47 protein-coding genes and 1 pseudogene (1 of these 48 running past the window's edge) are annotated in these 57671 nt (G+C 63.5%); 30 read left to right on the plus strand and 18 right to left on the minus strand.

The features are described from left to right. Together C501_RS12640 and C501_RS0105535 are read left to right on the plus strand one after the other, a co-directional pair. A partial coding sequence (locus C501_RS12640) for a DUF7927 domain-containing protein (protein WP_043568341.1) occupies positions 1–748 on the plus strand: 748 nt, incomplete at its 5' end. An 82-nt stretch (positions 749–830) separates the two neighbouring features. Next, positions 831–1658 carry a hypothetical protein gene (locus C501_RS0105535; protein WP_156807651.1) on the plus strand — a complete coding sequence of 276 codons (828 nt, stop codon included), beginning with the start codon at positions 831–833 and terminating at the stop codon, positions 1656–1658. A gap of 44 nt (positions 1659–1702) precedes the next feature. Here the strand turns inward: C501_RS0105535 and C501_RS0105540 are convergent, their stop codons facing one another. The 8 genes from C501_RS0105540 to C501_RS14570 are packed head-to-tail and all read right to left on the minus strand — an operon-like array spanning position 1703 to position 11881. Next, positions 1703–3742 carry an NADPH-dependent 2,4-dienoyl-CoA reductase gene (locus C501_RS0105540; RefSeq protein ID WP_018134640.1) on the minus strand — a complete coding sequence of 680 codons (2040 nt, stop codon included), beginning with the start codon at positions 3740–3742 and terminating at the stop codon, positions 1703–1705. Then, entirely contained in the window at positions 3739–4278 is a 540-nt protein-coding gene (locus tag C501_RS0105545; protein ID WP_018134641.1) for a PadR family transcriptional regulator, read from the minus strand. The genes C501_RS0105540 and C501_RS0105545 overlap by 4 nt, the downstream gene beginning before the upstream one ends. Before the next feature lie 59 nt (positions 4279–4337). After that, entirely contained in the window at positions 4338–5546 is a 1209-nt protein-coding gene (locus C501_RS0105550; RefSeq protein WP_018134642.1) for a glycosyltransferase, read from the minus strand. Between the two features lie 50 nt (positions 5547–5596). After that, a complete protein-coding gene (locus tag C501_RS12645) occupies positions 5597–6154 on the minus strand; it encodes an alpha/beta fold hydrolase (protein WP_245532417.1) in 558 nt (185 codons plus the stop codon). Beyond that, complete coding sequence (locus C501_RS13540; RefSeq protein WP_051064480.1) at positions 6114–6401, minus strand: alpha/beta hydrolase; 288 nt, start codon at positions 6399–6401, stop codon at positions 6114–6116. The genes C501_RS12645 and C501_RS13540 overlap by 41 nt, the downstream gene beginning before the upstream one ends. Before the next feature lies 1 nt (position 6402). Beyond that, the gene (locus C501_RS0105560) at positions 6403–6765 is read right to left on the minus strand and encodes an acyl carrier protein (protein ID WP_018134643.1); all 363 of its coding nucleotides are present in this window, start codon (positions 6763–6765) and stop codon (positions 6403–6405) included. Then, on the minus strand, positions 6762–10121 hold the full coding sequence (locus C501_RS12650; protein ID WP_156807652.1) for an acyltransferase domain-containing protein: 3360 nt from the start codon (positions 10119–10121) through the stop codon (positions 6762–6764). Before C501_RS12650 ends, C501_RS0105560 begins: the two co-directional genes overlap by 4 nt. 5 nt (positions 10122–10126) lie before the next feature. Then, the gene (locus tag C501_RS14570; RefSeq protein WP_211206347.1) at positions 10127–11881 is read right to left on the minus strand and encodes an SDR family NAD(P)-dependent oxidoreductase; all 1755 of its coding nucleotides are present in this window, start codon (positions 11879–11881) and stop codon (positions 10127–10129) included. A gap of 28 nt (positions 11882–11909) precedes the next feature. On the opposite strand from C501_RS14570, the gene C501_RS14575 reads away from it, so the two are divergent. Further along, positions 11910–12077 (plus strand): hypothetical protein, encoded by a 168-nt coding sequence (locus tag C501_RS14575; RefSeq protein WP_211206348.1) that lies wholly within the window; start codon positions 11910–11912, stop codon positions 12075–12077. Here the strand turns inward: C501_RS14575 and C501_RS14580 are convergent. Genes C501_RS14580 through C501_RS14590 form a run of 3 tightly spaced genes read right to left on the minus strand, consistent with a single transcriptional unit; the run spans position 12013 to position 17124 of the window. Continuing rightward, the gene (locus C501_RS14580; RefSeq protein WP_211206349.1) at positions 12013–15543 is read right to left on the minus strand and encodes a type I polyketide synthase; all 3531 of its coding nucleotides are present in this window, start codon (positions 15541–15543) and stop codon (positions 12013–12015) included. The genes C501_RS14575 and C501_RS14580 overlap by 65 nt on opposite strands. Continuing rightward, a complete protein-coding gene (locus C501_RS14585; protein WP_211206350.1) occupies positions 15501–15944 on the minus strand; it encodes a beta/alpha barrel domain-containing protein in 444 nt (147 codons plus the stop codon). The genes C501_RS14580 and C501_RS14585 overlap by 43 nt, the downstream gene beginning before the upstream one ends. Positions 15945–15981: 37 nt before the next feature. Beyond that, positions 15982–17124, minus strand: a complete 1143-nt coding sequence (locus C501_RS14590) for a nitronate monooxygenase (protein WP_211206351.1) — start codon at positions 17122–17124, stop codon at positions 15982–15984. 1213 nt (positions 17125–18337) lie between these two features. On the opposite strand from C501_RS14590, the gene C501_RS0105575 reads away from it, so the two are divergent. From C501_RS0105575 to C501_RS0105600, 6 genes are all read left to right on the plus strand, one after another. After that, positions 18338–18985, plus strand: coding sequence for a LysM peptidoglycan-binding domain-containing protein (locus C501_RS0105575; protein WP_018134645.1), 648 nt, complete (start codon positions 18338–18340; stop codon positions 18983–18985). A 244-nt stretch (positions 18986–19229) separates the two neighbouring features. Beyond that, positions 19230–19616 carry a glycine cleavage system protein GcvH gene (gene gcvH, locus C501_RS0105580; RefSeq protein ID WP_018134646.1) on the plus strand — a complete coding sequence of 129 codons (387 nt, stop codon included), beginning with the start codon at positions 19230–19232 and terminating at the stop codon, positions 19614–19616. Between the two features lie 257 nt (positions 19617–19873). Next, the gene (locus tag C501_RS0105585; protein WP_043568352.1) at positions 19874–20266 is read left to right on the plus strand and encodes an FHA domain-containing protein; all 393 of its coding nucleotides are present in this window, start codon (positions 19874–19876) and stop codon (positions 20264–20266) included. A gap of 7 nt (positions 20267–20273) precedes the next feature. Beyond that, positions 20274–21026: a transcriptional regulator FtsR gene (gene ftsR, locus C501_RS0105590; RefSeq protein ID WP_018134648.1), complete on the plus strand. Its 753-nt coding sequence runs from the start codon at positions 20274–20276 to the stop codon at positions 21024–21026. A gap of 113 nt (positions 21027–21139) precedes the next feature. Further along, a complete protein-coding gene (locus C501_RS0105595; protein ID WP_018134649.1) occupies positions 21140–21622 on the plus strand; it encodes a bifunctional nuclease family protein in 483 nt (160 codons plus the stop codon). Positions 21623–21872: 250 nt separating this feature from the next. Further along, positions 21873–22460, plus strand: coding sequence for a MerR family transcriptional regulator (locus C501_RS0105600; protein WP_018134650.1), 588 nt, complete (start codon positions 21873–21875; stop codon positions 22458–22460). A gap of 40 nt (positions 22461–22500) precedes the next feature. On the opposite strand, the gene C501_RS0105605 is transcribed toward C501_RS0105600, so the two are convergent. Then, the gene (locus C501_RS0105605; protein WP_026174651.1) at positions 22501–23313 is read right to left on the minus strand and encodes a ParA family protein; all 813 of its coding nucleotides are present in this window, start codon (positions 23311–23313) and stop codon (positions 22501–22503) included. 196 nt (positions 23314–23509) lie between these two features. Here C501_RS0105605 and C501_RS12660 point away from each other — a divergent pair. Beyond that, a pseudogene (locus tag C501_RS12660) lies at positions 23510–26909 on the plus strand (pyruvate carboxylase). A gap of 136 nt (positions 26910–27045) precedes the next feature. Beyond that, positions 27046–28416: a MinD/ParA family ATP-binding protein gene (locus C501_RS12665; RefSeq protein WP_018134652.1), complete on the plus strand. Its 1371-nt coding sequence runs from the start codon at positions 27046–27048 to the stop codon at positions 28414–28416. A gap of 74 nt (positions 28417–28490) precedes the next feature. Here the strand turns inward: C501_RS12665 and C501_RS0105620 are convergent, their stop codons facing one another. After that, complete coding sequence (locus tag C501_RS0105620) at positions 28491–30323, minus strand: AMP-dependent synthetase/ligase (RefSeq protein WP_018134653.1); 1833 nt, start codon at positions 30321–30323, stop codon at positions 28491–28493. A 201-nt stretch (positions 30324–30524) separates the two neighbouring features. Between C501_RS0105620 and C501_RS0105625 the strand changes: the two genes are divergently transcribed. After that, a complete protein-coding gene (locus C501_RS0105625) occupies positions 30525–31535 on the plus strand; it encodes an ROK family glucokinase (RefSeq protein ID WP_018134654.1) in 1011 nt (336 codons plus the stop codon). A gap of 54 nt (positions 31536–31589) precedes the next feature. Here the strand turns inward: C501_RS0105625 and C501_RS12670 are convergent, their stop codons facing one another. Both C501_RS12670 and C501_RS0105635 read right to left on the minus strand, forming a co-directional pair. Further along, positions 31590–32168 carry a hypothetical protein gene (locus C501_RS12670; RefSeq protein WP_018134655.1) on the minus strand — a complete coding sequence of 193 codons (579 nt, stop codon included), beginning with the start codon at positions 32166–32168 and terminating at the stop codon, positions 31590–31592. Next, positions 32161–32961 carry an alpha/beta hydrolase gene (locus C501_RS0105635; RefSeq protein WP_018134656.1) on the minus strand — a complete coding sequence of 267 codons (801 nt, stop codon included), beginning with the start codon at positions 32959–32961 and terminating at the stop codon, positions 32161–32163. The genes C501_RS12670 and C501_RS0105635 overlap by 8 nt, the downstream gene beginning before the upstream one ends. A 240-nt stretch (positions 32962–33201) precedes the next feature. On the opposite strand from C501_RS0105635, the gene C501_RS0105640 reads away from it, so the two are divergent. The 3 genes from C501_RS0105640 to C501_RS12675 all read left to right on the plus strand — a co-directional run bounded on the left by C501_RS0105640 (position 33202) and on the right by C501_RS12675 (position 35966). Continuing rightward, positions 33202–33930, plus strand: a complete 729-nt coding sequence (locus tag C501_RS0105640) for a lysophospholipid acyltransferase family protein (protein WP_018134657.1) — start codon at positions 33202–33204, stop codon at positions 33928–33930. A gap of 108 nt (positions 33931–34038) precedes the next feature. Further along, the gene (locus tag C501_RS0105645) at positions 34039–35367 is read left to right on the plus strand and encodes a class II 3-deoxy-7-phosphoheptulonate synthase (protein ID WP_018134658.1); all 1329 of its coding nucleotides are present in this window, start codon (positions 34039–34041) and stop codon (positions 35365–35367) included. Between the two features lie 89 nt (positions 35368–35456). Then, positions 35457–35966 carry a YdeI/OmpD-associated family protein gene (locus C501_RS12675; RefSeq protein WP_018134659.1) on the plus strand — a complete coding sequence of 170 codons (510 nt, stop codon included), beginning with the start codon at positions 35457–35459 and terminating at the stop codon, positions 35964–35966. 6 nt (positions 35967–35972) lie between these two features. Here C501_RS12675 and C501_RS0105655 read toward each other — a convergent pair whose 3' ends face one another. Next, positions 35973–38102, minus strand: coding sequence for a Stk1 family PASTA domain-containing Ser/Thr kinase (locus tag C501_RS0105655; RefSeq protein WP_018134660.1), 2130 nt, complete (start codon positions 38100–38102; stop codon positions 35973–35975). 203 nt (positions 38103–38305) lie between these two features. Here C501_RS0105655 and C501_RS0105660 point away from each other — a divergent pair, with 203 nt between their 5' ends. Next, positions 38306–38659, plus strand: a complete 354-nt coding sequence (locus C501_RS0105660) for an Rv2175c family DNA-binding protein (protein WP_026174653.1) — start codon at positions 38306–38308, stop codon at positions 38657–38659. 49 nt (positions 38660–38708) lie between these two features. On the opposite strand, the gene C501_RS0105665 is transcribed toward C501_RS0105660, so the two are convergent. Further along, complete coding sequence (locus tag C501_RS0105665) at positions 38709–39815, minus strand: polyprenyl synthetase family protein (protein ID WP_018134662.1); 1107 nt, start codon at positions 39813–39815, stop codon at positions 38709–38711. Between the two features lie 127 nt (positions 39816–39942). After that, positions 39943–40566 carry a hypothetical protein gene (locus tag C501_RS0105670; RefSeq protein WP_018134663.1) on the minus strand — a complete coding sequence of 208 codons (624 nt, stop codon included), beginning with the start codon at positions 40564–40566 and terminating at the stop codon, positions 39943–39945. Positions 40567–40687: 121 nt separating this feature from the next. On the opposite strand from C501_RS0105670, the gene dinB reads away from it, so the two are divergent. From dinB to C501_RS0105740, 14 genes are all read left to right on the plus strand, one after another. Next, positions 40688–42019, plus strand: coding sequence for a DNA polymerase IV (gene dinB, locus C501_RS0105675; RefSeq protein ID WP_018134664.1), 1332 nt, complete (start codon positions 40688–40690; stop codon positions 42017–42019). Positions 42020–42242: 223 nt separating this feature from the next. Further along, entirely contained in the window at positions 42243–42629 is a 387-nt protein-coding gene (locus tag C501_RS0105680; protein WP_026174655.1) for a DUF3040 domain-containing protein, read from the plus strand. 363 nt (positions 42630–42992) lie between these two features. Beyond that, positions 42993–43424, plus strand: a complete 432-nt coding sequence (mraZ, locus tag C501_RS0105685) for a division/cell wall cluster transcriptional repressor MraZ (RefSeq protein WP_018134666.1) — start codon at positions 42993–42995, stop codon at positions 43422–43424. A 204-nt stretch (positions 43425–43628) separates the two neighbouring features. Next, positions 43629–44630, plus strand: coding sequence for a 16S rRNA (cytosine(1402)-N(4))-methyltransferase RsmH (gene rsmH, locus C501_RS0105690; RefSeq protein WP_018134667.1), 1002 nt, complete (start codon positions 43629–43631; stop codon positions 44628–44630). A gap of 2 nt (positions 44631–44632) precedes the next feature. After that, positions 44633–45388 (plus strand): cell division protein FtsL, encoded by a 756-nt coding sequence (gene ftsL, locus C501_RS0105695; RefSeq protein ID WP_018134668.1) that lies wholly within the window; start codon positions 44633–44635, stop codon positions 45386–45388. Positions 45389–45565: 177 nt separating this feature from the next. Further along, positions 45566–47266, plus strand: a complete 1701-nt coding sequence (locus tag C501_RS0105700; RefSeq protein ID WP_083906556.1) for a peptidoglycan D,D-transpeptidase FtsI family protein — start codon at positions 45566–45568, stop codon at positions 47264–47266. 68 nt (positions 47267–47334) lie between these two features. Then, positions 47335–49035, plus strand: a complete 1701-nt coding sequence (locus tag C501_RS0105705) for a UDP-N-acetylmuramoyl-L-alanyl-D-glutamate--2,6-diaminopimelate ligase (RefSeq protein ID WP_018134670.1) — start codon at positions 47335–47337, stop codon at positions 49033–49035. A 17-nt stretch (positions 49036–49052) separates the two neighbouring features. Continuing rightward, positions 49053–50594, plus strand: a complete 1542-nt coding sequence (locus C501_RS0105710; protein WP_018134671.1) for a UDP-N-acetylmuramoyl-tripeptide--D-alanyl-D-alanine ligase — start codon at positions 49053–49055, stop codon at positions 50592–50594. 6 nt (positions 50595–50600) lie between these two features. Then, positions 50601–51716 carry a phospho-N-acetylmuramoyl-pentapeptide-transferase gene (mraY, locus tag C501_RS0105715; protein WP_018134672.1) on the plus strand — a complete coding sequence of 372 codons (1116 nt, stop codon included), beginning with the start codon at positions 50601–50603 and terminating at the stop codon, positions 51714–51716. Beyond that, positions 51695–53347, plus strand: coding sequence for a UDP-N-acetylmuramoyl-L-alanine--D-glutamate ligase (gene murD, locus C501_RS0105720; protein ID WP_043568344.1), 1653 nt, complete (start codon positions 51695–51697; stop codon positions 53345–53347). Before mraY ends, murD begins: the two co-directional genes overlap by 22 nt. Before the next feature lie 56 nt (positions 53348–53403). Continuing rightward, positions 53404–54654, plus strand: coding sequence for a putative lipid II flippase FtsW (gene ftsW / locus C501_RS0105725; RefSeq protein ID WP_018134674.1), 1251 nt, complete (start codon positions 53404–53406; stop codon positions 54652–54654). Beyond that, entirely contained in the window at positions 54651–55832 is a 1182-nt protein-coding gene (gene murG / locus C501_RS0105730; protein WP_018134675.1) for an undecaprenyldiphospho-muramoylpentapeptide beta-N-acetylglucosaminyltransferase, read from the plus strand. The genes ftsW and murG overlap by 4 nt, the downstream gene beginning before the upstream one ends. Next, positions 55829–57328 (plus strand): UDP-N-acetylmuramate--L-alanine ligase, encoded by a 1500-nt coding sequence (murC, locus tag C501_RS0105735; RefSeq protein ID WP_018134676.1) that lies wholly within the window; start codon positions 55829–55831, stop codon positions 57326–57328. Before murG ends, murC begins: the two co-directional genes overlap by 4 nt. Continuing rightward, a protein-coding gene (locus tag C501_RS0105740; protein ID WP_018134677.1) for a cell division protein FtsQ/DivIB crosses the window boundary here: on the plus strand, positions 57325–57671 show its start. 772 nt of this gene lie beyond the right edge of the window; the window shows 347 of its 1119 coding nt (coding positions 1–347); the start codon lies at positions 57325–57327; the stop codon falls past the right edge of the window. The genes murC and C501_RS0105740 overlap by 4 nt, the downstream gene beginning before the upstream one ends.

Consider the following 57671-nt stretch of genomic DNA (forward strand, 5'->3'; position numbering starts at 1 on the left):
GTCTGTGAAGAATTCAGGCTCGGTGGATACGACCACGGATGCGGTGGCGACGGATGATATGTCGCAGGTGCTGGATAAGGCTGATTTGGTGGATGGGCCGACGGCGTCGGTGGGTTCGGCGGTTTTGGATGGTACGACGGTGCGTTGGTCTGGTGCTTTGCGGGCTGGTGAGTCGGCGACGATTACGTATTCAGTGAAGATCAAGGATGGTGCGACGGGTACGTTGCGTAATTACTTGATCGAGCCGGATATTGAGGTGGTTCATCCGTTGATTGAGTATGCCAAGGTTGCTGATCCGATCTCTGGCAGCAAAGTGGAGCGTGGGCAGGTCATAAACTATACGCTTACTGCCAGGAATCCCGGTAACGTTCCCTACGACAACGCCACTTTGACCGACGACCTCAAGGGCGTCCTACCGCGGGCAGATGTTCTGCCGGGGACGTTATCGGCTAGTTCAGGGCAGGCCGTCCTGGATGGCAGCTATATACGCTGGCAAGGCACCGTGGGAGCCGGGCAAACGGTCACGGTGACGTTCCAAGTGAAGGTCAAGGACAATGCTGCAGCGGGGCGGATCACTAACACGCTGCTTGAGACAGGTGAGCAGACCTGGCATGAAATCGACGGTCTGGAACCACCCTTGCCGCCTACGGGAGCCGGGGGTGTGGTGCTAATGATGCTTCTCGGCCTAGGCATTCTCGGGAGCGGAGCGCTTTTGCTCCTGACCGCAGGAAAACGGCGTAAGAACTAGTAGATCTAGTAGCTACTGGCCACATCAGATGGTGGTGAGCCCGACGGCTCACCACCATCTCTGGAGCTATGAAAAGGCGAACATGAAGATACTGCGCCGCCTTGTCGCTGCGGGTATTGGTTTAGTGTCCTTGATGATCGTCGTGTTTGCGCTTCAAGGGTGTTCGTCTCCGACCGAAGGCGGCGGCGATGTCTCAGCGGCTTCTCCTAGGGCACTGAGCGATGAAGAAGCTTACCGGCTCTCCTCAATCCGATTCCGGAACTTCGATGCGGGGACTCGTCAGGTGACCGGTACGCTACGTAATCAGACAGGGTCTTATGAGCTGGCCGGCTGGCTGGACTTCGCGGGGAGCGCGGGCCTGGCAGAAATCCGGCCCGATACCACGGCGGGCAAGCCGCCGTTCCTGGTGAGCTGGACTCGACAGACAGTGGCGTTCCGAGAGCTTCCCGCAGGTCAAGACGGTTCGGGGCTACCAGATCCTGGCCAGGACGTCTCTGGCTGGGATAAGGCGACTCTGGATCCGGAAACTTCGCCGCTAGCCAAAGGCCTGGCCGCTCTACTTCTGCTGACTGCGGACCGTCCGGAGAACCCGCTTCTGGTGAAGCAGGGGACTGCCCAATGGGTGGGGCAGGAGCAGCTCAATGGCGTGCTCACCGATGTATTCCTTGGGCCGCCTCCCCGGACGGTTCCTGAAACTTCAGCGCCTGCGTCCTCCGCTGCACCGGGCCCTTCGGGCTCCGCGCCCTCGGGCAGTGCTGATGACCGCACCAAATACTGGGTCGACTCCGCGGGAACTTTACAGCAGTTCGGTATCCGACTCGATGCAATCCAGGAACTGAGTGTTTTTACTTTCACTGATCCTGCAGATCTCCCTGCGTTGCCTACTCCTGTTGTGGAAGCGGTACCGTAACTACCCGGGATGGTGCAGCCGCGGTTCTCCGAGGCTCTGGAGGATCACATTCTGGCCGCAAGCTCAGTGGCCTGTTTGATCGCGCGCTTGGCATCCAGCTCGGCGGCGATATCGGCACCGCCGATCACGTGGAACCTTTCCGTGCTCATATCCAGTTCCTCCGGGCTGAACGGCCTGACCGGCTCCTGGCCGGCGCAGATCACCACGTTGTCGACCTCGAGCGTCCGCAGCGTGCCGTCGGCCAACCGGATCTGCAGCCCCGAATCATCGATGCGCTCATAGCTGACGCCACCGATCATCTCGATCCGGCCGGCTTTGAGCGCTGCGCGGTGCACCCAGTTGGTGGTCTTGCCCAAGCCTGCGCCGAAGGGCGTCTCCTTGCGCTGCAGCAAGAAGAGCTGCCGCCGGGGTGCCTCCAGGACCGGGGTGGTGAGGCCTCCGGGGAGCTCTGGTCCGGTGCTGACTCCCCACCGCTTCTGCCAGTGGGGGATGCTCTCGGCCACCCCGGGGGCGGTGCCCGGTTCATCGAGAAGGTACTCGCCGACGTCGAAGCCGATGCCGCCTGCGCCGAGGATGGCCACCCGGTCTCCTGCCGGGCGATCGCCGCGCAGGAGCTCATCGTAGAGCAGCACCATCGGGTGGTCGATACCCTCGATCGCCGGTACCCGGGGCCGGACCCCGGTAGCGAGTACGATATCGTCGAATTCCTGGAGGTCAGCGGCCAGGGGGCTGCGGCCCAGCTGCAGCTCTACGCCGTGCAGCTCCAGCTGATATCCAAAGTAGTTCAGCGTTTGCGCGAATTCCTCCTTGCCGGGGATCCGCATCGCCAGCCGGAACTGACCGCCGATGCTGTCCCGGGTTTCGAAGAGAGTCACCCGGTGCCCGCGTTCGGCACTGGCCGTCGCCGCGGCTAGTCCGGCCATGCCGGCCCCGATCACGGCGATCTTTTTCCTACGCTGCGGTGGGACCGGCAGCAGCTGGAGCTCGGTTTCGCGCCCAGCCCGGGGATTGACCAGGCAGCTGGCCCGCTGATGCGCGAAGGTATGGTCCAGGCAGGCCTGATTGCAGGCGATGCAGATATTGATCTCTTCGCGGCGGCCGCTGGCCGCTTTCGCCACGAACTCCGGATCGGCCAGGAACGGCCGGGACATCGAGATCAAGTCCGCCTGGCCTTCGGCGAGGATGCGTTCGGCGGTTTCCGGGGTGTTGATCCGGTTCGAGGCGATCACCGGGACCTTCACGAGACTGTGGAGCTTACCGCTCCATTCGGTGAAGGCCGCGCGGGGAACCGAGGTGACGATCGTGGGCACCCGGGCTTCATGCCAGCCGATGCCGGTATTGAAGACCGATACCCCGGCTTCTTCGAGGAGCAGCGCGAGCTCTGCGACTTCTTCCCAAGTTTGGCCTTCAGGGACGAGATCCAGCAGTGAGATCCGGTAGCCGAGCACAAGCCCTTCACCGACTTCTTCGCGGATCCTCCGGACGATCTCCAGCGGGAAGCGCATCCGATTCCGGGCGCTTCCGCCCCAGACATCTTCCCGGTGATTGGTCCGGGTTGAGAGGAACTGATTGATCAGATAGCCTTCCGAGCCCATGATCTCGATGCCGTCGTAGCCGGCATACTGAGCCAATCTGGCGGTCTGCACATAGTCGGTGATGGTCTTCTCCACGTCGCGGGAGGAGAGGGCTCGAGGGGTGAAGGGGGTGATCGGTGATTTGATCCGGCTGGGGGCGCGCAACAGGGGCTGGTAGCCGTAGCGGCCGGCGTGCAGAATCTGCAGCGAGATCAGGCAGTCCTGGTTCGCGGTGTGGACGGCATCGGTGACGAGCCGGTGTTTCTCGGCCGCCCGGTGGCTGCGCAGCATAGCGCCGCCAGGAGTGAGCGCGCCTTCGAGGTTGGGGGAGAAACCGCCCGTGACGATGAGGGCCGCTCCGCCGGCTGCGCGCTCGGCGAAGTAGGCAGCCAGCTCCGGAAAGTGCTTGCTGCGGTCTTCCATGCCGGTGTGCATCGATCCCATCACGACCCGATTGCGCAGAGTGCGCGCACCGATCTGCAAGGGGGTCAGGAGCAGGGGGTAGTTCATGATCTCTCCTCTAGGAGCTGGAGCATCTCCTGGCACCAGCCGATATAGCTTTCTTCGCTGCGAATGCCTCCGCGCAGCACCAGGTAGAGCGGGAGCTGATCCGGGGTCAGTGCTGCCGGCTCCGGGTAGTTCCTGGCGGCTTCGGCTTCGAAGTAGCTCAGTCGCTCTTGATGCGCTGCTAATTGCCGCCGGATATCAGTCAACACCGCCTCCGGGCTGCCATGCTGCATACCCCGGACTTTCACCGCGAATTCGCTGCGGGACTGCTCCAGCGGTGTGGGCTCGGTGCTCCACTGGTGCAGCGCTGCCCTGCCGGATTCGGTGAGTCGATAGGTTCTGCGTTCCCGGCGCCCGGCACCGGCGGCACTGCTGGCCTGAATATCGCCTGAGGCTTCCAGATCAGCGAGAACCCGGTAGATCTGCTGATGACTGGCTTGCCAGAAGAAGCCCAGGGAGCGGTCGAAGCGGCGCGCCAGATCGTAACCGCTCGCGGTCTTCTCCGCGAGCGAGACGAGAATAGCGTGCTTCAGTGCCACACGTGCATCTTATCCGTTTCTATATGCAATTAGTTGCATTGAGTAGTTGCATTGAGTAGTCAGCTGACTGCAACTGCATGATCCATCACCCGTTCGATGGCATCGACCGCTGCGCACAAGCCGCCGGCAGTGCGCAAAGCCTCCTGATAAGGGCGGGCGTTCTGCTGGTAGACGGGATCATCCAGCACGGTTCGGGTCGCGTCGGCGATCTGCTGCGCGGTGCTCCGGCTGAACCGCACCGCGACGCCGACACCGTATGCTGCCGCCCGCTCGGCAATGATCGGCTGATCATCGCGGATTCCCGCGAGCACCATCGGCACCGCGAACCAGAGCGCCTCGCAGACGCTGTTGTACCCGCCGTGATTGATGAAAGCAGCGGTGTGCTCGAGCAGCTGCTGCTGCGGAATCCGAGGCGCCACCAGCCGTCCTGGAGGTGACGGCAGATCCCGTAGAGCCCCTGCGGGGTCAGCGAAGACGCAGCGAACACCGGCCGCGGCAAGACCTCCCGCAGCGGCGTGCAGGAAGCGGTTCCCAGCACCGACGTTAGTGGTACCCAGAGCCACTAAGACGGTGGGTTCCGTGCTCTTCTGCACCCAGCTCATCACGCGTTCATCTTCAGCACTCAGCCCAGCTGGACGGAAAACCGGGCCGACGAACTCCACGGGGCCCAGCGGGTGACCGGCCCAGGCACTGCCCGGGCGTTCAGTGGAAGCTTCGAAAAGTCCCTCGAGACCGAAGGCGATGGTCAACCAGGGGGAGAACAGCGGATCATGAACCGCAGCCGGATTGCCGATCCGTTGACGCAGCCCCAGAAGGAGCTCGTCCCGCCAGTGCAATACTTTAGGCAAGGCCGCTAGCGGGTTGACCAGTTCGATCATCGTCGTGGCCGAGGTGATCCAGGGAATACCGAGCCGCTCCGCCACCATGGCACCGGCGAGCGCTTGCTGGTCCACCACCATCACGTCCGGGGCGAAACTCTGGACGGCGGCTTCGACATCCTCTGCCATGCCATCGGCCAAGGGTACGAAGACCTCTTCCCAGAAGAACTTCAGCGCCCCAGGGCCCATCAGTGTGGGCGGTCGTTGCGGCAGTTCCGCCCAGCCGGTACGGCATTCGAAGAGCCTGGCCCCCGCGGGCAGGAAATCCCGGTGAAAGGAGCCGATGCCCGCCCAAGCCACCTCATGACCGCGCCGAACGAGCTCTTCGGCGAGGGAGAGCAGCGGGCTGCTGTGCCCTACCAGCGGAGGGACGACGATAAGGATGCGCATGTGCTCAATCCACGGGAACCGGGCTGCGGTCTCTGCCCTGGTCCTGCGGGTCAGGGACCGGAGGATACTTGCGTATCCACGTGATCAATTCTTCCTCGAGGAGGCGAGGGACCTCCGTGAGCACCGAGTGGCTGACCCTCCGGCACCACCACCGTGGTGGTGTTCTGCAGCAGTGAGCGCATCACCGGCTCCTGTTCGAAGAGCCAGGATTCGCTGCCGTAAATGGCGAGCACCGGCACCGGCAACTGGGCGACGGTCTCGGTGGACACGGTGGCGGACTCCGGGAGCTCCTCGAAGAACCTGGTTTCTTTGGCCAGTCTCCGGGAGAGCTTGAGGATCTTCGCCCCGGCGAGTCCATAAGCAGCCACTGCCCGGACCATGGCATCGGCTTTATAGATCTCTTCTTTGGCCTGCTGGAACGTCTCCCGCATCGTATCCGCCCAGGCGGGGGTGGGCGGCTCCGCTTCCAGGGAGATCATGGAGGCCACGCGGTCCGGATGCTCCAGGGCGATGCCGTATGCGACCGTGCCGCCATAGGAATTACCGGCGATATGCACCGGGGTGCCGTCATGCACGGCGTCCAGGAGCATCCTGATGTCCTCGACCACGTGCTGGAGGTGGTACCCGCTGGGGATCTTGGCACTCTTGCCGTGCCCCCCCCCGGTGGTCGAACATGATCACGTCGATGCCGGCCGCCGCGATGGCCGGGGCGATCGTCATATAGTAGCTGGCCAGATTATCGATGATGATCCCGTGGACCAGCACCAGGGTCTGCCGAGGCTGCTCCGGGCTGAGCCCTTCCCCCCGGAGGATCTCATAGTTGAGCGGTTGCCCGTTGACTTCGAGAATCGGCACGTCAGTGCTCCTTGTCTGCGTAGTCTGCTGGGGGGTTCAGGCACGCCACTACATAGTCGACCAGGCGGCCCACGCGCATCTCGATGATCTCGTCGAGGTCCAGGGAGCCGAAGAACGCCGCGAAGTTCACGCGCGAACCGTAATGCTCCCGGAGCTTACCGCCGAAGGAGACCAGATCGATGCTCTCCAGCTCCAGGTCCTCCTGGAACGAGGTTTCCCGGGTGATCTCGACATCATCGAGCCCGTATTCCTGCACCATGTCGGAAAGGATGCTGGAGATCTCAGCCAGTACCTGCTCCGGATCGGCGCTTCCGGCTGGTGCCGATGGAGCAGTTTCTGCAGTGACCGTCTCTTCGATGCTCATGATGCTTCCTCTCTTGCTGTTGCTGTTCGCTGCGCTTCAGCAGCTCGTGCTGACGTCAGCCTGTCTGCGGGGATGGTGGTCCATGCCACGAGGTAGTTCTGTGCTGCCCGGGTTGGTGCTGGCGCGGTATGGCGGATCAGCCGCAGCCGCATCGTGACCTCCCCGGAGACCGCGGGATGGCGCACGGTGAGTACGTGTTCCGGGCTGGCCGTTGAAGAGCTCGCCTCTGCGCTGAGCACCTTGATGCTCTGTGGCTCACCCGCAAGGCCTGTGCCGCAGGCCTTGCCCACGGCCTCTTTGGCGCAGAATAAGCCCGTCCGCCAGAAAGCGGCCCAGGAATCTGTGCCAAGCGCAGTGTCGCTGGTGGAAGAGCTCGCCTCAAGTCGCTGCAGCAGAGTGCGCTCGGCTGGGGTGAAAGCGACCTCCAGGAACGACTCGGGGCGTTCCGCAAGCTGTTCCACATCGATACCGGCCAGCTCCCCGCCAGAAATTGCCAGGGCGACGCCCAGATCCTGACTATGCGCGATGCTCAGTGAGATCTCCGGCAGTTCCCGCTCGTGCAGACCATAGGGATAGGGGGATCCTGTGCTCCGGTGGCCGATGCCGATCTCCGCCGGAAAGATCGCTTCCTGCTGCTCGGGCTGCTGCCAGAGCAGCCTGCGTACAGCGTCTTTAGCCACGATCCGGCCGAGTAGCAGCTGCCTGCGTCCGCGCGGGGGAGAGCTTTCATGCTCTGCGCGCTCGGCCCGGCCCAGATATTTGCGCAGGGTGATCTCGCGGGAGGCGAGATCCGGCCAGTGGTCGGGCAGCAGCATCCAGCCACCGGCTTGCGGCTCAGCCACGGTGCAGTGCTCTATCCGCTCGTCGAGCTGCCGGATGTTCGGCGGGCTGTCGAAACGCCGCTCCCGCCAGCCGGTGATCTCGCACCAGAGCCGGCCCTGCCAGCTGATCCGGCCGTTGGCGTGGAATGAGCGGTCCGTGACCTCAGTGATGGTCAGGGCGCATTCGAGTTCCGAACCGCGGGGTGGTTCCGGCCCGTAGAAACGCAGCCCGTCCGCAGCGATCGGGAAGACCGTCGCGCGTTCGGTGAAACGTGCCATCAGCCAGAATCCTGCGAGTTGCCCAATGGTATCCAGCAGCGATCCCTGACCTTCTCTGGCGGTGACGGTCGCACGGATATGGTGCTCGCCGATCCCGCGGAAAGCGAGCAGCCCTTGATACCGGGGGCCGTGGAAGAGCCAGTGCTTGCTATACGCTTCGGCAGCGGTCATCGGGAGCACATCCTGAGGCTCATCCGGGGCGGCAGTCTCCGGCGCGGGGTGCGTCTGCGGGTACTCGGGTGCCAGTTGCACTCTGGCATGCGCATAGCTGCCGAAGGACATCGCCATCCAGTCGGCGGACACCCGCTCCCCGGTGATCTCCACCTGCTGCGGAGAAGAAGCCTCCACCCACTGGTCCAGATGAATGTCCTGGACCGCTACCGCTCGCATGCCGGTGATGTCTTCTGCCGCTTCCATGAGCAGGGTGACGATAGTGGTGCCCGGTACCACCGGGAACAAGTCGGCGGGTTCAGGCCAGCCCGGGCGCTGCCGGACGAAACTGTGATCCGCCAGCGCGGGCATGGTCTCCAGGGAAACCGTCACTAGACGGTTGATCTGCGCGGGCAGCCCGATCGTCTCCGGGGCGCTGTGCGGAACCGCTGATGTTCGATGGTCAGGAAGAAGGTTTCCGCTACGAGCGCTTGCCGCGTGAACCGGGTTGAGCGCGGCTTCGAGCACATCGGCCACCGCGGTATCGCTTTCCTGCAGATAGGCCTCCAGCTCATGGTGTAGGAAAGGGTTCAGCTGCTGCTCGGAGACCAGTTGCTGCAGCCGATCGCGGGGATTGGCTGAGAGGGGATTGGCTGAGAGGGAATTGGTAGAGCGGGGATTGGTGGGGTGGGGGTCGGTGGAGATCAGGGCGGCAGGCAGTACCTCAGCCGGTTCTGGATCAGCCGGTTCTGCCACAGCAGTGACATCTCTGACATCAGAAAGATCAGAGAGATCGGTGAAAGATGCGTCGCAGATGCCCAGGAAACTCAGATCCACTGCGCGGCCGCACGCCCATAGCGCGGTCAGGACGCAGCGGAGCTGATCCAGCCCGCTGCGCTGCGGAGCATTGGCACTGACTACGAAATGCTCTCTGCCGCGCAGGGTGTCCGCTATTAAGGTGCCCAACTGCCCAGGCCCGAGCTGAACGAAGCCGCGCACACCGGAGGCGTACATATTCTCAATGAGTTCACGGAATCTTACGGCTTCGAGAAGGTGCCTGGTGAAGATCTCCGCGATCTGTGTGGAGTCTTGAGGGAAGGGCTCCACCGTGGTGGCGGACCAGACCGGGATCGTCGCGGCTTGCGGGACGAGCCCTCCGATGACCTCATCCAGCTGCCCTAAATATTCTCGGAACATGGGGGTGTGGAAGCCAGAGGAGAACGGCAGTATTCGACAGATGCGGCCCTGCTCCTGGAGGGCGTCGACCAGCTGGTCGACCTCTGCCGTGGGCCCGCAGATCATCGACTGCTGCGGGGAATTGTCATGGGACAGGGTCACATCCGGGCGGTTCCCGAGCGCGGCGGAGACATCGGCCGCGGAAGCGCCGATCACGGCGAAGGCCAACCCCGGGAAACTCACCGTGGACTCGGAGCGATCGAGCATCTCATCCAGGGCATCGCTGGTGAACATCCCGCCCAGGGCCATTGCGGACCATTCCCCTACGCTGTGCCCGGCGAGCGCATCGGCTTCTACACCCAGCTCCCGCAGCGCGAGGCCCAGGAGCCGGGAGACCTGAAGTACGGCGCTGCCCTGATGCTGAGCATGGGCATAGCGTTCCGGGAGGCTCGCACTCGCAGAATCCGCAGAGTTTCCAGCGTTGCCTTGCAGGCCGCGTAGACCGGGCAGGCCGAACCACTCGATGACATCGTCGATGGACGGTGCGAATTCGGCCTCCAGACCCGGGCAGATAAAAGCCAGGGCCCCCGACGAATCCGGGTCAGCCGTGATTGATTTCCCTGTGGTGGACCCCACCGGAGTCGCCGAAAGCAGCGGGCCAGGGGCGAACCAGACATCACCTCGGCCATACCACGGGGCTCCCCGGGAGACCGCTTTACGGACTGTTGCCAGCTGGCGCGCACCCGGGCTCACGATGCCCAGCCGGACCGATCCGTCCCCCGGGTCTTGCCCGATTCGTTCGAGCAGCTCATCGTCCGGAACGGCGAGCAGCTGCTCCAGTTCATCGACGCTCGAAGCGGAGAGCATGAGCACGGGCGCGGCCTCGGCGGCAGCGGATAATTCGAGCAGATCATTGCTTTCAAGAGTCATCCGGATCACCACTGAGCGGAAGCGGTGTAGACCACAGCATTGAGATCGCGCTGCCCCCAGGCGAGTTCCTTGAGGAGCGCGAAGGTTCCAGCTTCCGGATCGATCAGCTTGATGCCGCGCCGGGCGTAGTCCCGGCCCAGCTCAGGGGACACCATGCCGGGGTTCTGCTCTGCCGGAGCCCACGGCCCCCAGTGCACCGTCATCGCCCGGCGCCCGGTGCGTTGAGACCATGCGGTACCCATCGCCTCGAGAGCATCATTGGCGGCAGCGTAATCGCTCTGCCCCCGGTTCCCCAGCGCAGCCGAGATGCTGCCGAAGAAGACCACGAAGCCCGGGCTGACCGGCAACTGCTCTGCGACATCGAGGATCGTGGCGGCACCGTGCACCTTCGTGCTGTAGACCCGACGGAAGGATTCCGGATCCTTCTCGGCGACGAGTTTGTCCTCGATCACCCCGGCGGCGTAGATGATGCCGTCGATCCGACCGTACTTCTCATAGGTCGACATAAGAGCTGCCCGTAAGGCCGTTGTGTCCCGTACGTCCACCGCGCGGTAGCCGACATCGCTGCCCAGAGCCCGCAGCCCATCCACGGTGGTACGCACTTCGCGCTGGGCGAGGATCCGGTTGATTTCCTGTTCGATATCCGCGGGGACGGCTCCCGGGCGGGAGGCGAGAGCCCGGCGCAGTGAAGTCCGGTCCGCAAGCCCGCTCAGCTCGCCGTCATTCTCTGCGTCGTTATCCGCATCGTCCAGTTCGGTGCGGCCCAGCAGCTCCAGGCGGCAGCGACTGCTCGCCGCCAAGGTCGCGGCGAACTGCGCGGTGATCCCGCGGCCACCGCCGACCAGGACCACCACGGCATCCTGATCGAGCTGCAAGGCCTCCGCTTCCGCGGAACCCGCCCCGCCCGGCCCGGCGCCGGTGGCACCGAGCAGGCCCAGATCGCTCACCGCCAGTTCCAGGCCGCTGCGTTCGCCGTTGACCACATCGACGATGGGTTCGTAACTGCTGTCTGCGAGTTCGGCGATGATCGCCTGCGCCACGGTGTCCGCCGGCCGGGTGGGCTCCAGGTCTATCAGCCGGACCAGCGTCTGCGGATACTCCCGAGCCAGGCTGCGGAACAATCCGCGCAGGCCTATCGTGCGCTCGGCTACTTCAGCGAGGTCGCTTTGTGCTCGCAGAGGCCGTGCTGCCAGCAAGTACCGTGGGGCCCGCGCGAGTGCGGCTTTGAAGATCGGGAAAGCATCCGGGACCTCCGCGGTGGCGGGATTCTCCAGGGGGTCCAGGTAGAGCACGCCGTCGGCTTGAGCGGTGCGGAGTTCGGCCTCGGCCTGCTCCGCGGCGATGACCCGGGCTTGCGCGCCGAATCCGATAGCGGTTTCTGCAGCAGCCTGTGCGATGTCTCCGGAGCCGATGATGAGCAGGGTTCGGCCGGCGAGCTGATTCGATGCCGGGCGCGGTGATTCCAGCCGCGTTTTCTGGAACAGCAAACGTTCCGGAACATGACCGGGCACGGCCTCCGAGGAGGCATCGGTTGTTACTGCGGGTGTTGGGGCGGTTGGGGTGGTTGTGGTGTTGAGGTGTTGCTGGAGCCAGGTGGTGATGTGTTCTGTGGTTCGGGCGGTGGCGAGTTGGTCGAGGTCGGTGGGGTTGATGCTGAGGCCGTGCTGGGCGAAGCGGCTGGCGATTTCTCCGGCGATTTCGGTGCGTTTGATGGAGTCGATGCTCAGGTCGGCTTCGAGGTCGAGGTCTGGTTCGATCATTTCGGCGGGGTATCCGGTGTGTTCGCTGATGATGGTCGCGACGGTGGCCAGGATCGTGCTGGGTTCCAGACTCGTCGCACCAACCGGAGCGCTGGATGTCGCGGCGCTGGGCTGGGCACTGGACCGGGCGCTTAGCTGGGTGCTGCTCGCCGGGCTTGCGGGCGCCGGTGCGCTGACCGTCGCGAATGCTGTTTGAGCGGGGCGGCTGGAGCCGCTGCGTGAAACTGTGGGGTTTCCGTATTCGTGCCGAGGTATCCCAGGAGCATATCCCGTTGCGCGGCGATCATCTCCCGGATGGTCCGGAGGAACTCTGCCACCAGGGCATCCCGCTCAGTCTGCGGCTGAGCCCCGGATGGTGTTTGCTGGTGCATAGTAGGAACCTCCTGAAGGCGTTGGGCAGGGGTCAGGGCGCCGGGAACGACCTGCCCGACACGAGTTCTGATGGTGGCTCCGCTGACCTTCCACCCCGGAACCGTCGGTATTGCGGAACTATTGCTCTGCGTCAGCCGGCGGCCGCGGTAGAGCCAGTCGGTATCGACACTCACCCCGGAGACCGCGAGTTTGGCGAGGCCTCCCAATAGTTCATGTAAGTTCCCTGTCGAACCGGGTGCCAGCGGGATCACGGTATGTGGACGCTCGCCGAGGGTGGTGGCCACCAGCTTGCTCAGCACCTTCCCCGGCCCGACTTCGATGAAAGTCTGCAGCCCGGCGGCGTACATAGACTCGATTTGCTCCACGAATCGCACCGGTGAGGTGAGTTGTGCCGTGAGTTCCTGCCGGAGGACTGAGGGATCGTCCTCCGGGTAGTGCGCAGCATTCCGGTTCCCCCAGACCGGTATCCGAAGGGCTGCGGGCGAGGGTAGGAGGTCTTCCAGGGACTGCGCGAAGAGCTCGGTGGCACTGCCGATCACTGGGCTGTGGAAAGCGCATGCCACAGGGAAAGTCTTGACGCTCAGGCCTGCTGCTTTCAGTGCGTCAACCGCGGTGTCGAGGGGTTCGCTGGGTCCAGAGAGCACTGTCTGCTCGGGGGCATTCAGGTTCGCCAGAGTGACGGTCCCAGCCAAGCCTGCCTGGCTCAAAACAGCTTCTATGCGCTTGGCTGAGGCAGACGCCGCGGCCATCTTCCCGGGATCTCCTCCCGTAGCAGTGATGGCCTCGGTCACTGCTTCAGCTCTGGCGACGCTCAGGGCGATGAGCTGTTCTGCATCATAGGCTCCGGCTGCCGCTAAGGCCGGGAGTTCGCCGTAGCTGTGCCCCGCGGCAGCGTCCGGACGCACCCCGGAACGCTCCAGGATCCGGCCGAGAGCCAGAGCGGACAGGCCCAGAACCGGCTGAGCCGCTCGGGTATCGGTGATTTCGGCTCGCTGCAGCGCCTCGGTTTCGGCGTCGAACGCTGTCCGAGGATGCATCACCGACTGCCAAGGTTTGCCCAGTTCGAGTAGATCAGCCAAGTCCGGGAAGGCCACGAAGAGGTCCCGGAGCATACCGGGCCGTTGGCTGCCCTGACCTGGGAACAAGTAGGCCAGCCCGCCGGGTTCAGTCGATGCCTGCTTGCCGGTGAAGAGCCCGGCATCGGGGTCGCTTTCGCCCTGGGCGGCCCGGGCCAGGAGCACGGTGAGCTCATCGATATCGCGGGCGACGATCGCTATGGTTACCGGTCGGTGCGCGCTCTCCGCAACGGCGCGGGCATGGCCGGCAGTGAGGTCCCGAAGCCGCCAGGGCCTGCTGTTGTCTTCGCCGAGAGACACAACGGCGCCGAGTTCTTTGACCGCGCGGATGGCATCGGTGGCTTCTCCGTGGAAGAGGAACAGTTCCGCCGGCCATTCGTCCAGATTGTGCCGGGCCGGGACGGTTTTGCCACCAGCGTGTCCGCTGAGCACCACGTGGAAGTTGGTCCCGCCGAAGCCGAATCCGCTGATTCCCGCGACCCGTTCGGCTAAGGGGCTGTTCCAGGGGGTTGCTTCGCGGTGGAAGACGAAAGGGCTCTGTTCGCGGTCCCAGGCCAGGCTGGGGTTCGTGATGTGCAGAGTAGGCGGTTTGACTCCGCGGTGAATAGCCAGCGAAGCCTTGATCAGGCTGGCAATGCCGGCGGCGCATTTAGTATGCCCGATCTGTGACTTCACCGAGCCGATAGCGGTGCTTCCAGGTGCTGCTCCAGCTTCTGTGAGTACCTTGGTGAGCATGCTCAGTTCGGTGCGGTCGCCCACGACCGTCCCGGTGCCGTGCGCTTCCACCAAGCCGACCTGCACGGGGCTGATCCGGGCGTTGCGGTAGGCCCGCTCCAAGGCGGAGCGCTGCCCTTCCGGCCGGGGTGCGGTGAGCCCCAGTGACCGTCCGACGCTCGAGGAGCCCACTCCGCGGATCACCGCGTAGATGCGGTCCCCATCGCGTTCGGCATCAGTTAGGCGCTTGAGCACGAGGGCTCCGGCGCCTTCGCCTAGGGCGATGCCGTCCGAGCCCGCATCGAAGGCCCGGGAGCGGCCGGTGGGGCTCAGTGCAGTGACCGAGGCGAAAAGCAGGTAATCATGGATGGTGTTGTGCAGATCGACGGCTCCGCACAGCACTGCGTCTGCGGTGCCGAGGACCAAGTCCTTGCAGGCGATGTCCAAGGCGGCCAGGGAGGAGGCACACGCGGCGTCCACGCTGTAGTTGGAGCCGCCCAAGTCCAGGCGGTTGGCGATCCGGCCGGCGATCACGTTGGAGAGCATGCCCGGAAAGGAATCCTCGGAGAGTCGGGGCCACTGTGCGGAGAGCTCTTCGGGGATCTCTTTCAGATAACCCGGCAAGATGGTCTGCAGCAGGTTCGCATTGGAGAGATCGCTTCCGGCCTCGGCGCCGAAGACGACTGAGACCCGGGAGCGGTGCGCACCGCCCAGCCGCTCTCCGCTGAAGCCGGCATCGACCATCGCCCGCCGCGCGATTTCCAGGGCTAGTAGCTGAGCAGGTTCGATGGCTCCCAGGGACGCCGGCGGGATGCCGTACTGCAGGGGATCGAATGGGATGTCGTCCAGGAACCCGCCCCATTTCGATGGAGTCTGGATGCCGTTGGCCGTGGGCTGGTCGTAGTACGTCGCAGGATCCCAGCGTGCAGGGTCGACTTCGGTCACGGCGTCTTTGCCGCTCAGCATAGTGGCCCAGAAAGCGGCGAGGTCCGGGCTGCCTGCGAATACTCCGGACAGGCCGACGATCGCGATATCCAGGGGAGCCGAGGTAGCGGGTTCTTCGGCGCTGAGCTGGGGATCCTGCGCCGATTCCTGGCCTGAGGGCAGGGTGCTGAGCAGTGCTGCGCCTCCTGTACTCAGGGATTCATGGAGCTGGGCTATGGTCAGCTTCCGGTCCCGCAGTACGATCGCCTCACCGGCCATAAACATGCCCTCGGTCAGTTGCCGATCCGGGCCGACCGGCAGCAGTTCTTCGCCGCGCCGCTCGATTCCTTTGCTGGCGAGCCAGAGCCGTCCCAGATTGAAGGCTTCAAGCTGCTCCCAGGCCTCTCTATCCGGTACGCCGTCTGCACTCAACCGGCTTTTGGTGGCCTGGAATTCCTCCGTGAAGGGGCTCTCGACGCAGCGGGTCGCGTGCCCCGGTGCGGTCTCCAGCTTGGCGGTTCCCGAACCGGCGATCACCTGGGCCTGGAACGTTTCGCTGATAGCCCCTGAGGCCACGGCTTCTTCGGTGAAGAGATAAGCCGTCCGACGAGCAAGCCGATCCGGACTCCTTGCTCTGCCAGAGGGGTGGCCATGGCGGCGATCATGGCCGCGGAGCGAGCATCGCTGATGCCGCCGGCGAAGTAGACCGTGACGGGTGCGCTGTACAGGTCTGCGAGCGAGGGCAGGCGCTTCAGAATCACCCCGATCTGGGCCTCCCAGAGCGAGAAACTGTTCCTGGGGCCGATATGCCCTCCGCACTCGGATCCTTCGAAGATGAAGCGCCGTACGCCGGCATCCAGGAATTGAGCGAGAAGTCCCGGTGAAGGCACGTGAAGGAAGGTCTTGATACCAGCGCTCTCCAGCGCCGCGGCCTGTGCGGGCCGGCCGCCGGCGATGATCGCGTGCGATGGCTGCACCTCGTGGACGACTTCCAGCTGCGCGGTCCTGATCGAATCATCGGCGAAGCCGAGGATGCCGACCCCCCCAGGGCTGGTCCGCTAAGAGCTGCTGGGCGCCTTTGAGCATAGTTCGGCTCTGCTCGGCTGAAGACATCGCCAGGGCGATAAAAGGCAACCCGCCTTCTGCGGCAACCGATGCGGCGAACTCGGGCTGATCGCTGACCCTGGTCATGGGCCCCTGTGCCAGGGGCAGCCGGGTACCCATATCCTGGGCCAGCGGTGAGGCTTCGAGCAGTAAGCTCGGGTCCGATGGTGCATTCATCGCGGCGCGCAATCCTGAGATCATGGCCGTGACGTCGCCCCAGCGCTCAGCGTACCGCCGGGCCAGAAAGCCATCCTGGCCTACCGGCACCCACTGCCGTTCCGGATCCACGCCTAGTTGCTGAGGGTTTATCTGTTCGGCACTGAGCCGCTGGGGGAGCGACGTGCAGCCCGGGGCATGGCCGATCTTAGGCCGCTGACGAAGTACCCGATAGCCGTCCACGGAGGTACTCTCCGAACCGTCCATGCGGCGCAGTGCTGAACGCAGCGCGGTAGGGATCGTCGCTTCTTCGAGTAAGGCCAGTTGGGTATCCAGGAGGATTCCCGCAGCCCCTGCCGCCATCACGGCCCGTACGGTATGTGGCCCGATGCCTCCTGCGGCCCAGATCGGCAGCCCCAGATCGGCGTTGAGCAGTTCTTGCAGTAAGACGAAGGAGCTGGTGTCGCCGGTCAGCCCGCCGCTGTCCGAGCCTCTGCTCACGATGCCGCTTACCGGGTGATTCAGGGCGGCTCTGGCCTCTGTGAGATCCCGGACTTCCACCAGCACATCCGCGGGCAGGCCCTGGCGACTCTGAGAGATCAGGGAATCCAGAGACGTCAGATCTGTCTGCGGGGCGAGAAGGAGCAGGCTGGCACCGGAATCCCTGATAGTCGTGGGATCAAGACCGCAGGCGGGGCCGACCCGGAGGCCGAAGGGCCGGTCGGTCCAGCGTTTCAGGTCGACGAGCGCGCTCTGCGATGCTGTCGGATCGGCGCCGAGGTCCAGGACGCACAGAGCTCCGGCTTCGCAGATACTAGCGATCAACCGGGCGTCCGGGCTGGCGAAAGGGCTGATTGCGAGGATGGCGCGAGGGTCGGTGTCAGAGGCAATACGCATAGCAGAATTCCTGTTCTTCTCTCAGCAGAAGTCGCTCGGAATCGCCACGGTCAGCATGGTTGTCAAGGCCGAGAAGATCGGATTCCGAAATAACTATCTGAAGAAAACTTCATACTGCGTCCCCGGAAACAATATTGGCCGGGTGATTCGAAGTGCGTCAAGGGGTAAGAAAAATTCGCGAACCAGCCAATCAGTTTATACGCAACATATATAAAAACCCATGTGTAGACTGTTTTAAAATTATTAATTCTTGCGACATGTTGTCGCATGCCGGGAGTTCAGTGCTGCTATGCCGGCTCGTAGGCAGGGGGTGCCCAGTGCTAATAGATGAAAACGAATGATTTCTATGGCTCGTGTTACCGGATATTAATTCTTTGTTACGCGCAAGATGAATTTTTGGCACGGATTTCAGGCATGAGGGTGACCGCTTGGTAAACCTGTTGATAATCTCATTCTGTTTTTCGCTTTTACTAGATTTTTTATTATCGAACAAGAACCGAGTGGTTAGCCTTGTGGATATTTCAGTGTTCGGAATTAGATGCCCGATGGTTGCTCCCTTGTTGAGGAGAGTGTTTAGGAGAGTTGAGGAGATCTGCGTGCGTGCTTCCAGGGGGCTGGCTCTCTGATCCTGAGTTGTCACAGATATCGGGGAAGTCATTTTTCTTCATATTTGTGAACCCTGGTTGTGAATTGCGGCGAGGCGGAGCGGCTCCGCGCTCCGAGTTCATTGCTCGCCGCTGTTCGTCGCCAGTCTCTCCGATCTGTCGGAGTGCATATCATTCTCACAGTAGCTCTCAGGCTGCTTTCTGAAACGCTGCGCAGGTGCCGGCGGCGTCGGGTCTTGCTGTTCTGCGGAGGTGCACCTGCGAAGACTTTTCAACAGGCCGCACGGCCCGGAATGGCGGGGGAGTCGGTTGGTTTTCACCCAGCCCTCGATATTCCGAGCCGGCTGCTCCGCGGCTCGAATGCAACCTGCTGGGGGTAGCTGTGACTGAAGGAGTCAGCGTTCATCACGGCCGTTATTGATTTGTTATCTGTATTCCTATCCCGTAGCCTCGCTGTAGTTGCTGAGGTACGCCTCGGCCAAAACAGTCACCTCCTGTTCCTTTACCGTCGGGGAGGTGGCATCCTCGCAATAGACTTGATCAGGAGCGGCCGACGGTGCTGAACGGGAGATCGTGCCCGGCAGTGGGACAGCCGAAGACAGCTGACAATGACCAATAAGAACAACACTTTCCGTCGTTCCGCTGGCCGCGTTCTCGTAGCTACCGCTGTTGCAGGTGCCGGTTTAGCCGCAGGTGCCGCCGGTGCTCAGGCTAACGGCAGCACCTGGGATGCTCTGGCTCAGTGCGAGTCAGGTGGCAACTGGAACATCAACACCGGCAACGGATACTCCGGTGGCTTGCAGTTCCTGCCCAGCACGTGGGCCGCTTACGGTGGCACGGGCAATCCCGCCAACGCCAGCCGGGAGCAGCAGATCGCTGTTGCCGAGCGCGTTCTGGCAGGTCAGGGCTGGGGCGCATGGCCCGCCTGCTCTGCCAAACTCGGCCTGAGTGGCAAGCCGGCAGCGGCACCCGCACCGGCGCCGGCACCGAAGGCAGCACCTCAGCCCGCGCCGCAGCAGCAGGTTCAGTACCAGGCGCCTCAGGCTCAGGCTCCTGCCGCCCCCCGGGCTGCTCGGGCGGGCTCTGTGCCGCTGTCCGGCGAGACCTACACGGTTGAGGCCGGCGATACGCTCGGCACGATCGCCAGCAAGCTGGGGATCTCCGGTGGCTGGGCGCTGCTGGCTGACGCCAATGCCGACACCGTTACCAATGCCAACCTGATTTTCCCGGGCCAGGAGCTCAAGCTCCCTGCGTGATCCTTTGAAATAAATAAGGTCATCGCGTGACTCCCCGGCCTGGGAATCACGAATTTCATGAGCTAGTCCAGCTTGGGCGGCGGAAGTGTGTGCTTCCGCCGCCCAAGCTGTATTCAGCCGAGGGCGTGCAGATCACGGTTTCAGGCTTGCCGGAAATGCTTCGGCCCTGTTGACTGGAACTTGACTATCGTTATTGCGACCAGCAGCTTGACCAGTAACTTCCGGTATCGAGAAAGGCCAAGATATGAGCAGCATTCCCGAGGAACTTTCCTACACCGCGGAGCATGAGTGGGTGGGCGCTCCTGACGAGCAAGGCGTAGTGCGCATCGGTATCACCGACTTCGCTCAGGACGCGCTGGGCGACGTGGTCTACGTCCAGGTGCCGGAAGCGGGTTCAGCTGTGCGGGCCGGTGAGGTCATCGGCGAGGTGGAGTCCACCAAGAGCGTCAGCGATATCTACGCACCGCTCGCCGGTGAAGTGGCCAGCCGCAACGAAACACTCGATGCCGAGCCGGGACTGGTCAACAGCGACCCCTATGGCGAGGGCTGGCTGCTCGAGGTTCGGCTCGAGGATATCTCCTCCCACGTTTCCCTGCTCAGCGCGGCTGAATACGAGCAGCAGGTAGGTTAGGCTGGTATATCCCTGCACTAGCATCAGCAAAGTGTCAGGAAGTGCCCGGGAAGTCATCAGTAAATTTCTTGGTCACCAAGAGTTTGTAGCAGGGTGCACGATGAGAAAAGTCTGGGTTGAATCCCTGCAAGGAGGAAGAAGAGATGGTCAGCAGCGATCATAGCGCTGAGACCCGGTCGGATCCGCAGCTGCAGCAGAACGGGGCCGGCGGCGTCACGAGTGACACGGGTGCCGTTTCGCAGATCGGTTCTGACGAGATGTCCACCTCGATCCATTTCCCCAGCCAAGATGCGGCTCTGCCGTACCATCTCAGTGCGGAAGAGCTGGCCGCAGTGGAGGCTTTGCCTGCGGGCTCGGCTCTGCTCATCGCCCATAGCGGGCCCAATCAGGGCGCGCGTTTCCTGCTCGACTCCGAGACGAGCCTAGCGGGGCGGCACCCGGATGCTGATGTATTCCTGGACGATGTCACGGTGTCGCGCAGGCACGTGGAATTTCGGCGTGGAGAAGAGGGCTTCCGGGTCGTTGATTCCGGCAGTCTCAACGGCACGTACGTCAACGGTGATCGCGTTGATTCAGTGCTGCTGCGCCATGGCAGTGAAGTGCAGATCGGCAAATTCCGCCTGACGTACTACCAGAGCCCGGCGGCTTAAGGCTGTTATGCCAGTGCAGCGCGCGCGCCGAGGGTATGAGGTCAGGCAGCACGGCCGATCGGTGGTCTACAATATCGGTGACGTTCTGGCCCAGCTCACTGAAGAATTCCCTGCGGTGACCGCTTCGAAGCTTCGCTTCTACGAAGAAAAAGGTCTTGTGACCCCACAGCGCACTGCGGCTGGCTATCGGCAATTCGACGATGCCGATATCGAACGACTCCGATTTGTCTTGGCTCTGCAGCGCGATCACTTCCTGCCCCTGAAAGTTATCCGGGAGTATCTGGAGGCCATCGATCGTGGCGAGGGGCCGCAGCAGCTGCCGCCGGGTGTGAGCGCCGCGATTGCGCCACGCCCCGTGGATGCTTCGCATACTGCGGAACGGGCAGCTCGTTCGCGTCGGCTCAGTGCCGAGCAGCTGCGCACCGAGTCCGGTGCCAGTAAAGAGCTTTTCGAGTCCCTGATGAGTTACGGGCTGATCGCAGACCAGGGCGAGGACTCTTTCGATGAGCATGCCCTGCACGTTGCGAAGGCGTGTGTTGCGCTGGCTGCTCACGGTATCGAGGCCCGGCACCTGCGGCCTTTCCAGGCGGCGGCGGAGCGCGAGTTCGGATTGATCGAGCGGGTGGTCTCGCCGGAACTCTCCCGGCGGGACGGTTCTTCCAAAGCGCGGGCGGCCGAGTCTGCTCGCGAAATCGGGGAGCTGTGCCTCGGCCTGCATGCGGCTCTCGTCCAAGGGCACATCGCCGCACTGGACCACTGACCGGGCTGGTGGCTCTCCTGTGTCTCAGGAAGGCATCTGGGAGCCGCAGGGCATCAGTATCAGCACCGCAGAATATTTAGAGTCAGCGGATCATAACAGGGGCGGAGGTCGCAATGATCGAGATGGAACTAGTCGGGGTCCGGATCGAAATGCCCTCTTCGCAGCCGCTCGTACTGCTCAAGGAATTGCGGGGCGGCCGCCATCTGCCGATCTGGATCGGCACACCGGAGGCCAGCGCTATCGCAATTGCTCAACAGGGCGTAATCCCGCCTAGGCCGCTCACGCATGACCTCTTCTATCAGACCCTGCAAGCCCTGGGTCGATCGATCTCCCGGATCATCATCTCCGCGATCGAGGATGCGGTGTTTTACGCCCAGATAGTCCTGGACAACGGGGTCACCGTGAACTCCCGCGCGTCGGACGCACTGGCCTTGGCGCAACGCGGCGGCAGTTCGATCTGGTGTGAGGACGCCGTGATCGAAGAAGCCGGTGTGGTGATCAGCGAGGCGGGAGAGAGCGCGGAGGAAGAAGAGCAGCAGATGCAGGATTTCAGGGCTTTTCTGGATGAAGTCGAGCCCGAAGACTTCGAGAAGTGAGAGCCTGCTGGCTGGAATTACCTTCAAGTAGAAGGTGAAACTTTCGACACGCCGAAGCTTTCGTGGCCCGCCTCTTTGACCTTGGACCTTTGCGGTTCTAACGTCGAATCAGACAGTTCCCATTGCATGTCCTGGCGAACCGCGTCACACTAGAAGCACCGGAAATGCTTTTTCTTCCGTTGCGTCCCGGTGGTCATGCGGCCTCGGTTTGGCAGCACTTCCCCAGGGAGCTTTGATAAGGAGGGTCTACGTGAGTCTGAAAAGCGAAGCCGGCGAGCTCGAAGATGCCGCCAGCCGGAGCGCCATCTCAGGTGCCCAGGGTTTGCTTTTCTCTGAAGACCTTCCCGTGCTTGATGATGACGCAGGCTACCGGGGCCCGACTGCTTGTAAAGCTGCTGGTATCACCTACCGGCAGCTCGACTACTGGGCGCGGACGGGGCTGGTCGAGCCCACAGTGCGCGGCGCTGCTGGTTCCGGATCGCAGCGTCTTTACGGCTTCCGCGACATCCTGGTGCTCAAGGTCGTCAAGCGGTTGCTGGACACCGGAGTCTCCTTGCAGCAGATCCGCTCCGCCGTGGAGCATCTCCGCGAACGCGGGGTCGACGATCTTGCGCAGATCACGCTCATGAGCGACGGAGCCTCGGTTTACGAATGCACGTCAGCCGATGAGGTGATCGATCTCGTCCAAGGCGGCCAGGGCGTCTTCGGCATCGCAGTAGGAAAAGTCTGGCGAGAGATCGAAACCAACCTTTCCGAACTGCCGAGCGAGCAGGCCTCGGATCAGAGCTTCCCCGATGACGAACTCAGCAAGCGCCGCGCAGCCCGGAACATCTCCTGATATCCCTACCCAGTGCCCCTAGGGCTGCTGGGGACGGAGGCTAACGGCCTTCCGCGAGGATCTGTTGCAGTAGCGCGTCGAAATCCGCAGCTGCGGCTTGCGCGGTCTCACCGGGCCACTGGTGCACCGAACGTGCTGCCCCTTGGATCTGCTGCCAATTCGCCCGTTCCGGCAGGGTAGGCGTCAAGAGCAGGGAACCGAACATCGACGACATCTCTTCCAAGCGGTAATCGTGTTCCGCGGAACCGTTTCGCACCCGGTTTGCAACCACGCCCACCGGGCTCAACTCAGGAGCTATCTCTTGGCGGAAGAGTTCTATGGCGCGCAGGGTCCGCTCGGTTCCAGCGATGGAGAATAAACCCGGCTCAGCAACCAGGAGCACGTGCTCAGAAGCCATCCAGGCCATTCTGGTGAGACCGTTGAGCGACGGCGGGCAATCGATGAGGACCAGCTCATAGGGCGCGGTCTCCGAGGCGTCGAGGCCGGAAAGTACGGTAGTGAGCCTGCGGAGATTACGACGACTCAGATCCGGTCGATCGAAGATCCCGGAATAGGCTGAACCGCTGGCGACATCCAGCACCGCGGGTTCCTTCCGCTGCTGCGAGGCTTGCCCTACCCAGGCCGATGCTGTGACATGGTCGGCCAGACGTGCACGGCGAGGTGATTCGAGCATTCTGCCGATGTCCTGATGCTTGCCGGTATGGACGCCTAAGCCAGTTGTCGCATCAGCATGCGGGTCCAAGTCCACGACGAGAGTCGGCACCCCCGCAGCCAAGGCTGCAGATGCCAGGCCTAGGGTCACAGAAGTTTTACCGACGCCGCCCTTGAGCGAGCTGATACTCACAACCTGCACGTAGATCCCAACCGATCGATTCTGGTCTGTCTTGAGCCGCCACGGCATCCGGTGGACACCTAATCGCGGCTCCCGGACTCCACCATCATAGGCGTAGCCGGGGGTTGAGGCTCGTATTTCTGCTGTTTCTGCTATTTCTACGGGTGACCCGATAAGCTGGCTCCGCAGCGCAGATGCGCTGAGGACGGGGAGGCAGATGTTTTCCAAGATTCTGGTGGCCAACCGGGGTGAGATCGCGATCAGGGCTTTTCGCGCCGGCTACGAACTCGGTGCTCACACTGTTGCGGTCTTCTCTTATGAAGACCGCAACTCGATTCACCGGCAGAAGGCCGATGAAGCCTATCTGATCGGAGAAGAAGGCTGCCCTGTCCGGGCGTATCTGGACATTCCGGAGATCATCAGGGTCGCCAAAGAAGCCGGAGCCGATGCGATCTACCCGGGGTATGGATTCCTCTCCGAGAACCCGGAGCTGGCGCGGGCCTCAGCTGAAGCTGGGATCTCCTTCGTCGGGCCGCCCGCGGATGTCCTGGAATTAGCTGGCAACAAAGTCTCCGCGCTCCGGGCTGCGAAGCAAGCCGGTGTGCCGACCCTGAAATCCTCAGAGCCGTCCCAGGACCTGGACTACCTGGTGTCCGCCGCGGACGAGATCGGCTTTCCGGTATTCGCCAAGGCCGTCGCAGGCGGTGGTGGCCGCGGCATGCGGCGTGTTGAGGTCAGGGAAGAGCTGCCGGAGGCGCTGGAAGCGGCGATGCGCGAAGCGGATGCCGCCTTCGGGGACCCCACGATGTTCATCGAACAAGCGGTACTGCGCCCGAGGCATATCGAAGTGCAGATCCTGGCGGACGCCGAAGGCAATATCATTCACCTCTTCGAACGCGACTGTTCTTTGCAGAGGCGGCACCAGAAGGTCATCGAGATCGCCCCGGCGCCAGAGCTCGATGACAGCATTCGGCAGGCGCTGCACCGGGATGCGGTGGCTTTCGCCAAGGCGCTGGGCTATGTCAACGCCGGCACCGTGGAGTTCCTGGTCGATACCGCAGGGGAGCGGGCCGGTCAGCACGTCTTCATCGAGATGAACCCACGGATCCAGGTGGAGCATACGGTCACTGAAGAGATCACTGATGTGGACCTCGTCCAGGCGCAGCTGCGCATCGCCGCCGGCGCTACCTTGCCCGAACTCGGTCTGAGTCAGGAGACAGTGACGGTCAAGGGGGCTGCGTTGCAGTGCCGGATCACCACCGAGGACCCTGCCAACGGCTTCCGGCCCGACGTCGGCAAGATTACCGGCTACCGTTCGGCAGGCGGTGCAGGCGTCCGGCTGGACGGCGGCACGGTCTACCCCGGGGCTGAGATCAGCCCGCATTTCGACTCGATGCTGGTCAAGCTCATTTGCCGTGGTCGAGACTACCCGGCAGCGGTGGCGAGAGCCCGCCGGGCTCTCGCCGAGTTCCGAATCCGCGGAGTCGCCACGAATATCCCCTTCTTGCAGGCCGTGCTCGATGACCCGGCGTTCTTCGCAGGGGATGTCGCCACGGACTTCATCGAAAAGCGTCCCGAGCTGCTGCGCGCCAGAGGTTCTGCGGACCGGGGCACTAAGCTGCTGAGCTGGTTGGCCGATGTCACCGTCAACAAACCGCACGGCGAACCGGTTGCTCATGCCAATCCCGCGCTCAAGCTTCCCAGCGCCGAGGAACTGGCTCAGATCGAGGTCCCGGAGGGTTCGCGGCAGTTGCTGCGGGCATTGGGGCCGGAAGGCTTTGCCCGCTGGCTGCGTGAGCAGGAGGCACTTCAGGTCACGGATACGACCTTCCGAGACGCCCATCAGTCCCTTCTGGCTACCCGGGTTCGTACCCGGGATCTCGTGGCGGCCGCTCCCGCGGTCGCTGCGCTGACGCCGCAACTGCTCTCGGTGGAGGCCTGGGGCGGGGCGACCTATGATGTCGCCTTGCGGTTCTTGGGCGAGGATCCCTGGGAGCGGCTCGTCGCCCTGCGCGAGGCGCTACCGAATATCTGCCTGCAGATGCTGCTGCGCGGCCGCAATACCGTGGGGTACACGCCGTACCCGGAAGAAGTCACGGAAGCATTCGTCCGAGAGGCAGCTAGCAGCGGCATCGATATTTTCCGGATCTTCGATGCGCTCAACGACGTCAGTCAGATGGAACCGGCGATTCGCGCTGTCCGCGAGACTGGGACCGCGGTTGCGGAGGTGGCCCTGTGCTACACCGCCGATATGCTGGACCCCGCCGAAGAGCTTTACACCCTCGACTACTACCTCGAGCTGGCCCAGCGCATCGTCGATGCCGGGGCGCATATCCTGGCGATCAAGGACATGGCAGGGCTGCTGCGGCCCGCCGCCGCAGCGAAACTGGTCAGCGCGCTCCGCGAACGTTTCGACCTTCCGGTGCACCTGCATACTCACGACACCGCAGGCGGTCAGCTGGCGACGCTCTTAGCCGCTGCCGACGCCGTCGATGTCGCTTCATCCGCTCTCGCCGGCACCACGAGCCAGCCCTCGGCCTCGGCGCTGGTCGCGGCGCTGGCGCACACTCCCCGGGATACCGGGATCTCCCCTCACGGCAGTCGGGGCCCTGGAGCCCTATTGGGAAGCCGTGCGGCGCGTCTACGCCCCGTTCGAGTCGGGGCTGCCCGGCCCCACCGGCCGGGTTTACCAGCACGAGATTCCCGGCGGTCAGCTATCCAATCTGCGTCAGCAGGCTATCGCGCTTGGTCTCGGCGAGCGCTTCGAGGCCATCGAGGACATGTATACGGCTGCCGATCGCATCCTTGGGCGTCTGGTGAAAGTGACCCCGTCCTCAAAAGTAGTCGGTGATCTCGCTCTGCACCTGGTGGGGCTTACGGCAGATCCGGAAGACTTCGAGCGGAACCCGCAGAAATACGACATCCCGGATTCGGTGATCGGTTTCCTCTCTGGAGAGCTAGGGGAGCCTCCCGGGGGATGGCCGGAGCCGTTCCGCAGCAAGGCCCTCGAAGGCCGCGAGGTCAAAGTCCGGGAAGCGGAGCTCAGCGCGGAGGACCGAGCAGGCCTCGACGGGAGCTCCCAGGAACGCCGGGCGACGCTCAACCGGCTGCTCTTCCCCGGGCCGGCCGAGGAATTCGCCAAAGTACGGGAGCGACACGGCGATATCTCAGTGCTGGACACCCGGGACTACCTCTTCGGGCTGCAGCGCGGCCACGAGCACATCATTCTTTTGGGTAAGGGAGTGCGGCTGATTGCCTCGCTCGAGGCGATCTCGGAAGCCAATGAACGCGGTATGCGTACCGTCATGTGCACGCTCAACGGCCAGTCGCGTCCGGTGAGTGTGCGGGATCGCAGCATTGAATCCCAGGTCAAGACCGCGGAAAAAGCGGATCCGGTGGCAGCCGGCCAGATCGCCGCGCCTTTCGCGGGCGCAGTGACCCTGGCTGTGGAGGCAGGCGCTCAGGTGAGCGCAGGGCAGACCGTCGCCACGATCGAAGCGATAAAGATGGAAGCGTCGATCACTACTCCGGTCTCCGGTGCGGTCCGTCGCACCGCCATCGGGGCCGTCGAGCAAGTTCAGGGCGGCGACTTGCTGCTGGTGGTGGAAGACGGGTGATCCTCTGGCTGCTCAGCGGCCCTAGGCATCGATCGCCCGGATAACGTAAGCTATGGTGTTTGCTGTTTGACGCTGGAAGCTCTTCCGCGTCGCTTGTATGGGCTGGCCGGGAGCGCCAGGAGGGAGAAAGAGCGCTATGGCTGACGAGGAAGACGCTCAGCTGGAGGAAACCGAGCAAAAGCCGGGGGATGATCCCGGGCCGGAGGCTAAAGAGACTGAGGAGACTCAGCCGCAGGCTGCGCCCGCGTTGCTCGGCCCGGCCGGTATCGTTGATCCGGCGGGTACCGGTGCTGTCGCCGGTGCGGTGGTACTTCCCACCAACCTGCCCGAGCCCCCTCCCGGTACCGGGCGACGCAAGGCCCCGGAGGGTTCAGCGGATCACCGGGCCGGGGATGGCTCGAACCAGAGCTCATCTCAGAACGTTAGCGGTGCCGCCGAGATCGAGTATGTGGGCTGGCAGCCGCGCGGCTCTTCGAGCGAAAACGGAACAAAATCCTCAGCTGCCTCGGAGGCGCATTCTGCGGATACTACTGACGGATCCGGGCACTATTCTGTCCGTAGACCGCACGAGCCCAGCAAGCCGGAACCTGCGGCTGCGCTGACTTCGGACCGGCTGCTCAGCGGCCGGGACACCCCTCCGGTGGGCGGCTGGCGGCGCTGGGTTTATGAAGCCAGCTTCGGCTACGTCAACCTGGGCGATTCGGACAAGGTCCGCCAGGACCGCGTCATAGCGCACCGGGTCGCCAGCCGGCTAGGAGAGCGCACGCGGTATGTTCCGGTGCTCTCCCGTAAAGGCGGCGTCGGCAAGACTACGGTCACGATGTTGCTGGGCCTGGTCCTCGCCGAGATGCGCGAAGACCGGGTGATCGCGATGGACGCGAACCCGGATCGGGGCACGCTCTCCGATCGCTCTCCCGGTCGTGCCGACTACACCGCGCGGGAGCTGCTCAAGAACCGATTTGATGTGGATACCTTGGCGAAGCTCGCCGCTTATGTTTCCCGGGATGGCTCCAGGCTGGATGTTCTCGCCTCGGATACGGACCCTGCGGTTGCGGAGGCCTTTGACGACGCCGATTACCGCGCGGTCACCGATATCCTCAATCATTATTATTCGATTGTCCTCACCGATTCCGGCACGGGCATGGTGCACTCCGTGATGAAGGGCACGCTGGAGAAAGCCGACGCCCTCGTCCTGGTGTCCGGCGGGAGCGTGGATGAGGCGAGACTTGCTTCGGAGACGCTGTCCTGGCTGGAAGCACATGGCAGGCAGGATCTCGTCTCCCGCGCCGTCGTGGTGATCAACCTGGCTGCTGGAGATGGCATCCAGGTTGATGTGGATGAAATCGAATCGCACTTCACCTCACGCGTGAAAGCGGTGCTGAGGCTTCCTTACGATCGTCACCTGGCAGAAGGTAGCCAGATTCAGCTCAACCGCTTGCGCCCGCAGACCAGGGTGGCAGCGGTGGAGCTTGCCGCTCTGGTGGTTGACGAGCTGCAAGGGCTCTGACGCTTCAAAGGCCCCGGTTCTGCCGGTGACTCCAGATCTGGAGTCACCGGCAGAACCGGGGCCTTTGCCTTTGCTCACTCGCCGGCGGGCTTCTCCGGCTTCGGTGTGGAGTAGATCTCCTCGACCAGAGCGTCGAAATCCTTGAGGACCTGAGCTCGCTTGATCTTGAGCGAGGGGGTTAGGTGCCCTGAGGCCTCGGAGAAGTCCGTGGGGACGAGCCGGAAGGACTTGATGGCTTCGGCATGCGAAACGGATTCGTTCGCCCGGTCCACAGTGGCCTGGATCGATTCCAGAACCTTTGACTCGCGGATAGCGTCTTCCACCTCGATATCCTTGGCCAGGCCGTGCTGCTCGGCCCACTGCGGCAGCGCCTCCGAGTCCAGAGTGATCAGGGCAGAGATGAAGGGTTTTCCGTCACCGAGCACGATGCACTGCGAGACCAGGGCATCGGCGCGGATCTGGTCTTCCAGCTGGGCCGGAGCCACATTCTTGCCGCCGGCGGTGATGAGGATCTCCTTCTTGCGGCCGGTGATCCGCAGGAAGCCCTCATCGTCCAGCTCGCCGATATCCCCGGTGCGAAACCAGCCGTCTTCGAAGGTCTCATCGTTGAGCTCCGGGCGGTTGTAGTAGCCCTGCATGACGCAGACGCCCTTGGCCAGCACCTCGCCGTCTTCGGCGACTTTGACCGCGTTCCCGGGCAGTGGTTGCCCCACGGTTCCGATCTTCAGCGCATCGGGACGGTTCACGGTGATTGGGGCCGTGGTCTCGGTGAGTCCGTAGCCCTCCAGCACGGTCAGCCCGATGCCGTGGAAGAAGTGCCCCAACCGCTCGCCCAGCGGCCCGCCGCCGGAAACCGCGTACTGAAGGCTCCCGCCCATGGCCTTGTGCAGCTTGCTGTAGACGAGTTTGGAGAACAGCCAGTGCTTGGTCTTCAGGCCCAAGGGCACCTGGCCGGATTCTTCGGCTCGGGAATAGGCGATAGCGGTGTCCACGGCCTTGCCGAAGATCTTGCCTTTGCCGTCGGACTCGGCTTTGAGTACCGCGGAGTTGTAGACCTTCTCGAAAACCCTCGGCACAGCCAGGATGTAGGTGGGTTGGAAGCTCTGGAAATCATCCAGGAGGTTCTTGAAGTCCGGGCTGTGCGCTACGCGTGTGCCGCCGGCTAGGTTGAGGATCGAGATGAAACGGCCGAAAACGTGAGCCAGCGGTAGGAACATGATGGTTTGCGCGCCCTCTGTGGTCACGATGAAATCATCGATGACTTCGAGTGCGTTGTCCGATAGCTCCATGAAATTGCCGTGCGTCAGTTCAACGCCTTTGGGTTTGCCGGTGGTTCCGGAGGTGTAGATGACGGTGGCTACATCTCGCAGACCAGGGCCGGAGCGCAGGGTTTCGACCTCGGCGTCGGGTACTTCCCGACCCGCATCCCGCAGTGCTTCCAGGCCGCCATCGGTCATCTTCCAGACTCCCGTGACTTGGTCCAGGCCCTCGGCTTCAACCGCTCGTCGGATCGAATCAGTGTGGCTCTCCGCCTCACCGAAAGCCCCCATGGCTCCGGAATCCGAGATGTTCCAGGCGATCTGGCTGGTGGAGGAGGTCTCGTAGATCGGCACCGATATCGCGCCCGCGTACCAGATCGCGATATCCACTAGAGTCCATTCGTAGCGGGTCCGGGACATGATCCCGATCCGGTCGCCCGGCTGCACTCCGCTGGCAATCAGCCCCTTCGCCACACCGATGGCCTGTTCACGGAAATCCCGAGCGCTGATATCCCGCCAGCCGCCGGAACCATCAGGTACCGCGAAGATCGCCCGTTCAGGGGTCTCCTGAGCCATTTTCTCGACATAACTGGTGCAGTTAGCGGTTTCGGATACTTTAGTTGCCGGTGGAACGGTGATTTCCTGCACGATAGCTCCCTTGCATATCTTCGGCCGGTCCAGGGGCTGACGGAGCGCTGCTTCGAGCGAACCTTCAGATTACTGGCCGGTAACTTGTAGTCTGCCATACCGTCCCGCGCTGACCAATGCCGATGAGAACAGAAATCATCGCGAGATCTCCTCTTAGAATGATCCCTGATGAGCACACCGATATCGCCTTCGACGGGCCGTATGAGTAAAAATTCAGCCCCCCGTGATGCTTCCGGGCCGCTGGCCATCGGCGTCGATATCGGCGGCACCAAAGTTGCCGCCGGAGTAGTCGACTGTCAGGGCCGGATTCTAGCTTCGGCACGTCGCCCGACGGAAGGCCACAACCCCCGGGGCGTGGAACGGACCATCCTCGAACTCGTCACCGAGCTGAGCGCGGACCATCGGGTAGCGCCCGGCACCGGAGCCGCCAGAATCGCATCGGTGGGGGTCGGGGCAGCGGGTTGGATAGATTTGGCGGGCGGTACGGTGCTTTTCAGCCCTCATCTGGCTTGGCGCAACGAACCGCTGCGCGCCAATCTCGAGCAATTGCTGGAGCGACCGGTCGCGCTCAGCAATGACGCCGATGCTGCAGCCTGGGCGGAGTGGAAGTTCGGTGCTGGCCGGGGAGAGAGCCGCATGGTCTGCATCACCCTGGGCACCGGGATCGGCGGAGCCGTGGTGATGGACGGTCAGGTGGAACGAGGCCGTTTCGGCGTGGCCGGGGAGTTCGGTCATCAGATCATCATGCCGGGTGGGAATCGCTGTGAATGCGGGAATCGAGGCTGTTGGGAGCAGTACGCCTCGGGCAACGCCCTGGGGCGGGAGGCCCGGGAACTGGCCCAGGCCAACTCCCCGGTGGCCCAGGAACTGCTCCGGGCGGTCGACGGCGTCCCTGCGGAGATCACCGGTGCGGTAGTCACGGAGCTGGCCAGAGGCGGTGACCCGACATCGATCGAGCTGATGAAGGACATCGGCTCTTGGCTGGGCTTGGGTTTAGCGAACCTCGCCGCGGCGCTGGATCCGGGCCGGTTTGTGATCGGCGGCGGTCTGAGCGAGGCCGGCGAACTGCTCCTGGCCCCGACCCGGCGCGCCTTCCGCAGGCACCTCACGGGGCGCGGCTTCAGGCCCGAAGCCGAGATCACTATCGCGGAACTGGGCCCAGATGCCGGGCTGATCGGGGCGGCGGATCTCTCCCGCCAGCCTGCGTCCTGATCCGGATACTCCGGAACTGCTTCGGCACTCTAGAGCCGATCCTTGAGGGTAAGTTCAGACCTCGGCTCCATCGCCGTCACTACGCTTGCGATTGGCCGGTAACCGGTAGATCAGGTAACCGACGCCTGCCAGGAAAGCCAGGATCAGAGCGGTGATGACCACTGCGGGAACAGTTCTCCAGAACAGCGCGCAGAACAGCAAAGCGATCGGCGCGCCCGCCGCGCCGGTCCACACCAGAACTAGGGCCGGCTGAACCGCGCTTAACGGCGTGGGCATCGGCGGCTCGAACTCTTCATCATCGGCGTCCTCTGCCAGGCTGTAATCCCTGGGGCCATGCGCGTGCTTCCCCATTCCGGGGTCTGTGAAGCCGGCATCCGTGCTGTGTTCCGGGAAGTTGTTGACCGGGGGGCGGTGAACCCCTAATGGGTCGAAATCATTGAAGCGCCGTGATTCCTCAGCCGGCTCATCCGGCCTTCGGTCGGAGTCCTCTGCGCTCGTTTCAGGGATCGCGAACATCGCGCTATCCGGATCCGAGCGCAGTCGGCCCACGAGATCTTGCCAGGCCTGCTCCTCAGCGCCTCCCGTGCCCTCCGAGGGCTCTGAACGTTCCCGGTCATCGGGGCGGTCAGCCATGCTTCTCCTCCGCGCTCTCCAAATCGAGCAGTGCTCGGATGGTTTCTGTGATTTCCTGGAAGAACAATTTCGTGCGGGAGAAAATTTCGCCCGCATCGTGATCCAGCGTAGCCACGTGGTAACTGTTGCGCAGCACGATGGTGCGCACCTCTCTGCTGCTGACCCGGCCCTGGATGATCCTGCTGGATCGGGGGCTGACCACGTGGTCCACTTCGGAACGGAACAGGGTCAGAGGGGCATGCACCTTGTACAACTTCGGACGGGTGTCCTTCAGCAGCAGACACAGCTGACGCACGGCCGCCACGGGAGTGCGCGAATACGCATACTCAGTCATCCCGGGCCGCAGGATGTCATCGCCGATCGAGGGGACGCTCGGCGCGATATGCCGGAGCAGCCCGGCGAGCCCGGCCAGCGGAGAATCCACTGCCATCACCGGATTCACTAGTGCCAGCCCGGCCACAGGGTGATGTTCGGCTAAGCGGAGCGCGAGGGCCCCGCCCATGGACAGCCCCGCGACGAAGACGGCATCGCAATGACTCGCCAGATCCAAGTAAGCCGCTTCGATATCGGTGTACCAGCGCTGCCAGGATACGTCGATGAGATCCTGCCACTGGGTGCCGTGGCCGGTGAGCAGTGGCATCGATACCGTGAAGCCGGCTTCGGCGAGATCCTCGGCCCAGGGCCGGATGCTTTCTGGCGAACCGGTGAAGCCATGGGATAGTACAACCCCGTAGCGTGCCAGCCCGCCGTGCCCTCGGCGGTGCAAAGGGGCGTGCAGTGCTTGATGGGCCATACGGTATCTCCATGATGCGGGGCCGGTGCTGAACTGACCTGAACTGTGATTCGCTCAAGATCCTGCTCAGAATAGTCTATCCAGCCATCGAGTTCTCCAGCTCGAGGAGCTCCAGCTGAGTGTTCAGTTCGGCGGGTGCATTATGCTTTTTGTGCAGGCCGGGCTCCGACGCTCCGGAAGAGTCGCGGCCGGTGCTTACGCAGCAGAAACGGCAGCGATATCGGGGGAGAGGCAGGCCACGTGTTCTACTGGGTGATGAAGCGTATTGTCCTCGGCCCTTTGCTCAGACTGCTGTTCCGACCGTGGACCAAAGGCCTGGATCATGTGCCCGCCCATGGCGCTGCGATTCTGGCGAGCAACCACCTCTCTTTCTCTGATTCAATCTTCATGACGCTGATGGTTCCTCGGCCGGTGGTCTTCCTTGCCAAATCGGACTACTTCACCGGCCGTGGCATCAAAGGCCGGCTTACCGCGCTCTTTTTCCGGATGACCAATCAGCTGCCGATGGACCGCTCCGGAGGTGCGGCCTCGGCGCAGTCTCTCGACACCGGAACCGATGTGCTCGTCCACGGCGGACTGCTGGGCATCTATCCGGAGGGGACCCGCAGCCCGGATGGAAAGCTCTACCGGGGGAAGCTGGGAGTGGCGAAGCTGGCACTGAGCGCAGAGGTGCCGGTGATCCCGGTGGCGATGATCGGCACCGATAAGGTTCAGCCGATCGGCCGGCGGATTCCTAATATCCGTAGAGTCGGCGTGATCTTCGGCGAGCCTCTGGACTTCAGCCGTTACCACGGCATGAGCGAGGATCCCTTCGTCCAGCGCGCGGTCACCGATGAGATCATGTACGAGCTTATGCGGCTTTCCGGCCAGGACTATGTCGACGTCTATGCCGCTGCGATGAAGGCTGCTGCGGCCGCGCCTGAGCAGCTTGCGGATTCCGCAGAGGCTCCGCGCTCCGGTGCTGTGTGACGAAATTCGCGGGCCCGGTACAGCCGGTCGGTAACCCCTTGCGCCTTCACGGACTAGGCTTAGGGTGTGCGCGAACTTCAAGATTCTTCTCTCAGCTCCCTGGATGCGATGCCGGACCTCGATGCCTGGCGCAAACTCACGGCCCTGCAGCAGCCCACCTGGGCTGATCCGGAGGCGTATCAAGACGCGCTCCACGAGCTATCATCGCTTCCGCCACTGGTTTTCGCCGGTGAGGTCGATGTCCTGCGGGAGCGACTTGCTGCTGCGGCATCAGGGGAAGCTTTTCTGCTCCAGGGCGGGGACTGCGCGGAGACCTTCGACGGCGCAACCGCAGACAAGATCAGCTCCCGGGTCAAGACCATCCTGCAGATGGCGGTGGTGCTGACCTACGGCGCCTCCCTGCCGGTCGTAAAAATGGGTCGGATGGCCGGGCAGTTCACTAAGCCGCGCTCTTCGGATATGGAGACCCGTGACGGCGTGACCCTGCCCGCTTACCGAGGAGATATGGTCAACGGCTACGAGTTCACCTCAGAATCCCGCCGACACGATGCTTCCCGGATGGTCCGGGGGTACCACACTTCGGCCTCGACGCTGAACCTGATCCGGGCCTTTACCCAGGGTGGATTCGCGGATCTGCGTCTCGTACATCACTGGAATAAAGGATTCACACAGAATCCTGCACACGCCCGCTACGAGTCCTTGGCCGCGCAGATCGACCGCGCCATCCGGTTCATGGAGGCGTGCGGCTCGGACTTCGAAGCGCTCAAGCGCACCGAGTTTTTCGCGAGCCATGAGGCGCTGTTGCTGGACTATGAGCGGGTGCTGACTCGCATCGACTCCCGCACCGGATTGCCCTATGCTACGAGCGGTCACTTCCTCTGGATCGGTGAACGGACGCGGCAGCTCGATGGTGCCCATGTGGACTTCCTGTCCAAAGTGCGCAATCCGATCGGAGTCAAGCTCGGCCCGCAGACCAGCATCGATGATGCGCTGCGGCTCATTGACGTCCTGGACCCGCAACGCGAACCCGGGCGGCTGACTTTCATCACCCGGATGGGTGCCCAGAACATCCGGCAGAAACTGCCGGCCCTGGTCAAGAAAGTCACCGAGTCCGGGGCCAAGGTGCTCTGGGTGACCGACCCGATGCACGGCAACACGGTGACTTCGCCGAACGGGTACAAGACCCGCCGCTTCGACGATGTCATGGAGGAAGTGCGCGGTTTCTTCGAAGTGCACCGGGAACTCGGCACATTCCCCGGCGGCCTGCATGTGGAAATGACCGGTGACGATGTCGCAGAATGCCTGGGCGGAGCCGATCCGGTGGACCAGGAAGCCTTCCTGAGTCGCTACGAGTCCGTCTGTGATCCCAGGCTCAACCATATGCAGTCGCTGGAGATGGCCTTCCTGGTCTCGGGCGCACTGGCCCAGCAGGCCTAACGGCGGTGGAGCCGGTACCCCAGCTCGTGGTCGCCGACGCTGCGGCGTGACGCACCTGGCTGGAGCGCAATGAGTCAGCGTCCGCAGGGGTGTGGCTGATCCTGGCGAAGAAGGGCACTTCGGATCCGACCTCGCTGAACTATCAGCAGGCGCTCGAAGAGGCTCTGTGCAGCGGCTGGATCGATGGCCGCCGTCAGGCCGTCGACCGTGCGGTCTTCCAGCAGCATTTCACCCCGCGCCGAGCCGCCTCGGTATGGTCTCTGCGCAATACCGGTATCGTCACCTCGCTGATCAAGGCCGGGAGGATGCGCGCCCGTGGGCAGGAGGAGATCGACCGGGCTCAAGCCGATGGCCGCTGGGGGCAGGCGTATGCGGGCCAGGCTGCAGCGGAGGTGCCCGAGGATCTCGCTATGGCATTGCGCGCTTCACCCGGTCTCGCCGAGCGTTTTGAAGGACTGAGCCGGAGTGATCGCTATGCCGTGATTCACCGGGTGGTCACGGCGCGCACCGAGGCCACCCGGCAGAACCGGATCAGGCGATGCCTTGAGAATCTTGAGGGGCCAGCCGGGAGCTCCGCAGTGGGCAAAACCGCGCCCTGACCGGCTTCAGACCACGGTCAGGGTGATCACGCTGCCCTCCGGCACAGAGGTGTTCACCGGATCCTGGGCGCGCACGGTGCCAAAGAAGCCTCCCAGGACCTCATCGATCTTGACCTCCAGATTGAGCCGTTTCAACTCCTCTGCGGCTTGCTGAGCCTGCTTGCCGATGAAGCTAGGGACTTGCACCATCCGCGGCCCCTTAGAGATCACCAGTGTGACTTCCGTGCCCTTCCTGACTTGGGCGTCGGCAGGATTCTGCGAGACCACAGAACCGGCCGGCACTTTCGCATCGTTGACCTGCTCCGGTGCGACTACTGGCGTCAAGTCCACCGCTTGCAATGCCGTGATGGCTGCATCCTGGGTCTTGCCGACGACACCGGGCACAGGAATCGGCCGCGGTCCCTGGGAGGCCACGAGGTCGACTTTGCTTCCCGCGCGCCGTTGCTCCCCAGCGGAAGGGTTCTGGCTGATGACCTGCCCGACGGGAATGTTCTCGTCATACTGCTCGGTGACCTGACCCAAGGCCAAGTCACCGTTCTCGAGAGCGGCCTGAGCGGCTTGCAGATCTTGGCCCACTGCTTGCGGCACCGCGTACAGCATGGGGCCCTTGGAGACCGTGAGCACCACTCCCATGAACTTTCGCTGCTCGGAATTCGCCGGCGGTTCAGTGCCGATCACCCGGTCTGCCAAGATCGTCTCGTCATTGACCTGGCGGGTAGTGGTCCGGAATCCCAATTGCTCGAGGGTGCTGCTGGCTTCAGTAGCGGTGCTATTGCGCAGATCTGGAACCGTGGCCAGAGCTCCTGGGCCGGAGCCGAAGAACCAGCCCGCCCCGGCCCCGAGCAAGGCCAGCAGGAGCACGAGCACCAAGATCAGTAGGCCACGCCGCCGAGGGTTGCCCCGGCGCAACGCCGTAGCGGGCGTGGCAGCATTCCTGGCAGCCTGTTTCGCCGCCTGCTTGCGGGCCGCCTTCGCCTGGCGAGGGCTCATCGTCGTTTCTTCAGCGGCTTCCGCATACTCCGTGGCACCCTCGCCGGCAACGCCCGCAGCGGGATAGCCTGGATAGCGCTGTAAGGCGATGGTCTGGGGCAGTTGCTGGCCGTCCGCCACCGCAGAGAACCCCTGTGCGTCGATCGCCTCGGTCGGATGCTCTGCCGCGGTCAGAGCCGTGGTGACCGCGGTGTCGCCGCGAGTGCCGAGAAACTCTGTCTCCTGGCCCGGCCCCTGACCGTCCTGAGAGTTCGTGGACTCCTGCTCCGAGCCGCCGGTATCGAGCTCTTCGTCACTGAGCGTGCTACGGATATGCCGCAGTTCACCCAGTAGCGCGGTGCCATCATTCGGCCGGTCTTCGGGGTCTTGCTCCGTGCACCAGCGCACCAGATCATCGAGGTCTTCACTGAGTTCGGGGATCTCCTCGGAAGGTGCCGGTACGGTCGCGTTGACGTGCTGGTAAGCCACCTGAATCGGCACTTCGCCCTGAAAGGGCTGCCGGCCGGTGAGCATCTCGTAGAGCATGATGCCCACCGCGTAGATATCGCTGCGGGCATCGGAGAGCCGCCCCATGACGAGTTCCGGGGAAAGGTAGGCCACGGTGCCGATGAGAGTCCCGGTATTCGTCGAGGTGGTGACCGCGCGGGCCAAGCCGAAATCACCCAGTTTGATGCGCCCGTCATCAGCTATGAGGACGTTCTCGGGTTTGATATCACGGTGCACGAGACCGGAGGAATGGGCTGCGGCGAGGCCTTCGACCACGGCCTCGAGGTAGGCCAGGGCCAATCGCGGGGTCAGTGGCCCCTGCTCCCGGAGCACATCGCGCAGGGTGTGCCCCGGCAGGTACTCCATGACCAAGTAGGCCAAACGCTGCCCGTCCCGCTCTTCTTCGCCTTGATCGAGTACGCCGACCACCCTGGGGTGCGAAAGCCTGGCCGCGGCCTTCGCCTCACGGCCCAGGCGGTCGAGGAAAGTGTTATCCGAGCTCAGGTGCGGATGTAGGATCTTGATCGCCACCTCGCGATCAAGGCGCAGGTCAAGGGCGCGGTAGACCGTGGCCATACCGCCCCGGGCTACCTTGCCCAGCACCCTGTATCTCTGGTCGATCAGCAGACCGTCCAGAGGCTCCTGAACCTTACTATGCACTCTCCGATCCTAACGGGAGGAGGCTTTTCAACTGATTCCAACACGGGCACCCGGGCACGGACGTTAGCCCCGAGGCCTTCCTGCCCGGTGCTCTGATGACACCGGGCAGGATTATATGGCACGCTGAGGGCGTGAATAATCCAGTAAGCCCCGATTCCGCTTCGCAGCCCACTCAGCAGGCCTCTGATCCCCAGCAGCAGCGCCTGGCTGAGCTGGAAAGCCTCGTCGGGAACTGGTTGCCGCTTCCTGATGTGGCCGAGCTGCTGGGCATTCCAGTCACTAAAGTGCACACCTTGATTTCGGAAGGGTCCCTGGTGGCAGTGCGGATCGGACAGCCTAAGATCCGAGTCATCCCAGCAGAGTTCCTGCTCGAGGGAGAAGTGCTGGAAAGCCTCCGGGGCACGCTTTCGGTTCTGACGGATGCAGGCTTCGATGAGATTTCAGCCCTGCTCTGGTTGTTCAGCGAGGACCCTTCACTGCCGGGGCGGCCCATCGACGCGCTTCGCCAGGGCCGCAAGACAGAGATCCGGCGAAGGGCTCAGGCCCTCGCCTGGTAGGCAGCGTCGACGAACCTGCAACCAGGGCAGCTTGTCTAGCACGTGCTGTTCACGACGTGCGCTGCACTGCAGCCCGGGCGATGCCGCTCAGGGCCTGCCGGCTGATCTCGTCGATGTCCAGACTGCTGAGAGCGCTCAGCGCCTGGTCTGCGCATTCTGCGATAAGCCGCTCGGTAGCGGCTACCGCGCCCGTGCTGGTGATGATTTCCCGGAGTTGGTCGATCTGGGCGGCGTTGAGCTCCGGATCGCCTAGGCTCTCCTGCAAGCGATCGGCTTCCGCTGCTGAGGCGCTCTGGAGGGCATAGCCGATAAGCACAGTGCGTTTGCCCTCGCGCAGATCATCCCCTGCCGGTTTGCCGGTCTGCTCCGGATCGCCGAAGACTCCCAGCAGGTCATCACGCAACTGGAAGGCTTCGCCCAGGGGCAACCCGAAGCGCGAATACCCGTCAAGCAGCCCGGTGCTGCCGCCGCCCAGGGCTCCGCCGAGTCCGAGCGGGCGCTCCACGGAGTACTTAGCCGATTTATAACGGATGATGATTCGCGCCCGGTCCGCAGCCGCTTCCCGTTCACGGGATGCCCCAGCGACTTCTTCGAAGATATCGAGGTACTGGCCGGCCATCACCTCGCGGCGCATAGTGTCGAAGATCTCCCTGGCCAGAGCGGCTTCCCGGCTGCCGACGGTGAAGGCCGGTGGTCGAATAGACGCGAAAACCTGCTCGCTGAAGGAAAGGCACAAGTCTCCCACCAGGATCGCTGCGGCTTCGCCGAACCGTTCCGGATCAAGGGCCCAGCGTTGTCGCCGGTGCTCCTGCTCGAATCGGCGGTGCACGCTGGGCGCGCCACGCCGACGGTCGGAACCGTCGATGATGTCATCGTGGATCAACGCTGCGCTCTGGAAGAGTTCCAGGGCCACCCCGGCACGGACGATGAGGGGCAAGGTATCGGCGTCGCCACCGGCTCCGCGCCAGCCCCAGTAGCACAGTGATGCGCGCATGCGCTTACCGCCGGAGGCCAGAGCGCGGATCGCATCCACCAGCTCAACGGCCTCCGGGGCGATATCGGCCAGGAGACGCTCTTGCGAGCCGAGGAAGTCATCGAGCTGCTCAGAGAACTCAGAGCGGAAACGAGCCGGCTCCGCTGCCCGTGATTCTGTCATCGCAGTGCTGCCACCTCGCAGGTCTCTTATCTGCAGCATATTATTGCTCGCTGCTTCCGGAATCTTCCAGCGGAACTATCTCAGTACTGCTTCATCACTTCAGGTAGTTTTCATCACTTCAGGTAGTTCACTGTTTCAACGACCCCGGGGCGACTTTAGCGCCTAGCGTCACTGTATTACTGCTCCCACCCTCATCCGAAACCACCGAAACGCTCACGCTCTCCTGGCCGCCTCCGCGGACGAAGTCACGGGTGGGCACACTCCCGACGACGTCACCGGACAGTGCGGTGAAGCCCTGCCCCTTGAAGGCCTCGGTGTAGAAGTCAGTGACTTCTTGGGCGGAAGCGTTCGTGGTCAGTACGAGCGAAGCGCTCGCTGGATCCTGAGATGAATCGTAAGCGCTCTGCCGGACCTGGGATCCGGGCATCACCGGGAGCAGCCCGGTGGGGAAGCCTGCCACGAGAGCACCTACGGTGACCTGCGCCTGAGATGTGGGCTGAGCCGAGCCCGAAGTGGTGCTGGGGCTTGCGCTCTGCTCGCTCGAATCAGCGGTCTCAGACTGCGTGGCAGCGGGGCTGACCTGGGTATCGGAGGGCTGGGGTGCGCACGCGCTCAGCACGACCGGGCTGAGCAGAGCCAGGCTCAGCAGGCTTCCGGCACCCAGCCTGCGCCAGGGCGAGCCCTGAGAGGTGCTAGAAGACGCGCTGGCAGCAGTCGGCTGGGCAGGGGAGCGGAAGGTACGGTAAGGCATTTGGCCAGTCTAGTTCATCCGGTTTTCACGGAGCGTTCCCGGAGCGACGGCGGCAGTTCAAGATGGCAGCTCGCTGAGGACGGCTCAGGATGTCACCGGCCCTGTCTATTATGAAAGTGTTATGCCCGAGCACTCCGCAGCCGATCCCGCTCCGAAGCGAGCAGCAAGGCCGACATCGCCGCGAATCCAGCCCCGATTAGCCGGTTCGTCGCCCGATGCCCGCTCGATCCTGCACGTCGATATGGACGCTTTCTTCGTTTCCGTGGAGCAGCGCGAAGACCCTTCTTTGCGGGGGCGGCCGGTGATCGTGGGTTTCCGAGAGGGCAGATCCGTTGTCCTATCTGCCTCGTATGAGGCACGGCGCTTCGGGGTCCGTTCGGCGATGCCGATGGCGGCGGCGCTGCGTCAGTGCCCGGCGGCCCTGGTGCGCCCGCCCAGACACCATCTCTATCGCCAGGTCTCTGCTCAGATCATGGAGATCTTCCGGTCCGTCACCGACCAAGTTGAGCAGCTGAGCATCGATGAGGCGTTCCTGGATGTCACTGGTACGGTGCGCAGGCTTGGGCCGCCGATGCTCACGGCGCGTCAGCTCCGCCAGAAGATCGTCGAGACCGTGGGAATCACTGCTTCGGTGGGTCTTGCCGAGAGCAAGTTCGTCGCGAAGATTGCTTCTACCCAATCTAAACCAGATGGCCTGCTGGTGATTCCTGCTGAGGAGACCGTGGCTTTTCTGCACACGCTTCCGGCGCGGGCGCTCTGGGGAGTCGGAGCGAAAACCCTGAGTATCCTGGGGAACCTCGGTGTTCATACGGTGGAGCAGATCGCCCATACCCCACCGGCTGCGCTGCGCCGCGCCCTGGGAGCTACCGGTGAGCACATCTACCGTTTGTCCTGGGGAATCGACTCGCGGCCGGTGACCCCGGTGCGCGAAGAAAAAAGCATCGGGGCGGAAGAGACCTTTGCCAGCGATACCTATGATAACGGGTTGCTTCAACGGGTACTGCTCCGGCTCGCGCATCGAACCGGTGAGCGGCTGCGCGGTTCGGGTCAGCTATCCCGCACCGTGGGACTCAAGCTCCGGTATGCCGACTTCTCTCTGGTCAGCCGTTCGCGGACGCTATCGGCTCCCGTGGACAGCGCGCAGATCCTTTACCGGGAGGCGGTGCAGCTACTGGATGCCCTGGGCCGCCGCCCTCAACCGGTGAGGCTGATCGGGCTGCGGGCGGAAAGTCTTGAGACGGCAGCCACGACATCGATCCAGCTCAGCATGGAGCGCGATCAGGATAATTGGCGGGCTGCGGAGGCCGCCATGGATGAGGTGCACCGGAAGTATCAGGGAACGCCGATGCTGCCGGCGCGATTGCTAGAGCAGAAACAGCGCCGGGAAAAACCTGGCCACGGGTCACGGGCATGGTCGCATGGGGCAGGAGAACCCGAGGCGCCCGCCGAGTAGAGCCGAGTAGAGCCGAGTAGAACTGAGTAGAACTAGGGAAGAACTAAGAAGCGTGAAGGAAGGTAGCCTTCCGCTTTCGGTTAGCGTCGCGGGGGATTATCCTAGAAGGAAAGAACGTTACCTAACTACCGGCCTGCAGTGTGCTGGTAAGCGTAGTGGTGGCTGCTGAGCATGAGCCGCCACCGATGGCGGATCATCGGTGGCAGACCTGAAGGAGGTCGTGATGCCCCTCTCGGAGCATGAACAGAGATTGCTCGATCAGCTCGAGCAGCAATTGCATGCCAGCGACCCCAAGTTCGCTAGCTCGCTGGGTACGGATCAGGCGCGCACGGTCTCCGCCAGGCATATCATTCTGGGCGTTCTGGTCGCCGTAGCCGGCATCGTGGTTCTGCTCATCGGTATCGGTATGCAGCAGATCTTCTTGGGCGTAGGCGGCTTCCTGCTGATGGGGGCCGGTGCTTATATCGCCACGCTGGGCCGCGGTAAAGGTGGTAAAGGCTCTGCACCATCAGCCGGTCAAGGCTCCCGGGCGGGCCGCAGCGGGCAGGCTAAAAGCGGGTTCATGGCGAACCTGGAGCAGAAATGGGATGAACGCCGCCGCGAGCAGTGAGCCCTTCCGGCTGCAGATACCCTCTAGTCATCCTCCACTTCCCACCACTGAGACTTTGAGGATAATGCGGCATAGCCTCAGAGGAGACCGTTGAGCGGCTCTAGTCGCCGTCAATCGCCGTCAATACTGGGCGGAAACTCATCCCCGGCCTCTGGCCGGGTTTTTTCATGTCCGCTCCGCGAAACGCTGTGGAAAATTTCCTCCACTTCTATCCCCTCGGAAAGTTCCTTGATATTTCAAGGTTTTTCAGCTTCTTGAAATCCGCCACGTCTGCTTTATGACTTCATTTCAGTTGAATGTGGGGGATTGTGGAGTAAAGTGGAGGCAAGTAGAGAGCAAGGGATGCGTCTAGGGGGTGGTCGAGTGTTCCTCGGAACCTATTCGCCGCGCCTTGACGAGAAAGGGCGACTCATTCTCCCGGCTAAATTCCGGGACGAGCTGGGCAACGGCTTGGTTCTCACACGGGGCCAGGAAAGATGCATTTACGTCTTCAGTCAGCGGGAATTCGAACGAGTGCACGAGCAAATGCGCAATGCGCCGATCTCCTCGAGGCAGGCACGTGACTACATCAGGGTTTTCCTCTCCGGAGCCTCGGATGAGATGTCCGATAAGCAGGGGCGGGTGACGATCCCTTCAGCGCTGCGTGACTACGCCGGGCTGGATCGGGATTTGGCGGTCATCGGTGCCGGCTCTCGGGCGGAGATCTGGGATTCCAGCGCGTGGGCTGCCTACCTGGAAGAGAAAGAGAATGCATTTTCTGAAACCGATGACAACGACATACCCGGGCTGCTGTGATCGGCAGTCGATCCGTTCGCGGAAACGTTCTGGGACACGGCGAGGAGCTGGGCTGAGATCTCCAGCCGCCCTGCGCCACCTGACTCACCTTCCCCGGTGTCAGGCGGATCGCATGGTGCGGAGGGGGATCTGAGTCCAGATCCTGTCAGCTCGCAGGGCTGACAGCAGAGAAACAGCAGGAAACGCTAGGACAAGGGACGGCAGATGGAAAGGAGCGCAGCGGTGACGGACGCCCCGCAGCCCGCAGACCGGCACATACCGGTGCTCCTGGAACGTTGCGTGTCCTTGTTGGCGCCGGCCATCGAAGCGGCTGCTCAGGCCGGTAGGACTCCGTTCGTCATTGACGCCACACTGGGCATGGGTGGGCACAGCGAAGCCCTGCTGAATCGGTTCACAGCCCTGCACATCATCGGTATCGACAGAGATCAGCAAGCTCTGGAACTTGCCGGTTCGAGGCTTCAGGACCATCAGCATCGACTCGACCTGGTGCACGCTGTCTACGACGAGATCCCCGAAGTGCTCGAAGACCTGGCCATACCCGCGGTGGACGGGGTGCTCATGGATCTCGGCGTTTCCTCCCTGCAGATTGATGAAGCCGAGCGCGGGTTCATGTACCGCGACGACGCTCCACTGGATATGCGCATGGATAACTCCCGAGGGTTCACCGCCGCTGATGTGGTCAATGAATATTCGGAGTCGGAACTCGCCAGGCTCATCCGACGCTGGGGAGAGGAGCGCTTCGCCGCACGAATCGCCCGCAGCATCGTCGAACGACGTGCCGGTTCCGCGCTCCGGAGCACCGGTGAACTCGTAGAAGTCATCCGGGGAGCCGTACCCGCTGCGGCGGCACGCACCGGTGGGCATCCGGCAAAACGGACTTTCCAGGCTCTGCGCATTGAAGTGAATCAGGAACTCCTGGTTCTCGAGCGCGCGGTTCCGGCGGCGCTCGAAGCCTTGGTGGTGGGCGGTCGCTGCGTGGTGATGTCTTACCACTCGCTTGAAGACAAGATCGTCAAAAAAGCTTTCGCGGCAGGCGCCAGCTCACAGGCACCCCCGCGTTTTCCCGTCGAATTAGAGGAGCACCGGCCAGAGCTCGAGCTTCTGACCAAAGGTGTGGGCACCCCCGATCCTCAAGAGCTAGCAGAAAACCCCCGGGCGGCTTCAGTGCGTTTGCGCGCGGCCGAGCGGATCCGAATCAGGAGGTAGAGATGACCAGCGCAGCACAGCACGCCCGTACCGCTCGGGCATCGCAGGCTCGTGCCAGCGGCAATCGGCTGGCAGAGCCGCCCACCGAGGAGCTGCGCGTCGTGACCGCGTCAGCCGCCGCCAAACCGCTCAAACAGCATGCTGCCGCGGCCGCGCGTGGTGTCTCCGCTGCCCGCAATGTTCCCGGTCGCGGTGTTCCGGCTCGGAGCAGCAAGGACCGTGTCTCGGGAGGCTCCCGGCCGGAGCTCTCCGTTGTACCGGGTATGCCGCGGCGGAAGGTGCCTTTCATCGTTTTCTGCTTCGCCGCCTTGGTGAGCGCTCTGGCCATAGTCCTCGTCCTGAACATCTCGGTCTCCGCTAATCAGTACCAGCTGGTAGCGCTCCGCAACCAGCAGACCGACATGATCAAGATCAATGATCAGCTGACACAGCAGCAGCAATTGATGCAATCTCCCCAGAATCTGGCAGCCAAGGCACGAGAATTGGGAATGGTAGCACCTGCAACGATCGGTCAAGTGAATGTGGATACCGGAACTATCGCCGGGAACCCCGTTCCCGCAGAGAAGACGGACAGCCCTCCGCCGCTGATCGGGGGGCCGCAGATAGCGGGTCAGCAGAATGTTGCGACCCAGCGTTATGGCGATAGTAACGCCAGCGGCAATAACGCTGGGCAGGCGCCTCCTACCGGGCAGAACCTGCCGGCAGGGGAGCTGCAGGGCGGGACGATCCCCGCTCCGCAGCAGCGACCTGCGCAGTAATGCAATAACAGAAGCAGTAAGAAGCAGTACTAGAGAAGAAGCCGTCGGGAACGCCGGATCGTCATAAAAACGAAGCAAGAAGGCAGAGCGAGAGGTAGCGTTGTGGTCGGAGCAGCGAGCCAGCAGTCTAAACATCAGCTGAGAACCCGTCGCCGGATTCGCCTCGGCTTGAGCCTCATGCTGGCTCTTATGCTGTTGGTCTCCGGCAAGCTTCTTCTGGTCCAGGGCTTCGACCTCGGCGGTAATGCCGAGGCGGCGGAGAAGCAGCGGACCCAGGTGCAGACGCTCGCCGCCACCCGGGGGAAGATCCTCGATGCCAACGGCAAAGTGCTAGCGGAAACCGTTCTCCGCTATGACATCGTGGTGGATCAGGTCAACAACGCCGTTGCGGAATTCACCCGGCTCAATCCGGATACGCAGCAGCGCGACACTATCAGCAGGGATCAGGGCATCAGCGAACTCGCCGGATTGCTCGGGATGCCCGAGGCCGATGTCCGCTCCGCTGTCACCGGCGACCAGCGCTATAACGTCGTGGCGAAACGAGTCACACCCGATGTGGAGCAGAAGATAGCGGCGCTGCGGATCCCCGGGATCAGCGCCGAGGCCACTCCGCAGCGGATTTACCCGATGGGGCCGGTGGCCGGGAACATCGTCGGCTTCATCAACGAGGACGGCAGTGGTTCCGGGCTGGAATACACCATGAACAAGGAGCTCAGCGGAGAAAACGGCAGCCGCACCTACCAGATGGGCAAAGACGGGATCTTGATCCCCACCGCGCCTGTACAAGTCGATCCCGCTCAGGACGGCGAAACCGTACAGCTCACGATCAACGCAGATATTCAGTTCATGGCCCAGCAGGCGATCGCGGATCAGGTGCGCAATCTCAACGCGGCCTGGGGCAATATCGTGGTGATCGAAGCCAAGACCGGCAATGTGGTGGCCATGGCGGAGGACACCACGATGGATCCGAACAAGCCAGGAGATACCGCACCGGAGATTCGGGATTCCCGTGCGGTGACCAATGCCATCGAGCCGGGTTCCACTGAAAAAGCAGTGACCGCTGCGGCCGCTATCGAAGAGGGCAAGGTGGATCCGCTGACGCAGATGGTGATCCCTCCGCAGCTCACCATCGGTGGCCAGACCATCAAGGATGCCATGCCGCACGGGACCATCAACCGGACCTTCGCCGGAGTGATCGGGGATTCGCTCAACACCGGAACCGTGATGGTCGGCTCGCAGCTGAGCCGCCAGCAGCGCTACGACTACTTGAACAGCTTCGGCATCGGTCAGCCGACCGGTATTCCTTTACCAGGGGAGAGCCCCGGCATCCTGGCGCCGGCAGAGCAGTGGGACGGCCGGCAGGAGTACACCGTGCTCTTCGGCCAGGGCGTAGCCCAGACTCCATTGCAGACTGCAATGATCTATCAGACCCTGGCGAACGGCGGAGTCCGGCTGCAGCCGCGTCTGGTGGATTCGACCACGAATGCCAATGGTACGGTCGAAGAGGCACCGGCGTCCGAAGGCACCCAGGTAGTCAGCCAGGATACCGCCCAGCAAATGCGGGATATCCTGGAGAGCGCGATCACCGCCACGCCCAACAACAAGGCCTCAGTGCCGGGCTACCGGGTGGGCGGGAAGACCGGTACTGCTGAATCCCCGGCGGCGGGAGGATTCAACGGGTACACCGCATCTTTTGCGGGGATGGCGCCCATGGATGATCCGCAGTACGTCATCTTGGTGACGGTTCAGCACCCGCAAGGCGATATCTTCGGTATCTCCCAGGGCCCAGTATTCAGCAATGTGATGACGCAAGTGCTTCAGGAAGGGAACGTGCCGCCGTCCAACACGCCATCGGTGAAACTCCCGCAGAGCTTCTGAGCACGTGCTCGCATTTCTTTGTACTCTTCTGATGACCTGCCTAACCCCTGACCTCCACGGAGCGACTTTTGACCGATAGCCAGCCTGATTCCGCAGCGACCGCCGGGAGCCTCCGACCGCGCCTGGTGAATCCCGTCGCTTTGGCGGAGCTGACGGCGTCGCTGGCTCCCGGCAAGCCGGGCGCATCGATCACACTGGCGGATCCAGCTTCCGCCTCTCTTGCGACAGCAGTGACTGGAGCCAGTCTCAACTCTCGGACGATCCGCCCGGGAGACCTCTACCTGGCCCTACCCGGGGCCAGGACGCACGGTGCCCACTTCACCGCCCAAGCTATCGGCGACGGGGCAGCGGCAGTGCTCACCGACCAGGCAGGCGCCGAGCTGATCAAAGCGCAGGAGCAGGCCGGGCAGTTGTCGAGTCCACTGCCGCCGCTGCTCATTGCAGAGGACCCGCGCGGCATCGCCGGGTACGTAGCCGCTAGGATTTATCAGCGGAATCCGCTCTCGCTCGTGGGGATCACCGGGACCAACGGTAAGACCACGGTCTCTTATCTGGTGCGCTCGCTTTTCGCCGCGCTGGGCCGGGATAGCGGTCTTATTGGCACGGTGGAGACGCTCATCGGCCAGAATCGAGTGCCCTCCGCGCTCACCACTCCTGAATCTCCGGATCTGCATGCGCTGCTGGCCCGAATGTCGGAGGAGTCCCTGCAGGCTGCGGTGATGGAGGTTTCATCCCATGCGCTGACTTTCGGGCGCGTCGACGGAGTGCTCTTCGATACTGCTGGATTTACGAATCTCAGCCAGGATCATCTGGACCTGCACGGTGACATGGATAGTTATCTGGAGGCCAAGGCCGCACTCTTCACACCCGAGCGCAGTCGCCGCGGAGTTGTGGTCATCGACCAGTCCTGGGGCAGGAAACTAGCCGCTCACGCGCAGATCCCCGTGCTCACGCTATGGACCGGGCAGGGTTCAGGGGAAGCTGAAGAAGCTGACCCAGTGGCTTCCGCACGCTCCACAGAGCAGGCGGATTGGCGGGTCATCGAAGCGGACCGCGAAGGCCTGGGCTGGCGTATCAAGCTCCGCGGCCAGGCCGGTGAGCTGAGTTTCCGCACGAGCCTTCCGGGCCGGTTCAATATCGCCAATGCCGCACTCGCGGTGCTCCTCGTGCACAACAGCGGTGTGAGTCTGGACGCGCTGCAGAAGGTTCTGGACGCTCGTGAGCCTTTCCGGATCGACGTTCCTGGACGGATGCAGCTGATCGGCGCCGCCCCCATCGCGATCGTCGATTTTGCGCATAATCCGGAAGGGCTTCGGCAGGCTCTTGAGGCAGTGCGCCCCGAACAGGGGCGCCTGATCACCGTCTTCGGTGCCACGGGTGAGCGGGATCAAGGCAAGCGCCCGATCATGGGAGCACTGGCAGTCCGGGGGTCGGATATCGTGATCGTCACCGATGACGACCCCCATGATGAGCCCGCCGCGCAGATCCGGGACCAGGTGATGGCGGGGGCGCAGGCCGAGCGAGAGCGGATGCGCGCCGAGGGCCACGAGCCGGAGCGGCTCGAAGACGTCGCGCCGAGGGCCGCCGCCATCGATCGTGCTGTCGCCCTCGCCCGGCCGCAGGACACCATTCTGATCGCCGGCCGGGGCCATGAGGTCTGGCAGGAAGTCAGCGGCACCAATCTTCCACTGGATGATCGTGAAGAGCTGCGCGTCGCGTTGACTCGGCATGGATTCGATGCTCTCGGACAAAGCGGGTTAGAGTCCTGACTGGTGATTATTGAGAAATGACAGAGTTTCGCGTAGAAGAGATCGCCGGGATTACCGGGGGGCGGCTGACCAGTACCGTGGCAGCCCAGTTGACCCTTGCCGCCTCCCGGATCAGCACGGATTCTCGTGACTGCGTCCCGGGCTCACTGTATGTGGCCAAGCTGGGCGAACACGCTGACGGGCACGACTTCATCGCGGCGGCGCTGGCCGCCGGAGCGGAACTAGTACTGGCTGAGCGGGAGCTCACGGACGCCTCCGGGCAGCCGTACCCGGCGGTTATCGTCCCCGATGCAATCCTCGCGATGGGCCAGTTGGCCGCCGCCGTGGTCCAGCGGATTCGGGATAGCCGCGGGCCTGGGGAATTCACCGTCATCGGCATTACCGGTTCCGCAGGCAAGACCACGACGAAGGATCTGCTCGCCGGGGTGCTTAGCTCGGCAGGCCCCACGGTGTACCCGGAAGGTTCCTACAACGGTGAAGTGGGTGTTCCCCTCACCGTTTTCCGTGCCGATGAGACGACGCGCTACCTCGTCGTAGAGATGGGCGCGACCAAAATCGGGAACATCGCCTACCTGGCTCAGATGGTCCGCCCCGATATCGGCGTGGTGCTCGGGGTGGGCAGCGCGCATGCCGGTGAGTTTGGCGGGGTGGAGAATATTGCCATCGCCAAGGGGGAGCTGGTCGAAGCGCTGCCCCCCGGCGGTACCGCGGTGCTCAATATCGCCGACTCCCGGGTCGCCGCCATGGCCAGCCGGACCAGCGCGCGTATCCTGTGGTTCGGCGAGACCGGGGTAGGAGCGGAGCTGGTGACGGAAACCGCCGCCTCGGTCCTCCGTGCGGATCAGCTGCATACCGATGATCAGGCTCGGCCCGTCTTCACGCTGATACTCCCGGATGACAGTGCCTATCCGGTGCGCAGCGGGCTGATCGGCGTGCACCATGTCAATAATCTGCTGGCCGCAGCTGCAGCGGCATGGGCAGCAGGCATCCCCGGTGATGCGATCGCCCGGTCGCTCGAAGGGCGCGGGTCGGCCAGCCGCTGGCGGATGGAACGCACCGACCGGCCCGACGGCGTCACCGTGATCAACGATGCCTATAACGCCAACCCCGAGTCGATGCGGGCGGCGTTACGAGCTCTCGCCGAGCTGGGTCGGGATGAATCCGGAGCCCCGGCGCGGCGGACCTGGGCGGTGCTCGGGCCCATGTACGAACTGGGCGAGGACTCGGTCCGAGAGCATGACGCCCTGGGCCAGATCGTGGTCCGGCTGAACATCTCCCGTCTGGTGGTGGTGGGCGCTGACGCCCGCCCGCTGCACATCGGAGCGATCAATGAAGGATCCTGGGGCGATGAGTCTGTGCACCTGCCGGACCTCGAGAGCGCCTATCAGCTCCTCGGCGCCGAGCTCCGCCCCGGCGATGTGGTGCTCTTCAAATCGTCCCGGGATGCCGGGCTGCGTCATCTGGGGGACCGGGTGGCGCAGGCAGAGGCAAGCGAGTCGGAGGGAACTGCTCCGCGCACTCCGCTAACATGGTCTCCTATGACCGCCGGAGAGGACTGAGCGTCGATGATCGCTTTGCTGATGGGCGCCGGCATCGGCCTTGCCGTGGCCATGATCGGTACCCCATTATTCATCCGGCTGCTGGTGCGCAAAGGCTACGGTCAGTTCATCCGCGATGACGGACCCACCTCGCACCACACCAAACGAGGCACTCCGACTATGGGCGGCACGGTAGTCGTCGGGGCCGTCATCTTCTCTTATCTGCTCACTCATCTCATCATCTGGCTGATGAACCCCTCCGCACCGGGCCCCTCGGTCTCCGGCTGGCTGCTGATCTTGCTCATGGGCGGCATGGGTCTGGTGGGCTTCCTGGATGACTACATCAAGATCTCCAAGCAGCGCTCACTGGGACTCAACGCCAAAGCCAAGCTGATCCTGCAAACCGGCATCGGGGTGCTCTTCGCGGTGCTGGCGCTCAACTTCGCCGACCCCCATCAGCGCACTCCCGCGAGCACGCAGATCTCCTTCGCCCGTGATATTCCCGGCCTAGACTTGGCGTTCGCCGGCTCCGGGCTCGGCGTGGTCCTCTTCGTGATCTGGGCGAACCTCATCGTCACGGCAGCCACCAATGGGGTGAACCTCACGGACGGGCTGGACGGCCTAGCCGCCGGGGCGGCCGTCATGATCTTCGGCGCCTACACGTTGATCGGCATCTGGCAGTCGAATCAGAGCTGCGGCTCTGCTCGGGCGACCAGCTCCACGGTCTGCTACGAGGTGCGGGATCCGATAGATCTCGCACTGCTCGCGGCTATTCTTTTCGGGGCACTCATCGGATTCCTCTGGTGGAATACTTCACCGGCGAAGATCTTCATGGGCGACACCGGCTCTTTGGCGATCGGCGGGGCTATCGCGGGGCTTGCGATCCTCAGCCGGACCGAACTCCTGCTGCTCATCCTGGGCGGTCTTTTCGTGCTGATCACCCTCTCGGTGATTCTGCAGGTCGGTTTCTTCAAGCTCTCCGGCGGCAAACGGATCTTCAAGATGGCGCCGTTACAGCATCATTTCGAGCTCAAGGGCTGGGCTGAAGTGACGGTCGTGGTGCGGTTCTGGATTTTGGGTGGCCTCTTCGTCGCAATAGGCTTGGGCGCCTTCTACGCGGAATGGGTGGTATTTCAGCAGTGAGCCGTGAGGAAGCGCCGTCGTCCCGGCTGGATGGTCTGGACCGATGGGAATCGGACTGGGCGGGCTTGCGCGTCGTGGTGACGGGAATAGGCAAAACCGGCTTCTCCATCGCCGACACCCTCGCGGAATTAGGGGCCCGGGTGATCGTGGTGGCGGCAGCCGATGATGAAGCCGCACAGCGAGCCGCGGATACCTTGCGCATCGTTGGAGTGGAAGAGGTCCGGCTAGGAGAAGAGATCTCCCAGCAATTGCCGGTTTTCGCTCCGGCCGAAGGCGATCCAGAGGGTTCTGAGGATTCCGGACTAACTGCGGAGCTCGTGGTGACTTCGCCCGGTCTGACTCCTGAACACCCGGTACTGGCCGAAGCCGCTCGGCAGGACATCCCGATCTGGGGCGATGTGGAACTGGCCTGGCGGGTCCGCCGGCGCGAAGGCCGGAAAACCGCTGAATGGATCACGATCACCGGGACCAACGGCAAGACCACGACCACGACTATGCTCGCTTCGATCCTGCAGCAGGCCGGGGTGCACGCCATCTCCGTAGGCAATATCGGTACGCCGATTCTAGACGCGGTACGCGAGCCGGAGGGCTACGACGCCTTCGCGGTGGAACTCTCCACATTCCAACTGCACTGGACGAGCTCGGTCTCTGCGCTGGCAAGCGTCTGCCTCAACCTCGCAGAGGATCATGTGGACTGGCACGGATCCTTCGCCGCTTATGCTGCGGATAAGGCCAAGATTTACCAGAACACCCGGGTAGCCTGTGTCTACAATGCGGAGCAGATCGAAACCGAGCAGATGGTCGAGGCTGCAGAGGTCGTCGAAGGCTGCCGGGCTGTTGCTTTCACCACGGGAACCCCCGCGATCAGCACGGTCGGCGTGGTCGATGGACTCCTGGTTGACCGGGCCTTCATCGCGGAGCGTCGGACCTCCGCGGTAGAACTGGCTCAGCTGTCTGATATCGGCGATCTAGTACCCCGCCACCTCGTGGCGAACGCCGCGGCTGCTTCCGCTTTGGCAAGGGCTTATGGTGTTGCGCCGGAGTCAGTACGGGACGGTCTGCGCGCCTATGATCCCGGCGCGCACCGGATCCAGGCCGTGGCCCACCGGGACGGGGTGCTCTGGATCAACGATTCGAAAGCCACCAACCCGCATGCCGCCTCGGCCTCCCTCGCAGCCTTCGCCCCGGTGATCTGGATCGCCGGGGGAGAGGCCAAAGGAGTCGGCTACGACGAGCTGATCGCCCAGCACCGGGATCGGCTCAAAGCGGTGGTGCTGATCGGCAAGGACCGCAGTGCACTGCTGGCCGCGCTCGAACGACACGCACCGAATGTCCCGGTGTTCTACGCCGAACCGGGTGACACTGGAAAGGTGCACGGTGGCGGGCGGCAGAACCCTCCAGGCACTCAGGCGGATGAGCTTGCCGAAGCGCAGGCGGCGGATGCCATGATGGCCCAGGCGGTTTCTGCTGCGGCGGAAGTCGCGGTTGAAGGGGACACGGTTCTCCTGGCCCCCGCTGCCTCGTCCCTTGACCAGTTCTCCTCGTATGCGCACCGGGGGGAATCGTTCATCGCGGCGGTCCGTGCCCTGTTAGAAGGATCCGAAGGGTCCGCAGGGGGCCGCGCACACTGATTGCCCGTAGCGCGAGACAGAGCTGAGCCAGGCCTGCGATAGAGCGAGGAGTCACCGTGGTCACGACGCCCGCCCGCCCACGGCAAGAGGATGCTCCGGCTGCCAGGCCCGGTTTCTGGAAGCGGCTATGGGCCGCGCTCGAAGGCCACGGCCGCGACAAGAAATCCGACTATTACCTGATTCTCGGGTGCACTCTGGCGTTGACCGGTATCGGCCTCATGATGGTTTTCTCGGCCTCTTCGGTTTCGCTGACCTCCAGCGGGGACAGCAATCCCTTCAGCCTTGGCATTCGGGAAACAATCTTCGCGATCCTGGGCCTCACCGCGATGTTCCTGCTCTCCCGGATCCCGGTCCGGCTGCTCAAAGCGGGTGCCTGGCCGCTTCTTGGGCTCACCTTGGTCACCTTGGTGCTCGTCGCTGCGGTGGGTCGTAACGTGGGTGGCAACCAGAACTGGATCTCCATCGGCGGTTTCTCGTTCCAGCCTTCTGAGCTGGCGAAGCTCGCGCTGATTCTCTGGATGGCCACGGTTCTCGCGGCCAAGGAGAAGCTGCTGAACCGCTGGCAGCATATCTTCTTGCCGGTGGTGCCGGTGGCAGCACTGGTCATCGGCTTCATCCTCTTGGGGCATGATCTGGGCACAGCGGTGATCGTGATGCTCATCGCGGCTTCCGGGCTGTTCCTTGCGGGTGCGCCCAGGTTCCTCTTCGTCACTGCTGGGCTGCTCGGTGTGGTGGTCGCCCTCGGCCTAGCGCTGACCAATGCGAATCGCACCAGCCGCCTCGGCGCCTGGCTCGGCCAGTGCGGCCCAGGTGAGGACCCACAGGGCCTGTGCGATCAGGCCCAGAACGGGCTCTACGCGCTGGCCTCCGGAGGCTGGTTCGGCGTGGGCTTGGGGCAGAGCCGGCAGAAGTGGACGTGGATTCCGGAAGCGCATAATGACTTTATTTTCGCTGTGATCGGCGAGGAGTTCGGCCTGCTCGGCAGCCTCGTGGTGATCGGCCTCTACACACTGCTCGCGGTCGCGATGTTCCGAGTCATCATCCGGCACGACGATATGTTCGTGCGGGTGCTCTGCGGGGGCATCACCACCTGGATGATAGGACAGGCCTTCGTGAACATCGCGATGGTCACTGGATTGCTGCCGGTGATCGGCGTGCCACTGCCTCTGATCTCCTACGGGGGCACCGCCTTGGCCGTGGGGCTGGCCGGAATGGGCATGGTGCTGCGCTTCGCCAGGGATCGATCCGAGGCAACGACATCACAGAATTCGAAATCTCCCGTGGGGAAGGCTAGTACCGCCAGATGACAGATAGTCGTGACGTTTCCGGGAACGTTTCCGGGAAAACCGCTCAGCCGCAGCCTCCGTTATCCATCGTCCTCGCTGGTGGCGGCACCGCCGGGCATGTTTCTCCACTGCTGGCGATCGCCGCTGCGCTCCGTCAGGCTGCGCCTGACGCTCGGCTGCTCGCAGTGGGCACCGCTGAAGGACTTGAGGCTCGGTTGGTGCCTGAAGCGGGCCTGGAGCTCGCGCTGATCGAACGGGTGCCCATGCCCCGGAGGTTCAATCGTGCAGCGCTGTCCTTCCCGGCTCGGATGCGCCGGGCGAGGAAACAGGCCCGGGGCATCCTGACCGATGCGCAGGCGGATGTCGTGGTAGGTGTAGGCGGCTATGTCTGCACTCCCATGTACGCCGCGGCATCCCGGAGTAGCATTCCCGTCGTCATCCATGAAGCGAATATGAAGCCGGGACTGGCCAACCGCCTCGGTGCTCGAGCCGCCCGGTATATCGGAACCGCCTTCGCTGATACTGCCCGCGCCTGGGGAAAACGCGATGCCCAGTGGGTCGGCATGCCGATGCGTGCCGATATAGCCCGGCTGGCCGAGCTGGAGCCCGCGCAGCGGCAGCGAGCACGCGAGGAAGCCCGGGGTAGGCTAGGTCTGCAACAAGATCTCCCGGTACTGGTGGTCACGGGCGGATCGCTCGGCGCTGCCAGGATCAACCGGGCTGTCGCCGATGTCGCCCAGGCCGGGGATTTTGCCAGCGCCGGCGTCCAGGTGCTTCATCTGACCGGAACAGGTAAAGCGGTGACCGGCCCCGAAGGGGAGTCGCTCGCCGCTCCTGGTTACCACCAGCAGGAGTACCTCAGTGATATGGCCGATGCCTATGTAGCAGCGGACCTGCTGATCTGCCGTGCTGGGGCCGGGACCGTGAGCGAGGTGGCGACGGCAGGTGTGCCGGCGGTATTCGTTCCACTGCCTATCGGCAATGGCGAGCAGCGGCTGAATGCCCAGATACTGAGCGACCGCGGCGGTGCCGTTCTGATCAAGGACAAAGATTTCTCCGCAGCCTGGATCCGCCAGGAGGTGCTCCCGCTGCTTGCTGACCCCGCAAGGCTGTCCGAGATCGGTCGGATCGCCGCTGAGTCTGGGATCTCGGATGCGGCGGAGCGGATGGCGGAACTGACCCTGGAGGCTGCACGATGAGCGCCAAGGTGCATTTCATCGGAATCGGCGGTGCCGGGATGTCCGGCATCGCCCGGCTGCTGCTGGCCCGGGGCGTGTCCGTCTCCGGCAGCGATGCCAGGGAATCCCATGTTCTCGCAGAACTGCGGCGAGCCGGGGCGGAAGTCTGGGTTGGCCAGGACGGCAGCAAGCTCCGTGATGCCGCCGGGGCCGAAGGCCTCGGTGAGTACACGGTGGTGCGTTCCACCGCGATTCGCGCCGACAATGCAGAGCTGCTGGCCGCACAGCAGGCCGGTGCGCGGATACTGCACCGCTCTGAGGCCCTCGCCCTGGCGATGGGCGCCGACCGCGTGCTCGCCGTCGCCGGGACACACGGCAAGACGACGACTACCGCGATGCTGGCCGTGGCGCTGCGCGCCGCCGGAGTGAATGCCTCCTATGCGATCGGGGCTGAAGTCCCGGAGCTGGGAGCCAATGCTGCCCTGGGCGAGGACACGGTATTCGCAGCCGAGGCCGATGAATCCGATGGATCTTTCCTGAACTACCGGCCAGAAGTGGCGGTCGTGACCAATGTGGAGCCAGATCATCTGGACTTCTACGGCAGTGCTGAAGCCGTGCACCGCTCCTTCCAGCAGTTCGTCTCGCTTCTGCCTCCGCACGGGGCTTTGGTGATCTGCGCCGATGACCCCGGGGCGGCTGCCCTGGCCGACTGGTTCATGCAAGAGGGCGGGACGGGTGGTCGACCCTCGGGTGCCCGGTTATGGCGCTACGGCCGTTTCGAAGACGCGGATTTTCGGCTCCTGGGCCAGGCCCGTGAGCTCCGGGTCGAAAGCAGCCTCTGGGCGGAGCCGGTCGCCCTGCCCTTGATGGCACCGGGGGAGCACAATGCCCTGAACGCCGCCGCTGCGCTCGCGGCAGCAGCGGCGATGCTTTCAGCAGCCGAGGCCCAGCAGCTCAGCCCTGTCTCTGACTGGCCGCAGCGGGCCGCCGAGGCTCTTGCTTCTTTTCGGGGTGCCGCTCGGCGGTTCGAGTTCCGCGGTGAGCACGGGGGAGTGCAGGTCTACGATGACTACGCGCATCACCCGACGGAAGTGCGCGCAGCTCTTGCGGCGGCTCGGAGTTTGCTTAGTGCCCCCCAGGGACGGGTGTTGGTGCTCTTCCAGCCGCACCTCTTCAGCCGCACCCGCGAGTTCGCGAGTGATTTCGCCGAGACCCTGACCGCTGCGGACCAGTCCTGGGTTCTGGACATCTACCCTGCTAGGGAAGAGCCGATCCCTGGAGTGACCAGCGAGCTCATCACGAAGGCGGCTGCCCCGAGCACGGAGGCTAACGTAGGCACGCTGATACTGGCGGCAGACCCGCAGCGAGCGGTCGCCGAGATTGCCGCCGCGGCCCAGCCGGGAGACCTCGTGTTGACGGTAGGGGCGGGTAGCGTCACCGAGCAGGCAGGAGAGATCCTGCAGGTTCTGATGAATCGTGCCTCACTGCCACCCGGAGAGCCTGGACGGCCATCATGAACCGCAAACCGCCGGTGATCTCCAGCTCCGGGGGCCGAAAGGGCCCTGAGCCGAAGCGGAGTGTCCAACAGACTCCCGAGCCGCGAAACCCTGAGCGGGCCGAAAGCGGGCAGTTAGACGCCGAAAGGCCGAGCGCCAGCCAGCCGAATGTCGAACAGTCCGTGCAGGGGCAGCGCATTACGGCTCAGCGGACTGATGCCCCGGCTACTACTGGCGGGAAGGTGAAGGCCGGGCGTCCAACTAAAAAGAACACCGCACAAAAGAACACGGCGAAAAAGAAAAAACTCGCAGTGAAGACACCACCTTCTGCCTCGGTATCCACGCCGGTATCAGCGGTTGCCGA

The sequence above is a fragment of the Acaricomes phytoseiuli DSM 14247 genome, assembly GCF_000376245.1.
Lineage (GTDB): Bacteria > Actinomycetota > Actinomycetes > Actinomycetales > Micrococcaceae > Renibacterium > Renibacterium phytoseiuli.

Coding starts and splice junctions, on each gene's coding strand:
- C501_RS0105560 (WP_018134643.1), bottom strand. CDS start 6,765: ATGAGCATCGAAGAGACGGTCACTGCAGAAACTGCTCCATCGGCACCA.
- C501_RS0105680 (WP_026174655.1), top strand. CDS start 42,243: ATGCCCCTCTCGGAGCATGAACAGAGATTGCTCGATCAGCTCGAGCAG.
- C501_RS14570 (WP_211206347.1), bottom strand. CDS start 11,881: ATGATCGAACCAGACCTCGACCTCGAAGCCGACCTGAGCATCGACTCC.
- C501_RS0105575 (WP_018134645.1), top strand. CDS start 18,338: ATGACCAATAAGAACAACACTTTCCGTCGTTCCGCTGGCCGCGTTCTC.
- murG (WP_018134675.1), top strand. CDS start 54,651: ATGACAGATAGTCGTGACGTTTCCGGGAACGTTTCCGGGAAAACCGCT.
- C501_RS0105625 (WP_018134654.1), top strand. CDS start 30,525: ATGAGTAAAAATTCAGCCCCCCGTGATGCTTCCGGGCCGCTGGCCATC.
- C501_RS12670 (WP_018134655.1), bottom strand. CDS start 32,168: ATGGCTGACCGCCCCGATGACCGGGAACGTTCAGAGCCCTCGGAGGGC.
- C501_RS0105540 (WP_018134640.1), bottom strand. CDS start 3,742: ATGAACTACCCCCTGCTCCTGACCCCCTTGCAGATCGGTGCGCGCACT.
- C501_RS0105550 (WP_018134642.1), bottom strand. CDS start 5,546: ATGCGCATCCTTATCGTCGTCCCTCCGCTGGTAGGGCACAGCAGCCCG.
- gcvH (WP_018134646.1), top strand. CDS start 19,230: ATGAGCAGCATTCCCGAGGAACTTTCCTACACCGCGGAGCATGAGTGG.
- C501_RS0105700 (WP_083906556.1), top strand. CDS start 45,566: ATGCTGGCTCTTATGCTGTTGGTCTCCGGCAAGCTTCTTCTGGTCCAG.
- mraY (WP_018134672.1), top strand. CDS start 50,601: ATGATCGCTTTGCTGATGGGCGCCGGCATCGGCCTTGCCGTGGCCATG.
- C501_RS0105710 (WP_018134671.1), top strand. CDS start 49,053: ATGACAGAGTTTCGCGTAGAAGAGATCGCCGGGATTACCGGGGGGCGG.
- C501_RS12650 (WP_156807652.1), bottom strand. CDS start 10,121: ATGACTCTTGAAAGCAATGATCTGCTCGAATTATCCGCTGCCGCCGAG.
- C501_RS0105665 (WP_018134662.1), bottom strand. CDS start 39,815: ATGACAGAATCACGGGCAGCGGAGCCGGCTCGTTTCCGCTCTGAGTTC.
- C501_RS0105635 (WP_018134656.1), bottom strand. CDS start 32,961: ATGGCCCATCAAGCACTGCACGCCCCTTTGCACCGCCGAGGGCACGGC.
- ftsL (WP_018134668.1), top strand. CDS start 44,633: ATGACCAGCGCAGCACAGCACGCCCGTACCGCTCGGGCATCGCAGGCT.
- C501_RS0105585 (WP_043568352.1), top strand. CDS start 19,874: ATGTCCACCTCGATCCATTTCCCCAGCCAAGATGCGGCTCTGCCGTAC.
- murC (WP_018134676.1), top strand. CDS start 55,829: ATGAGCGCCAAGGTGCATTTCATCGGAATCGGCGGTGCCGGGATGTCC.
- C501_RS14590 (WP_211206351.1), bottom strand. CDS start 17,124: ATGCGTATTGCCTCTGACACCGACCCTCGCGCCATCCTCGCAATCAGC.
- C501_RS0105535 (WP_156807651.1), top strand. CDS start 831: ATGAAGATACTGCGCCGCCTTGTCGCTGCGGGTATTGGTTTAGTGTCC.
- C501_RS0105595 (WP_018134649.1), top strand. CDS start 21,140: ATGATCGAGATGGAACTAGTCGGGGTCCGGATCGAAATGCCCTCTTCG.
- murD (WP_043568344.1), top strand. CDS start 51,695: ATGGGTGGTATTTCAGCAGTGAGCCGTGAGGAAGCGCCGTCGTCCCGG.
- ftsR (WP_018134648.1), top strand. CDS start 20,274: ATGCCAGTGCAGCGCGCGCGCCGAGGGTATGAGGTCAGGCAGCACGGC.
- C501_RS0105670 (WP_018134663.1), bottom strand. CDS start 40,566: ATGCCTTACCGTACCTTCCGCTCCCCTGCCCAGCCGACTGCTGCCAGC.
- dinB (WP_018134664.1), top strand. CDS start 40,688: ATGCCCGAGCACTCCGCAGCCGATCCCGCTCCGAAGCGAGCAGCAAGG.
- C501_RS12665 (WP_018134652.1), top strand. CDS start 27,046: ATGGCTGACGAGGAAGACGCTCAGCTGGAGGAAACCGAGCAAAAGCCG.
- C501_RS14575 (WP_211206348.1), top strand. CDS start 11,910: ATGATGGTCGCGACGGTGGCCAGGATCGTGCTGGGTTCCAGACTCGTC.
- C501_RS0105645 (WP_018134658.1), top strand. CDS start 34,039: ATGCCGGACCTCGATGCCTGGCGCAAACTCACGGCCCTGCAGCAGCCC.
- rsmH (WP_018134667.1), top strand. CDS start 43,629: ATGGAAAGGAGCGCAGCGGTGACGGACGCCCCGCAGCCCGCAGACCGG.